Annotated in this window: 46 protein-coding genes, 1 tRNA gene and 3 pseudogenes (1 of these 50 running past the window's edge); 27 read left to right on the top strand and 23 right to left on the bottom strand. The window is 31.6% G+C overall.

Annotated features, from left to right (window positions below; translation table 11 throughout):
* Positions 1-175 precede the first annotated feature (175 nt).
* Both AC2D8I_RS06735 and AC2D8I_RS06730 read left to right on the top strand, forming a co-directional pair.
* Entirely contained in the window at positions 176-388 is a 213-nt protein-coding gene (locus AC2D8I_RS06735) for a helix-turn-helix domain-containing protein (protein WP_484705225.1), read from the top strand.
* Positions 378-1787 carry a Fic family protein gene (locus AC2D8I_RS06730; protein ID WP_484705224.1) on the top strand — a complete coding sequence of 470 codons (1410 nt, stop codon included), beginning with the start codon at positions 378-380 and terminating at the stop codon, positions 1785-1787. Before AC2D8I_RS06735 ends, AC2D8I_RS06730 begins: the two co-directional genes overlap by 11 nt.
* Positions 1788-1834: 47 nt before the next feature.
* Here AC2D8I_RS06730 and AC2D8I_RS06725 read toward each other — a convergent pair.
* A pseudogene (locus AC2D8I_RS06725) lies at positions 1835-2419 on the bottom strand (IS110 family transposase); the annotation flags it as partial.
* A 68-nt stretch (positions 2420-2487) separates the two neighbouring features.
* Here AC2D8I_RS06725 and AC2D8I_RS06720 point away from each other — a divergent pair.
* Positions 2488-3516 (top strand): DNA-binding protein, encoded by a 1029-nt coding sequence (locus AC2D8I_RS06720; RefSeq protein ID WP_484705223.1) that lies wholly within the window; start codon positions 2488-2490, stop codon positions 3514-3516.
* The gene (locus AC2D8I_RS06715; protein WP_484705222.1) at positions 3516-3950 is read left to right on the top strand and encodes a type II toxin-antitoxin system death-on-curing family toxin; all 435 of its coding nucleotides are present in this window, start codon (positions 3516-3518) and stop codon (positions 3948-3950) included. The genes AC2D8I_RS06720 and AC2D8I_RS06715 overlap by 1 nt, the downstream gene beginning before the upstream one ends.
* 52 nt (positions 3951-4002) lie before the next feature.
* Here AC2D8I_RS06715 and AC2D8I_RS06710 read toward each other — a convergent pair whose 3' ends face one another.
* Positions 4003-4986 (bottom strand): IS110 family RNA-guided transposase, encoded by a 984-nt coding sequence (locus AC2D8I_RS06710; protein WP_484705228.1) that lies wholly within the window; start codon positions 4984-4986, stop codon positions 4003-4005.
* 336 nt (positions 4987-5322) lie between these two features.
* Here AC2D8I_RS06710 and AC2D8I_RS06705 point away from each other — a divergent pair, with 336 nt between their 5' ends.
* On the top strand, positions 5323-6579 hold the full coding sequence (locus AC2D8I_RS06705; protein ID WP_484705221.1) for a leucine-rich repeat domain-containing protein: 1257 nt from the start codon (positions 5323-5325) through the stop codon (positions 6577-6579).
* Between the two features lie 1010 nt (positions 6580-7589).
* Complete coding sequence (locus AC2D8I_RS06700) at positions 7590-8222, top strand: T9SS type A sorting domain-containing protein (RefSeq protein WP_484705220.1); 633 nt, start codon at positions 7590-7592, stop codon at positions 8220-8222.
* Between the two features lie 383 nt (positions 8223-8605).
* Here the strand turns inward: AC2D8I_RS06700 and AC2D8I_RS06695 are convergent.
* From AC2D8I_RS06695 to AC2D8I_RS06645, 11 genes and pseudogenes are all read right to left on the bottom strand, one after another.
* Positions 8606-8758, bottom strand: a pseudogene (locus AC2D8I_RS06695) (IS110 family transposase); the annotation flags it as partial.
* A 25-nt stretch (positions 8759-8783) separates the two neighbouring features.
* The gene (locus AC2D8I_RS06690; RefSeq protein WP_484705219.1) at positions 8784-9071 is read right to left on the bottom strand and encodes a hypothetical protein; all 288 of its coding nucleotides are present in this window, start codon (positions 9069-9071) and stop codon (positions 8784-8786) included.
* Positions 9072-9139: 68 nt separating this feature from the next.
* Positions 9140-9418: a hypothetical protein gene (locus AC2D8I_RS06685; RefSeq protein ID WP_484705218.1), complete on the bottom strand. Its 279-nt coding sequence runs from the start codon at positions 9416-9418 to the stop codon at positions 9140-9142.
* A 413-nt stretch (positions 9419-9831) separates the two neighbouring features.
* Positions 9832-11592, bottom strand: a complete 1761-nt coding sequence (locus AC2D8I_RS06680) for a serine hydrolase (protein ID WP_484705217.1) — start codon at positions 11590-11592, stop codon at positions 9832-9834.
* A 240-nt stretch (positions 11593-11832) separates the two neighbouring features.
* Positions 11833-13254 (bottom strand): SDR family oxidoreductase, encoded by a 1422-nt coding sequence (locus AC2D8I_RS06675; RefSeq protein WP_484705216.1) that lies wholly within the window; start codon positions 13252-13254, stop codon positions 11833-11835.
* Positions 13255-13591: 337 nt separating this feature from the next.
* The gene (locus AC2D8I_RS06670; protein ID WP_484705215.1) at positions 13592-14173 is read right to left on the bottom strand and encodes a hypothetical protein; all 582 of its coding nucleotides are present in this window, start codon (positions 14171-14173) and stop codon (positions 13592-13594) included.
* A gap of 81 nt (positions 14174-14254) precedes the next feature.
* A pseudogene (locus tag AC2D8I_RS06665) lies at positions 14255-14986 on the bottom strand (transposase).
* Positions 14987-15115: 129 nt separating this feature from the next.
* On the bottom strand, positions 15116-16333 hold the full coding sequence (locus tag AC2D8I_RS06660; RefSeq protein WP_484705214.1) for a hypothetical protein: 1218 nt from the start codon (positions 16331-16333) through the stop codon (positions 15116-15118).
* Positions 16334-16336: 3 nt separating this feature from the next.
* Positions 16337-17050 carry a glycosyltransferase family 2 protein gene (locus AC2D8I_RS06655; RefSeq protein ID WP_484705213.1) on the bottom strand — a complete coding sequence of 238 codons (714 nt, stop codon included), beginning with the start codon at positions 17048-17050 and terminating at the stop codon, positions 16337-16339.
* 236 nt (positions 17051-17286) lie between these two features.
* Positions 17287-18000, bottom strand: a complete 714-nt coding sequence (locus tag AC2D8I_RS06650) for a LytR/AlgR family response regulator transcription factor (protein ID WP_484705212.1) — start codon at positions 17998-18000, stop codon at positions 17287-17289.
* Positions 17997-19844: a tetratricopeptide repeat-containing sensor histidine kinase gene (locus tag AC2D8I_RS06645; protein ID WP_484705211.1), complete on the bottom strand. Its 1848-nt coding sequence runs from the start codon at positions 19842-19844 to the stop codon at positions 17997-17999. The genes AC2D8I_RS06650 and AC2D8I_RS06645 overlap by 4 nt, the downstream gene beginning before the upstream one ends.
* 549 nt (positions 19845-20393) lie before the next feature.
* Between AC2D8I_RS06645 and AC2D8I_RS06640 the strand changes: the two genes are divergently transcribed.
* The 14 genes from AC2D8I_RS06640 to tsf all read left to right on the top strand — a co-directional run bounded on the left by AC2D8I_RS06640 (position 20394) and on the right by tsf (position 31685).
* Complete coding sequence (locus tag AC2D8I_RS06640; protein ID WP_484705210.1) at positions 20394-20789, top strand: hypothetical protein; 396 nt, start codon at positions 20394-20396, stop codon at positions 20787-20789.
* A gap of 10 nt (positions 20790-20799) precedes the next feature.
* Positions 20800-21003 carry a hypothetical protein gene (locus AC2D8I_RS06635; protein ID WP_484705209.1) on the top strand — a complete coding sequence of 68 codons (204 nt, stop codon included), beginning with the start codon at positions 20800-20802 and terminating at the stop codon, positions 21001-21003.
* Positions 21003-21800, top strand: coding sequence for a hypothetical protein (locus AC2D8I_RS06630; protein ID WP_484705208.1), 798 nt, complete (start codon positions 21003-21005; stop codon positions 21798-21800). Before AC2D8I_RS06635 ends, AC2D8I_RS06630 begins: the two co-directional genes overlap by 1 nt.
* Positions 21801-21851: 51 nt before the next feature.
* Positions 21852-22388 carry a hypothetical protein gene (locus AC2D8I_RS06625; protein ID WP_484705207.1) on the top strand — a complete coding sequence of 179 codons (537 nt, stop codon included), beginning with the start codon at positions 21852-21854 and terminating at the stop codon, positions 22386-22388.
* An 18-nt stretch (positions 22389-22406) separates the two neighbouring features.
* Positions 22407-22985, top strand: coding sequence for a hypothetical protein (locus AC2D8I_RS06620; protein ID WP_484705206.1), 579 nt, complete (start codon positions 22407-22409; stop codon positions 22983-22985).
* A gap of 2 nt (positions 22986-22987) precedes the next feature.
* Entirely contained in the window at positions 22988-23998 is a 1011-nt protein-coding gene (locus AC2D8I_RS06615; protein ID WP_484705205.1) for an SPFH domain-containing protein, read from the top strand.
* Positions 23999-24381: 383 nt separating this feature from the next.
* Positions 24382-25971, top strand: a complete 1590-nt coding sequence (locus tag AC2D8I_RS06610) for a glycosyl hydrolase family 18 protein (protein ID WP_484705204.1) — start codon at positions 24382-24384, stop codon at positions 25969-25971.
* A 336-nt stretch (positions 25972-26307) separates the two neighbouring features.
* Positions 26308-27189: a mechanosensitive ion channel family protein gene (locus AC2D8I_RS06605; RefSeq protein WP_484705203.1), complete on the top strand. Its 882-nt coding sequence runs from the start codon at positions 26308-26310 to the stop codon at positions 27187-27189.
* A gap of 1 nt (position 27190) precedes the next feature.
* Complete coding sequence (locus AC2D8I_RS06600) at positions 27191-28054, top strand: YihY/virulence factor BrkB family protein (protein WP_484705202.1); 864 nt, start codon at positions 27191-27193, stop codon at positions 28052-28054.
* Between the two features lie 67 nt (positions 28055-28121).
* Complete coding sequence (locus tag AC2D8I_RS06595) at positions 28122-28625, top strand: cupin domain-containing protein (protein ID WP_484705201.1); 504 nt, start codon at positions 28122-28124, stop codon at positions 28623-28625.
* A 194-nt stretch (positions 28626-28819) separates the two neighbouring features.
* Positions 28820-29275 (top strand): 50S ribosomal protein L13, encoded by a 456-nt coding sequence (gene rplM / locus AC2D8I_RS06590; RefSeq protein WP_484705200.1) that lies wholly within the window; start codon positions 28820-28822, stop codon positions 29273-29275.
* Positions 29275-29661, top strand: a complete 387-nt coding sequence (gene rpsI, locus AC2D8I_RS06585) for a 30S ribosomal protein S9 (protein ID WP_484705199.1) — start codon at positions 29275-29277, stop codon at positions 29659-29661. Before rplM ends, rpsI begins: the two co-directional genes overlap by 1 nt.
* A 189-nt stretch (positions 29662-29850) precedes the next feature.
* Positions 29851-30624 carry a 30S ribosomal protein S2 gene (gene rpsB, locus AC2D8I_RS06580; protein ID WP_484705198.1) on the top strand — a complete coding sequence of 258 codons (774 nt, stop codon included), beginning with the start codon at positions 29851-29853 and terminating at the stop codon, positions 30622-30624.
* An 89-nt stretch (positions 30625-30713) separates the two neighbouring features.
* The gene (gene tsf, locus AC2D8I_RS06575) at positions 30714-31685 is read left to right on the top strand and encodes a translation elongation factor Ts (protein ID WP_484705197.1); all 972 of its coding nucleotides are present in this window, start codon (positions 30714-30716) and stop codon (positions 31683-31685) included.
* A gap of 115 nt (positions 31686-31800) precedes the next feature.
* Here the strand turns inward: tsf and AC2D8I_RS06570 are convergent, their stop codons facing one another.
* The 3 genes from AC2D8I_RS06570 to AC2D8I_RS06560 form a co-directional block, all read right to left on the bottom strand.
* A complete protein-coding gene (locus tag AC2D8I_RS06570; RefSeq protein WP_484705196.1) occupies positions 31801-34023 on the bottom strand; it encodes a nitric-oxide reductase large subunit in 2223 nt (740 codons plus the stop codon).
* A gap of 30 nt (positions 34024-34053) precedes the next feature.
* Complete coding sequence (locus tag AC2D8I_RS06565) at positions 34054-34389, bottom strand: cupin domain-containing protein (protein WP_484705195.1); 336 nt, start codon at positions 34387-34389, stop codon at positions 34054-34056.
* Between the two features lie 76 nt (positions 34390-34465).
* Positions 34466-34897 carry an RrF2 family transcriptional regulator gene (locus AC2D8I_RS06560; protein WP_484705194.1) on the bottom strand — a complete coding sequence of 144 codons (432 nt, stop codon included), beginning with the start codon at positions 34895-34897 and terminating at the stop codon, positions 34466-34468.
* A 192-nt stretch (positions 34898-35089) separates the two neighbouring features.
* Between AC2D8I_RS06560 and pyrH the strand changes: the two genes are divergently transcribed.
* The 7 genes from pyrH to AC2D8I_RS06525 all read left to right on the top strand — a co-directional run bounded on the left by pyrH (position 35090) and on the right by AC2D8I_RS06525 (position 44188).
* Positions 35090-35797: a UMP kinase gene (gene pyrH, locus AC2D8I_RS06555; protein WP_484705193.1), complete on the top strand. Its 708-nt coding sequence runs from the start codon at positions 35090-35092 to the stop codon at positions 35795-35797.
* A gap of 90 nt (positions 35798-35887) precedes the next feature.
* Positions 35888-36445 (top strand): ribosome recycling factor, encoded by a 558-nt coding sequence (frr, locus tag AC2D8I_RS06550; protein ID WP_484705192.1) that lies wholly within the window; start codon positions 35888-35890, stop codon positions 36443-36445.
* 378 nt (positions 36446-36823) lie between these two features.
* Positions 36824-38083 (top strand): hypothetical protein, encoded by a 1260-nt coding sequence (locus AC2D8I_RS06545; protein ID WP_484705191.1) that lies wholly within the window; start codon positions 36824-36826, stop codon positions 38081-38083.
* A 62-nt stretch (positions 38084-38145) separates the two neighbouring features.
* Positions 38146-40554 (top strand): efflux RND transporter permease subunit, encoded by a 2409-nt coding sequence (locus AC2D8I_RS06540; RefSeq protein WP_484705190.1) that lies wholly within the window; start codon positions 38146-38148, stop codon positions 40552-40554.
* Between the two features lie 32 nt (positions 40555-40586).
* On the top strand, positions 40587-42017 hold the full coding sequence (asnS, locus tag AC2D8I_RS06535) for an asparagine--tRNA ligase (protein ID WP_484705189.1): 1431 nt from the start codon (positions 40587-40589) through the stop codon (positions 42015-42017).
* A gap of 105 nt (positions 42018-42122) precedes the next feature.
* Positions 42123-43583: an RNA polymerase factor sigma-54 gene (gene rpoN, locus AC2D8I_RS06530; protein ID WP_484705188.1), complete on the top strand. Its 1461-nt coding sequence runs from the start codon at positions 42123-42125 to the stop codon at positions 43581-43583.
* Positions 43583-44188: a hypothetical protein gene (locus AC2D8I_RS06525; protein ID WP_484705187.1), complete on the top strand. Its 606-nt coding sequence runs from the start codon at positions 43583-43585 to the stop codon at positions 44186-44188. The genes rpoN and AC2D8I_RS06525 overlap by 1 nt, the downstream gene beginning before the upstream one ends.
* Positions 44189-44223: 35 nt before the next feature.
* Here AC2D8I_RS06525 and AC2D8I_RS06520 read toward each other — a convergent pair whose 3' ends face one another.
* The 7 genes from AC2D8I_RS06520 to AC2D8I_RS06490 form a co-directional block, all read right to left on the bottom strand.
* Positions 44224-44949: a porin family protein gene (locus AC2D8I_RS06520; RefSeq protein WP_484705186.1), complete on the bottom strand. Its 726-nt coding sequence runs from the start codon at positions 44947-44949 to the stop codon at positions 44224-44226.
* 80 nt (positions 44950-45029) lie between these two features.
* Positions 45030-45506, bottom strand: coding sequence for an ExbD/TolR family protein (locus AC2D8I_RS06515; RefSeq protein ID WP_484705185.1), 477 nt, complete (start codon positions 45504-45506; stop codon positions 45030-45032).
* Positions 45507-45525: 19 nt separating this feature from the next.
* Entirely contained in the window at positions 45526-46155 is a 630-nt protein-coding gene (locus tag AC2D8I_RS06510; protein WP_484705184.1) for an ExbD/TolR family protein, read from the bottom strand.
* A 1-nt stretch (position 46156) separates the two neighbouring features.
* Complete coding sequence (locus tag AC2D8I_RS06505) at positions 46157-46618, bottom strand: hypothetical protein (RefSeq protein WP_484705183.1); 462 nt, start codon at positions 46616-46618, stop codon at positions 46157-46159.
* A gap of 30 nt (positions 46619-46648) precedes the next feature.
* Positions 46649-47413 (bottom strand): MotA/TolQ/ExbB proton channel family protein, encoded by a 765-nt coding sequence (locus AC2D8I_RS06500; RefSeq protein ID WP_484705182.1) that lies wholly within the window; start codon positions 47411-47413, stop codon positions 46649-46651.
* A gap of 176 nt (positions 47414-47589) precedes the next feature.
* Positions 47590-47677 (bottom strand) — tRNA-Ser (locus AC2D8I_RS06495).
* Between the two features lie 80 nt (positions 47678-47757).
* Positions 47758-47772, bottom strand: the 3' portion of a protein-coding gene (locus AC2D8I_RS06490; protein WP_484705181.1) for an asparaginase. 1017 nt of this gene lie beyond the right edge of the window; 15 of the gene's 1032 nt are visible here — the last part of the coding sequence; its start codon lies off the right edge, out of view — the gene reads right to left on this strand; the stop codon is at positions 47758-47760.

The raw sequence follows: 47772 nt of genomic DNA, 5'->3' as shown, positions 1-47772 counted from the left end.
TGATGAAAAGCAGCTTAGAAACAAACAACAATCTACAAGGTTAGAAACTAATTTAGTGTAAACCCTAATCTTTAACTTGTGTAAACTATGTCCCTTAACGAACATGTAAAAAAACCTTAGAACTCTAGATAAATTAAATTTAATAGTGTATTTTTATCTCATAATATGATATTTAATGAATAGAATTAAAGAGATACTTGAAGCAAAAGGAATAAAACAAACTTGGCTTTCTGACAAACTTGACAAAAGCTATAACATGATTAATTCTTATGTTCAAAATAGAAGACAACCCAGTATTGAAGATTTATACAAAATATCCGAAATACTAGAGGTTGATGTAAAAGACCTTCTTGTCTCTAACAAAAACATCAGCAAGAATGAATTATAACACTAAAAATATACAAACGATAAATAAGTTAAAGTCTGAACTTGACCTGCTTATTCCGTTCTCTGAAGAGAATCAGAATAAACTTCAAAAAAAGATCAGACTTGAATTTAATTATAATTCGAATCACCTTGAAGGAAATACTTTAACGTACGGACAAACTCAACTTTTACTTTTTTTTGATAAAAGTTCAGGAGATGTTCCTGTAAGTGACATTGAAGAAATGAAAGCTCATGATGTTGCTCTTTCACAAATTCTAGAAATGGCAAAGGATCACGAACGTCCATTGTCTGAGTTATTCATAAAAGAGTTAAATAAAACGATTCTTGTAAACTCATTTTGGAAAGATGCTGTTTCTCCAAACGGAACACCAACTCGAAAGAAAATTGAAATAGGTCAGTATAAAACTTCACCAAATAGTGTTCAATTAAAAAATGGAGAAATACATGAATATGCTTCTCCAGAAGAAACTCCTGCTTTAATTAGAGATTTATTAAATTGGTATCAAGAAAAAAATGATGTGCTCCATCCAGTTCAGTTAGCTGCAGAATTTCATTATAAATTCGTTTGTATTCATCCTTTTGATGATGGAAATGGTCGCGTTTCAAGATTACTAATGAACTATATTTTATTAAAGCATAATTACCCTATGGTAATTATAAAATCAGAAGACAAAGAAAGTTATTTAACAGCTCTACAAAAGGCCGACACAGGAAATTTAGTTTCCCTAATTGAATACGTAGAAGAACAGGCTATTGCTTCTTTAAAACTTAATATCAAAGCTGGAAAAGGAGAAGATATTGATGAATTAGGAGATATAGAAAAACAAATAGAAATTTTAAAAAGAGAAAAACTTACACAAACAAAGATATTCAATACTCCTAAAGTTAGTTATGACCTAATTAATCATATTAATAATGATTTGTGGTCTCCACTAAATAAGCTATTAAATAAATTCAGTGATTTTTTTGCCGAAACTTCTAATGAAATTCATATTGACCATTTCAAATACCGAAAAACAAAAACGGTAAATAACTCAATTATGGGAATTGCTCGTATGTATGCAGACAAAGAAGTAGAAATAAAACCATATGAAATATTTGGAAAAGATTTAGAAGAAGATGAAGTCAATAACATAACATGGACTAAAAAAATGTTATCATTAAAATCTGCTACGAAGAAGAAGGATTATGAGATTTCTTGTTCATTAGATTTAAAAGAATCTAATTATGAGTTGAAAATTTCAGAATCCAATGCAAATGGAGATGGTGTTATGAAAAATAAGACTATTCTTTTTGAAATAGAAAATGAATACAAATCATATTTTATGAATGAAATGATAGACGGAATCCAAAAGGGGATTTCAAAACATTTAATATCAATAATACAGACCGACAAATAACACGAAAACACAACAAAGCACTGAGGTAAAAACCAAATAAAACGCAATTAATTACACCTCAAAACATTGCTATATTCATCGTTATAAGGCACCCCATTTTTAACGATAGAAAACGCTTGTTTTAGTAACTTATTACACACTGCTATTAAAGCCAGTTTTTTACTTTTGCCTTTAGCCACTATTCTATCGAAAAGGGCTTTACATGCCCGGTTATATTTACAGGCATTAAAAGGGCACATAAATAATAAATTTCTAAGTTTTGGGTTCCCCATTTTACTAATTCGTGGGCGCCCTTTTACACGACTTCCACTTTGTCTTATTATTGGAGTTAATCCAGCATAACTACATAACGCTTTTGAACTTTCAAAACGATGAAAACCATCTGTGAAAACCAATAACATTAAAGCCGTTTTGTTGCCTATTCCTGGAATACTTTGTAATAAAGTTAATGATGATTGATATTCTTTTTTCACATGCTCTTGCAATGTTTTTTCTAAAATTTCCATTTCTTTTTTTAGATGCTTTAAGCTTCTCTTTAAAGACTTAACAACACTTTTTGATGGATTTCCTAAAACCGATTCGCCGTGTATTTTATTTTTTAACTGAGTACTTTGTTTACTGTAAACCCTAATCTTTAACTTGTGTAAACTATGTCCCTTAACGAACATTACGAAAAAAACAAAAATCGTAACTTTACAGAATGAACAAAGATTTAACAACATCTGACTTACATAGGAGAAATATTCTCAATAATAATTATGCTTTAGAAATCATCTATAACGAAATTTCTTTTCCAGGTGTAATGTTTGAAAATAAATATAGATTTACAAAAAAACAAGTAGCTGAATTCTTTGAAATTGACGATAGAACTGTAGAAAGATATATTGAAAATAACAAGTCAGAATTTGAAGAATCAGGATATGAAATTCTAACTAGAAAGAGGCTGAAAGACTTCAAGTTAGCATATGGTACCGACACAAATGTCGGCACCATAGATGAATCTCTAAAAAAAACATCGGTTTTAGGCGTTTTTACCTTTCGTGCATTTCTAAATATTGGAATGATTTTAACAGAAAGTGAAAAGGCAAAATTACTACGAGCTTTTATATTAGACATTGTACTCGATGCAATTAATCAAAAACTTGGAGGAAACACAAAGTACATAAATCAAAGAGAAGAAGAGTTTCTTTCTAGTGCTTTGAAAGAACATAATTATAGACAAGAATTTACAAATGCTCTTGACCAATATGTTGAACCTAATAAATTTAAATATGCTCAACTAACTAATAAAGTTTACAAGAGCGTTTTTAAAGAAGATGCTAAAGAATATCGCCAAATACTAAAATTAAAAGATAAAGAAAGTGTTAGATCAACAATGTATTCAGAAGTATTGGATTTGATTTCAAGTTATGAAAACGGATTTGCTGACTTTTTAAAAAAACACTCTGAAAAGGCAAACAGAAAACTTCGTTTATCAGAAACAAATACTTTGTTCGACCAATTTGAAAGTCTCACAAATTCTATATATGAACCTTTAAGAGAAAAAGTAAGAGGGTTAATGGCTAGTAGAGATATGACTTTCAGGGATGCTTTACACGAAAAGTTAAAGAATTATATTACTCATCTCTCAACAGAAGAATTTGACAAATTCCTTGGAGAAAAAAGTATGGATTTAAAAGACCGAATTCTAAACAATATTGACGTATTTAAAAGATTAAAAAATAGATAATGGAAACATATATTTATTTTGACATTGAACACACCATTCAAACTCACGACTTTATTATAGAAAATTCTGGTGGAAATTCTGGAATTATAGAAATTGGAAAAATTGAGAGTGTGCTAGAACATATTCAGAACGACCTATATTATCCTGAATTTGAAGAAAAGTTAACGCATCTTGTATTTTCCGTAAATAAGTTTCACGCATTTAACGATGGAAATAAAAGAACCTCAATCGCTTTAGGTGCATATTTATTAGAGGTCAATGGGATTGAATACTGCATTGATAAATTCATTATAGAAATGGAGAACATAGCGGTATATGTTGCTGACAATAAAATTGACAAAGAACTACTGCAAGAAATAATCAGTTCAATATTAATAGAAGATGACTTTAATGAAGAGCTGAAATTGAAAATAATAGATGCATTAAGCGAATAAATAAAAGCCAGTTGCCAACAAAGTACTGAGGTAAAAACCAAATAAAACGCAATTAATTACACCTCAAAACATTGCTATATTCATCGTTATAAGGCACCCCATTTTTAACGATAGAAAACGCTTGTTTTAGTAACTTATTACACACTGCTATTAAAGCCAGTTTTTTACTTTTGCCTTTAGCCACTATTCTATCGAAAAGGGCTTTACATGCCCGGTTATATTTACAGGCATTAAAAGAGCACATAAATAATAAACTTCTAAGTTTTGGGTTCCCCATTTTACTAATTCGCGGGCGTCCTTTTACACGACTTCCACTTTGTCTTATTATTGGAGTTAATCCAGCATAACTACATAACGCTTTTGAACTTTCAAAACGATGAAAACCATCTGTGAAAACCAATAACATTAAAGCCGTTTTGTTGCCTATTTCGGGAATACTTTGTAATAAAGTTAATGATGATTGATGTTCTTTTTTCACATGCTCTTGCAATGTTTTTTCTAAAATTTTCATTTCTTTTTTTAGATGCTTTAAGCTTCTCTTTAAAGACTTAACAACACTTTTTGATGGATTTACTAAAACCGATTCGCCGTGTATTTTATTTTTTAACTGAGTCCTTTGTTTACTGTAAACACTAAGCATACGCGATAACTGCAAACTCTCTTGCTGTCTACTTGATTGACCAACCCATAACTTAGGATTTCTATCCTTACCATAAAGCTGAATCATTTTCGCATCACTCTTATCGGTCTTTATTTTTGATAAATCCATTTGGATATAACGTTTAATCTTTAATGGATTAACGACACTTACTCCAAAACCTAATGCTAACAAAAAGTAAGCTAATCGAGAATGATAATAACCTGTAGCTGCCATAACGCAAACCGTATTGGAATCTAATATTTTAACTAACTTTTTGAAGCCAGAAATACTGTTACTAAATTGATAATACTTCGAATGATTATCGCAGACATCAAAAAAATCTTTACTAATATCTATTCCAAAATATTTAATATCTTTAGTCCTAAAAAAAAGGATTGTAAAGAACTTAATCTAATGTGAATTCTACAACTTAAAATCGAAGTCTAAAGCTTCACAGAACTGAACGAATTTAACATAGTAAAGAACAGGGATTTTCAATGTTGACGAAGTCTTAAGCTTCTGCGTGTATCATAACCTTATTCTGTGCTTTAGTTCTTTATGATTATGTGTCTAATTTAATAAAATGCTAACTTAAGAGGTATAACCGCAATTACGGCGGATTCGACTACGTCCGAATCCACTCGGAATTGCTAAGGGCTGTTCTTAAACCAAATATAATAACTAATTTAACCCGTAACTGACGGTTATACGAAACCGTTAGCAAAAATTAAAATGATACCATATAAAACATATTACATCTCGTTTTTTTCTATTCTTTTCAGTCTAATATTTGGATGTGAAAATGCTCAATATACTAATTGCAATCTTTCTGAAGAAAAATTACTAAATCCACCTGTTTTTATAAAAGACATAGATTTTGAAGATGTCAATTTTAAAAACGCTATTCTTGAAATAGGAATAGAGAAAGTGGAAGATGTTAAAAGACTTTATTTTTATGATAAGAGCATTAAATCAGTAAAAGAAATTGCATTCTTTTATAATCTAGAATATTTAGATTTAACAAGTAATAAAATAACCTGCATTGATGTGTCAAATAATCTAAGATTAAAAGAACTAAGCTTAGGTCTTAACTCAATTAATGAATTAGATGTTTCAAAGAACAAAAGTCTTGTTCGTTTGGATATTCAAAATAATAATATCACCGAAATTGATATTTCAAATAACGTTAAATTGAAATCTGCTTTTCTACTTAGAAATAAAATTTTAACAATTGATGTGTCAAAAAATACGTTTTTGACACAATTACTTGTTGACGAAAACCTTTTAACTAAGATTGACCTAACAAAATGTCCACTTTTAAAAGGCTTTACAATTAATCGAAACAAAATAACGACTTTGGACTTAAGCAATAATCCGCTTATCAAACAACTTGATGTAAGTAACAACAAACTATCAAATTTAAACATTGAAAACCTTAAAGACATTGAAGGACTAAACATATCAGGAAATAAATTTAAACAGATAGATTTGTCCAATTTTAAAAAAATGAAATATTTAAATATCAGCAATAATAAGATTAAATATATTGATTTAAAACAGAATATTAGTTTAGAGGAACTAATAGCAAATGATAATGAAATTTCAGCTATAAAGCTATCAATCAATAAGCTATTGCAAAAAATAGAATTAGACAAAAATGAATTGCATAGTATTGATATTTCATCTAATCAAAATTTAGATCACCTCTCTTTAGATGAAAATAACATTGAAATTTTAGATTTAACTTCAAATAAAAAGATGATAGATGTGCTTATTAGAGAAAATAAATTGAAGGTAATTAAACTTCCAGATTCAGCTAATTTTAGTCTTATAGGTCTTGGTAAAAACTCAATTCAGGATTTTCACATACCAAAAAAAGTGGCTATACATAAATTATGGATTTCAAAAAACCCATTAAGTAAGAAAACTTTAAATCGGTTAGCAGAATATAAAAACGAACACCAGAATAGTTATGTGCTAACTGAATAACTTTTGCTAACAATGGTAATCGTTGCACAAGCCTCTAAAAACATTCAAAAGCTCCTTTTACAGGAGCTTTTACTTTGTTAAAACCAACACTATTTAAATTTTAGGATGCCTATTATATTAGTTCTAACAGCTTTATTTGAGGTCTAAACAAGCGTTTTAGAACACAAAATAAATGCTTCATCGCTTTACAATCTGAGTTATTTTCATTTTTTCAAATTTTTCTTGAGCCCCTTCCAAAGAAAGAAAGAAAGAAAGAAAGAAAGAAAGAAAGAAACCAATTCACATTTAAACGTTCAGCTCTAAACGTGTCGTTAAAACGCTCTATACACTCTTAAGTTTACAACAGGCTAAACTAAGGTTGTATAATTCTATTCGGTTTAATATCATAAACTGAATAGTTATTTTAGTACGGGGCATGCAGATGCTTAGTTAATGTTTACTTCATAGATACTCCCTATTAAAGCCCTATTAAAGCCCTATATAGTTGCGGTTAATTGCGGTTAGTTAACCTTTTTAGCTAAAACCCCATGTTACACACATTTCACTTCACTATTACGCCACTTCATAAAAAGAGTGTGCCATTACAACACATAAAAAACTTTTAAGAGATTATTTTAAGTAAAATATATTTAATCTTATCCAAATCACCCCACCAAACATAATTTAAAGAACACAACAGGATCAATACTTTTCTAACCACTTTGGCCATAAAAAGGCTAGATTAAAGCATATTCTAAATGTAATACCGCTTTAACTTGCGGTAAAACTTGTGTTTCGGAATGCGTTCGCTCCATTGAAAATGAGAAAATAATTTTTCTTGGCACTCTTTTTTACCTTGCATAACTAAAGTTAAGAAATAACTAAGCCGCTTTTAAATTCCTTTACTATCTTTAGCAACAAACTTGTGCAACAGGCACAAATTCTATAGTGCATATCCTCCGAGATACACACCATACACGGACCGTTAGCCGTAATGTAAAAAATAATTCATCATTTTAATAAAATTGATTATGAAAAAAATACTTATTAGTCTCGCAATTTTCGTAGTAAGCGCATCTTGTTATTGTCAGAATATTATGATTACTGATTTGTCAACAACTATTGTTAATGGAGGCATTAATGTGAATGTTAAAACTATTTCAGGAACTGGTTCAGGGTATTTAAGTCACGATTACACAATAACTGGAAACATAATAGATTTATCTGTATGTTATTGGTTTGATGAAACTTTACCGATTCTTGAATTTGATAACGATTTTCTAATCCCTCTTTCAAGCACTGGGAATTATACTGTAAACGTTCATATAATACTTTCATCTTCTCAAATAACTTGTGACAATTTTGCAAATACCGATAATGAAACTATAGAAGTAGAATATACTTTGTCAACAACTGAATATGAATTAACTAAAAGAGACTATGCACTTTTTCCTAACCCAACAAACGGAATAACTCAATTCAATGGAAATCAATCACTTATAAAACAAATCGATGTTTTTGATGAACTAGGTAGACTTATTAAACATCTAAAAACAACAAATGAAAAAAGCATCGATTTTAATGAATTAGAAAATGGAATTTATTTTGTAAAAATTTATACTGATAAAGGAAATTTACATCAGAAAATAATACTTAAAAAATAAAGACTACGGCTAACACCGTGTCCTATGAAAAGCACTAGTCTAATTCTTCAAAGTTAATATTTATTTTTCAACAATTCAACACTATATAACTTGCTCGGCATCCTATTTGTCATTGATTCTAGACCGTCACCAGTATTTTTATGATTATAAGTTATAATACCCTGGTCACTTACTATAAAAATGTGATACTTTTTAACGAGTTCACCCACGTTGTTTTGTGATACAAGTCTGACTACTTTTTAATGAGCTTTGTTATTTGTTATCTATTATTTTAATGTATCAATAGTGTATGGTAGCTCTGTTTTTTATTACGGCTAGGGTTCTACTTAAGAGTTTACGGCTACTTTTATGATAATACTCTTAACATTCTTGCCCTGATGTTTTCAATAATAAGCCTGCATTACTAGATCGGTCCGTATGGCTTGCCAAGAGGCTTCTACAAAATAACTGCGCATCAAGCGATGAGCACGCATCGTTATGCCTGTGCTTCTTTGATGAATATCAGGTGCTAAACCTATGTAACCAAACAAATACTTTACATTGCTAAAACACTATAGATCATCAAGTTAACATAAAAACCCCACAAACTACTATGCCTTCTATTCCTGGAATACTACGTAATAAATAATAATCTTTATTATAATGTTTTCGGCAATAGGTAAGCAACTTTGTAGATACGTCTCTTATTTCTTTATCTATGAATCGAAAATAGCGCATTCTGCTATCTAATGTTTCTCGAGCCGTCGGGTAATCAAAAACGACGGCATCAACCCAAGCTCGAAATTTATGACTCCAGAGATCATTGTCAAATTCGTCTGGAATGGCTATTCCAAAATAAAGTAACTGCATTTTATATAACTTTTGACACGTCTATAATCTTTAACCAGATCATTTCGTCTTCTAAAGAAGCTTCTCAGTTATTCGCTTTCAATTTCTGGAATGTTAATACAATCCAATCGACCATCTTTGAGTGCTCTACTAATTAATTGGGTATCTATTTTATCAGTCTTAGTATATTTTTCTTTTCCTTTTCGATGGATGTCTGCTAGATTAACAACTAAATATCGCCAGCCATAGATCTCAAAGCAGCGATGTGCATAATAGCCACAACAATCTGATTCACAAGTCGTAGTAACAACATAATTCCTAAAGTGTTTATTTACATAATTCTGTAATACTTCTGGCTGTGATGGCATCGTAAAAGGTTTTCCTGAAAATAAATCGGTGGAACAATGTATTTTCTAGCTTCGTTTGTGAATACCAATCCCAATGTATAACTTTTATTGAGCAGTTTGTTCAGCCTCCATATCTTATTGTTTTAAAACACTTTAAAGATACTGGACCTTCTACTTTTTCATGGATACTATAGAAAATAGGGTGCTCGATGGCTTAAGAATGTTCAGTACTATTTACCAACACCGCCAAATCGCTGATTTGGCTTTTAAGAATGAATAAATTATTCCATTAAAAACAATCGTTATGGAGATATTTGAAGAGCAAAGTATACTGAGTTTTATAAAAGAACTACCAAATGATGAAGGCAGTAAAGCATAATTAGCAAAAATAAAATGTATTCGTGTAGTCCTTTTATCTATGAGTAGTTGGGGTGTTATTTATTATATGGGATGTAGTTTTCCCATTCGGTAGGCGTGTAGTTATCTTTTATTGTTAAATCTAATAAAGCTTTAAAAATACTTTCGCCGTTATCGCTATTAGTCATAATCATAATTCCTTTTTTTGCACTAGGAAATAGAATTGAATAATGTTGAAACCCATTGCCGTGGCCTTCTTTAAACACACCTATTCCATATGGTGTTTGTAGTATTCCCCAACCTAAGCCGTAACTTAACTGGATCTTGTCATTAATACTAGAGTCTTTAAGAGCTAGTGGTCCAAATTGCTTAATGGAACGAATTCTAATTTGGGGTTTAAATATTTCGTTCCATGATTTTTTTGATAGAATTTTACGATTTAATACTGCGGTTAAAAATTTCGTATAATCTTCAGGAGTGGTTTCTAAAGTACTGCCGCCTCTTGGTTCATTATCGATATCTTTTACGTATTTTTCTCCTAGAGCATTGTGGCCATAAGCAACGTTTTTTTCAAACTTAGACTTCCATTGATAGCTAGAATTTTGCATATCAAGTGGTTTAAATATTATTTCTTGAGCTAGTTGTTCTAGTTTTCGTCCAAGAATTTTTTCTAAAATAACCTGTAAGTAAATAAAACCTTCTCCTGAGTAGCTATATCTCTTTCCTGGGGGATGATTTACACGTAGCTGGTAGTCTTTTTCAAACCATCTAGAATTGGCGAAACCAGTGGTGTGGTTTAAGCACATTCTGGCCGTTATTTTATGGTATAAACTATCTTCTTTTAAAGCAGAGAAGTCATCATGCCATTTCGTTTCGGGTGAATACTTGTATATTTTTTTGGGGAGATAGGATTCTAGCGGAGTATCTAAATCGATAACATTATTTTCTATCAGTTTCATTACCAATACTGCAAAAACGGCTTTACTAAAGGAGGCACCATATATATTGGTTGAATCGTTCAGTTTTATTTTATTTTCATAATCGCTAAACCCAAAATTTTTATGGTAAGACACTTCATTTTCGTTAAATATAGTAATGGTTGCACCATGTACATTTGCTTCTTTCCTTAAGGCTTCAATTTTAACTGTTAACGAGTCTTTATGTATTACTGTGCCATCTAAGCGCGAAATATTAGGGTTTTGTGTAGTTGTGCAACTTGAAAGCGATATTAAAGAAAGTGAGACCAGCATTATTATTTTTGTGGATTTTTTCTTTTTTTTTGTCTTTAAAAATGGGAATGATAAAGGATAGTAGCACTTTTGTGAGTGAATAGATTTTATAATATTGAATATTATAATACTTATACTGAATGGTATTATAGATATAAAAAAGATGACCCCCCATTTTTCAATAGTTAATAGCGCTATAAACGCTACTAAATAGATAATACTTATGGTGATTTGAAAGTTTATAATTTTGATACCATGTCTATTATAGATTTTGTTATCTTCTCGTTTATGAATCCAGATAAATAAAGGGAATAGAATATTTGCTAATGGGATTATAAACCCTAAAAACGGAGTACTGTGAAGTAAAATTAACCATTTCTTTATTATCGCTTCTTCTTTTGGGTTTTCTAATATTAATAGTTCTTCGACAGCAACGTCTAAGGCCGTAGCCAATAATTTTATAGTGCGAAGATGTGGATTTACGACTCCTTTTTCTATGCGTTGTATCGTACGTACGGTAACTTGTGTTTTTTCTGATAATTCTTCTTGCGAGTAGCCTTTTAGTTTTCGTTGATACATTAGGTTTTTAGCAATTGATTGAGTTTCCATAATTGATGTTTTGATTTGGTACAAAATTATTGATAAAGGAGTTACTTTGTTGCGACATTTTGATGTCACCTATATGTCATTTGTTGCTATTATTGAGTTTTGTGGTTTATAAAGATAAAAAACAGGATGTGGTTTTATGAAGTATTCTCAGTATTCTATTTGTAAAAATGGTGTTTAAGTATCGTTGTTTTTTATAGATTTACTATTGATGTAGCATACTGATATCATGTATAAAAATGATTAAGGATGTCTACAGAGTTCTTTAATTAATCCAAGAAAAATAAAGTTGTGAAATGGATATACGCTAAACCAATATAGTCTGCCAGCTAAACCTAAAGGTCTAAATGTTGCAGTTTGAATTAAATTTTCCCCTTCAATTTTAAATTCAAGCCAAGCTTCTCCTGGAAGTTTCATTTCTGCAAATAATAATAACCTGCCTTCTTTTTTGTTAGCGTATAAAACTCTCCAGAAATCTAAAGAATCTCCTACCGATATTGTTGTTTGATTTGTTCGCCCTCTTCTTAGGCCTACACCTCCAAATATTTTGTCTATAACTCCACGAATTTTCCATATCCAATTGGCATAATACCAACCCGTTTTACCTCCAATACGCCATATTTTTTTAATTGTTGTATCTCGATTTTTAATAGGGTTAATGCGGATGTCTTTAAAACATCCAAATTCTGGAACTGCTATGAATTCAGAGATGTTAATATGTGTATCACTACTAGCGTAAGAATCTTTCCAACTAGAGGCAATTTCATTATTTTTAATTTTTTCAAAAGCTTTTGTTAAGGCTGTTTTGTAGGATATGGGTTGAATTTGTAATAGGTTATTAATGTCATTATTTCTACAGACCACTTCTACTTTCATACTGTCTACTAGAGATCTGGCTAGCTTATAAGACGTTGAGGTTACAAAGTAAAGCCAATACGAAGACAATTTTGGGGTCATAACAGGAACGGTCCATATCTTACGCTTTAAATTTCGAACTTTAGCGAAGTCAAGGAGCATTTCTTTATATGAAAGTATATCATCACAACCGATATCAAAATTTTTATTATAAGTGTCTTCGTTTAGAATGCTTTTCGTTAGAAAACTTTGTACATCTCTTATGCTTATAGGTTGACATTTTGTTAGTAGCCATTTGGGAGCAATCATAACAGGGAGTTTTTCTACTAAATCGCGCATTATTTCAAACGATGCACTGCCGGATCCAACAATTATCCCTGCTCTAAAACAGGTAAGACTGTAGTCGCCTTTTCCTAATTCTTCTTCAACAGTTTTTCTTGATAAAAGGTGTTTTGATAAATTTGACTCATTGATTATGCCACTTAAATAAATAACCTGCGTGACTGTTGTATTTGAAAGTCTATTTCGAAAATTAATAGCAGACTGCTGTTCTAATTTTTTATAATCTAAAGCGGAAGACATCGAATGTACCAAGTAATATGCAACAACAATGTCATTAGGTATTTTAGTGAGCGACTGCGCATCTAGCAGGTCAATTTCTATTATAGAAATATTTGCTATTAGTGATTTTGGAGGATTAAATCTTGATTTGTCTCTCACGCAACACACAACATGATACCCTTTATTAACTAGCAAAGGAAGAATGCGTTTGCCTATATACCCTGTGGCTCCTGTTAAAAGTATTTTCATTTAATTAAATATTGGATTTATATCAGAAAAAACACATTTAAAGCACGCTTTAAGTCTGTTTTACTTTCGTTTTATAATCTTCGATTTAATAATAATTTCGCTATGTTTAATATACTTGTTAAGCAGAGAGATATATAAAGATAGGGATAAAATAAATGAAATTGATTTTTTAGAGGTTAATATTTAAAACTTAGAGTTATTAATATTTGAGGAGTGAGGATGCGTTTTTTTAGTTTTATTGTGAAGCAAAAAACAAACAAGCAAAAGTACCTATTTAAAAAGTGCTTTTGCTTGTTATGATACAGTATAAAATTTATAAGTATAGATCTATTGTAGTCTATTCCGATTCAGGGTCTGCTTCTAAAGCGCCAATATATTGAAGTGTAAAGGGCATACCATTAACTAGTGTTCCAGAACCTGTAATAGTATAAGTCTCACCTTCTCTAGATACAATAAATGTTGCCGATTCATAGCCTTCATAATAACCGTCTTGTAAAGCGTAGTTATACGTGTACGTCCCTTGAGAAGGGCCAAAATCGTAGTTAGTAAAAACCCAAGGAGTATCTAAATCGAAAGGACTTAGTGAGGTGTTGTTTTGATAGGTATATTCTCCATCAGCTAAAAATGTATTAGTTTCATTAATAAAGGTAGAGTCGAATAAACTTCCATTCCCTGTAAAATTTTCAGTTGTTCCTATGTTTACTCCAGCTCCTAAAAAGGAGATGTCAAAATAATAAAAATCTTGAGAGGGACCGTTAAATTCAGTATAAGAAATTGCGTTAATAATGGGGTAATCTGTGCCATTAATAACGAATTTGTTAGTTATTTCTGGTGGAGCTACATTGTTATCATCATTGTCATCATCAGAGCAAGAAAAGGAAAGAAAAGAAAAGATTAAGAGGTAAAGGAAATTTTTCATTTTAATTGTTTTGGTTAAACTTTTAATTAATATTGATGGGTGTGAAATTAATAAAAAAAAGTAAGTATTCTTTTTATTGTGTTATACGCTTAGCATCTGTTTGATATTTTTATAAAATATAAATTTTACTATCACCATTCTTTCTATGGTTTTATGGAAAATACTTTTCTTGAATTGAGATCTGTTTATTCTAAAACAAAATTCATCGAAATAAGCTTGAATATGCCATTTGCTCACATGAGTTGGTATAGCTCTTAATCAAGATTAATTTGCATTATTACAATATGTAATTCTTTAAAATTCTTCCCTTGATTACTTAATTTTTGCTCAATGTTATATTTTTCTTTTAAAGAGGCATAACCGCTCCATTTATCAGCAACTATTTGTGCTGTTTCACTTATATGTTCTTCAAAAATAGGAGTTAATGATTTAGCAGAATAGTCATTAATAGACTTTACGTAAACTCGTTTTATTTGCTGTACATTGACGAACATTAAAACGCTTGCTCATTTGAATACTCGAGGCAATTTTACTATTCGTTGACATTTCAAAAACAACACAAAAGGCTTTTTGCAAGCCAAACTTAACCTTATGAAACAATGTGTTAGCTGTAGCACTTTCCACATACTGACAACCGTAACAATAATAATAATAATAATTACAATCCGCTTTTTCACAGCCTTTAGAGTAACCTATTTCATACAGGTAAAGCCATTTTGTTATTTTTATTTTTGCTAAATATACTTTACAGGCTTCATCATTTGGTAGTTTTTTTATAAAACTCAGTATACTTTGTCCTTCAAATATTTCTATAACCATTATTTTAATGGAATAATTTACAGAAATTAAATAGTTAACTCAATAAAAAAAAATCAAAATATAAACCGCCTCTATATTAAGGAGGGCTTTAGTTTGTTATTTATTTCAGTTCTTTGATGTTTTTTAATCTGGAGTCCTCCAGAAGTTCACCATATAGAAAATCCATAAAAAAACAAAAGGTAAAATTGGAAATAGCATTCTTGAGTATGCACACAAAAGAGAACTACCAAAAAGATATATAACTGAAAAACTCGCGAAAATTAAAATGTTTATAGATACTCTATTTCTGTATAGAATAGTTAAAAACATACTGAGACATAAGAATACAAAAATAAAACTATTGGGGATAGCTAGTAAAATAAAGGAGAATTCTTGATAAGTGTAGCTATTAGGAATGTCTAAAAATAGACGGCTAATGTTTGAAATATAATTTTTAAGAAATTTTTTAGGGTGGTTTTTTATATTTTCAAAAGCCTTTTCTTTGAGAGCATAATCTTTTTCAACAGGCTTTAACTCTTTTATTGAGTTCAAAAAAGCACCGTGGTTATTGTATTGTGGCTGTTTTTTAAAAGAATTATTAACCCAAACCCATTCTCCTTCTTCATTGTCATATGGGGTACTTAACCAATAGACACATTGACCTCCAGAGTTGGCATAATAAGGGAATTTATTAGTTAAATGATAAGTGTAAAATAGATAAGGCAATGTCATTATATTTGCAAAAAGACAAATGATTATTACTCGTAAAGTTTCTTTTACATATTTTTTTAATAACATGAGAAGTAATAAAAACACAATTAGAGCAAATACTACATAAGCAAATACTACTTTAGTCAATATTAAAAATGCTAAAAAAAAGGAGGCTAATGTATAGCTGCTTTTTGAAGACTTTTTTAAAGAGTTGTTTAAAAAATATAATAGACCACATGCTAAAAAAAAAGAAAAACCTTCTGTTAGAATAAATCGTAAAGAAAAAAGGAGATTGGGGTAATATAAGCCTAAAATGTAACTAAAAATTAATGCTTGTTTTGTATTGAAATACTCTGTACAAGTTTTATAAAAAAAGACAATACCAAAAAAAAGAAAAAAAACATTTAAACTTTTTAATACTTCAACTGATTGGTCCAAATAAATAAAAATTGTTAATATGATTGGATAACCTGGGCCGTTCCACAAAAACAAAGGCCCATCAATAGCGTAATTACCATTTAGTAAGTTTTTAGCATATATAAGGTATCTTTCTTGATCGCCAGCTAATTCATTATCTATAAAAAGTAATGCAATTATAATGTAAAGGATAAATAATGGGAGTAAAAACAGGTATGATTTATAAGTTTTCATTGATTAGAAATTATATTTTATAATACACCAGATAGCTCTTAGTCCATCTTTCCAACCTATTTTTTTACCATCTTCATACGTTCTACCGTAATAGCTAATACCTACTTCGTAAATTCGTATCCCTTTTATTTTTGAAATTTTAGCAGTGATTTCAGGTTCAAATCCAAATCTATTTTCTTTAAGGTTTATGTTTTGAATAATGTCAGCCTTAAACATTTTATAACATGTTTCCATGTCTGTTAAATTCATGTTTGTAGCCATATTTGATAAAAAAGTAAGGAATTTATTTCCGATGGTATGCCAGAAAAATAAAATTCTATGAGGTTTACTTCCCATAAAACGTGAACCGTAAACAATATCTGCAAAATCATTAACGATTGGTTTGAGTAAGTCATTGTATTCTTGAGGATCATATTCTAAATCTGCATCTTGTATAACAAGTACTTCTCCTGTGGCTTTTTTTATTCCGGTCTGTAATGCAGCACCTTTTCCTTTATTAAATTTATGTTCATAATAGGTAATATGCATCTCAGGATTACTTTTTATATAATCATAAATAACCTCTTTAGTATTATCAGAAGAATAGTCATTTATAATGATGAGCTCTTTGTCTATATCGTTTATAAGTTGAACTTTTTTTATTTTATCTAAAATTTTATGAATAGTGTTCGCCTCATTATAAGTAGGTATAATTATAGATAGTATGTTTATTTGCATTATATATTAGGTCTTTATTTGAATTAACCTTGATTTGTTTTGGTAAAATTAGGAAAGCTTTGCTATTATTTGGCATAAAAAAGAAAGAATTGTTCTTCGGTTAGAAATTTTGGTATCTCTTCTGATTTAGGTAAGTTTATAGGTGACTTTGTCGTTTTTATGCATAATCGAAATTTAAAAGATTACTCTTATTTTACAGGGCAAAACAATTGAAGAAGCTATTATTTTTCAACGCTTTATTTCTTCAAAAGTGTCATAATAAAATGGCGTTTTCTAACAGAAACCGGTATTTCTTCCTCATTTTGAAGCGTAAGAATTCCTTTCTTATTATAAGAAACTACATAATGCCAATTAACCAAATGTGTTTGATGCACTCTTACAAACTGCGCTTTTGGGAGAAGGTTATTATATTCTTTAAGCGTTTTAGAACTTAAAATATGCTTGCCATCTTTCATATAAAAATGTGTATACCCTTGATCTGCTTCACAGCGAAGAATTTCATTTAATAACAACATATAAACTTGGTTGCTCGTTTTAACCACAATTTTTTCTAGATTTTCATTGTGCTTTAGTAACTGTATTTGTTTTGTACTCGTATTATTTTTCTGTTTTAATCGCGCAATGGTCGCATACAATTCCTCTGGGTCTATGGGTTTTAATAAATAATCAAAAGCATTATATTTAAAAGCTTTTATCGCATATTCATTATAAGCAGTAACAAAAATTAATTTAAAATTTAATTTAGGCAATGAATCCAACATTGTAAAACCTGTTTTGTTTTTCAACTGGATATCTAGTAATACTAAATCGGGTTGTAAATGCTCTATAACTTGTTTAGCTTCAATAATTGTTGAGGCTTCCCCAATCACTACTACTCCATCAATTTGAGACAATAAAATTTTTAAACCGTCTCTAATTTGCTTTTCATCATCTACAATAACTGCTCTCATAAAGTTTCGGTTTTATCATCTTCTAAAATAGGCAAATCAATCATTACTTTTGTACCAGTACCTTCTTCTAAATCGACTATAGAATAATGTAATTTAAAATTCACTTTCTTCGATAAAATATGCAATCGCTCTTGGATAATTTTTGTGGCAATTGATTTTTTAAAAACACCTTCCCTTTTTAGAGTATTAGAATACCCTATACCATTATCTGTAATAACACATCTTAAGTAGGTCTCTTTATCAATGATATTGATTTTTATTTTTGGTTTCTCAACACCTTCTACACCGTGCTCAATAGCATTTTCTATAATAGGCTGCAGCATCATTTCTGGTATGGTAATTAGATCTTGCTCAATAGATTTATCTATTTGAATTTCATATTGAAGCACATCATCTAACCTCAAGTTTTGCATATCTAAATAATCGGTAATGGTTTGAATTTCTTTTGAGAATAAAACAGTATTAAGGTTTGTACTTTCAAGGTTATAACGCAATAACTTAGAAAACTTAACCAAGTATTTTACAGCTTTTTCATTTTCGTGCTTGAGAATATTTGTTTGAATATTAGACAACGCATTAAAAATAAAATGAGGATTCATTTGTGAACGCAATAAAAGCTGCTGCATTCGCAACTTATTAATTTTATTCAGATTACTTCTATTCCTTGAGATCAAAATAAATATAAAAACAGTTAGTAAAAAGAGTATAATAACAATAGCTACAAGCCATTTATTTTTTTGAATAATAATTTGCTGTGTTTGATTTTTTTCTTGTAACGTTTGTATTTCTTGTTCTTTTTTAGTGGTTTCAAAACTTATTTGCAAGCGTTCAATTTCTTTTACTTTAGTTTCATCTAACAACGCTCTAGAGACTACATTTAACTCTTCTTGATATACAAATGCTTGTTCAAAATCACGCGCTCTCTTTTTTAAAGTAACCAATTGCGTTAACGCACTCTTTATCATCTCCTTACTCTGACTTTCTTTTTTTAGCTTTAATAAAAAGCGCTCTGCTTTTAAGCTTTCACCTTGAATAAAAAGTAACATCGCATAATTATTAAGTAAACTGCTAGTAGCTTTACTTGGCGCAAAATTGTAGCCTAACAAATAATATTTTTCAGCATTAAGCAAATCATTATTAACAAAATGTGTTTGCCCAATATTGTTATAGGATTTAATAATACTAATGGTATCCTTTAGCTTTAAATTTATTTTTTGAGCCTCTTCATGATAGTAAAGCGAAGAACTTATTTCGTTTTGAGATTTGTATATAATTCCTAAATTATTATAAACAGCAGCAATACTTTTATACTCTTTTCGTTGCTTAAATATCTTTGCTTCTTTTTTTAGAAACTCAAATGCATTATCATACTTTTTTAAATAATAAAACAAATGCGCGTAAGAGTCATAAAAATAAGGCAGAAAAGAGTAGTTGTTTTTTTCTATAGTAGCCTCTAAAGATTGAAATAAAGAGAGAGCTTTAGTATAATTCCCTAAATTTACTTGGTAATCTGCCCATATAAAATTAAAATTAGCGACGTACTCTGCATTATTATATACCTTAGAAAGGCGAATGCCTTTATTATAAAATTTTTGAATAGAATCTTTATTAAAGTCGAAAACTTTATAATACTCTAAAAGGCTTTTATTAACTCTTAATATAGCTTCTTTAGAATCACTCCTTTCTAATGATTTAACAATTTGCTGAAGTTCATTTACATAAGCTTTATAAAGTTTTTTTTTAAATAATGAATCTGCCTTTTTAAAATTAATTTCTTGTGCAATAAGAGTACTACAACAGAAGGATAGAATAAAAATTAAAACATAATTTTTAGTAAAAATCATAAGCAAATTTATAAAATAAATTAAGAGAATTTCTTAAGATTAAAGTGATTTAAATTTTAATATTTTAATCAAATCACCTCACCATTAGACCCATGTCTGACTATCAATAAATTAGATTAACAACAGATCAAATATAAAAATTGCGTTGCCCTTTATTTCAAAAAAACAAATCCGACTTTAGTCGTCTATTTTACAGACTAAGTGTTTTTTTATATAGCATACACAATGTAAAATACGCCATCAATAATGCATATTATCTACTAATATTAAACCGCTCTTTAGTTAACAACTGTACTTTACTAAGGTATTACAAGCCCTTTAAACCCTCATACAAACACCACAAGATTTAATTATAACAGATTTGTAATAGCGTATACTTTATTTTTAGATGCTGTAGTGTGTAGCTCCCTTAATTTAGAAGGTCTAAATACACCTAAAAACAACAAGTAAAATTCAAATAGTAATTATACTTCAACGAATAATAACTAGATTTTAAAATACAATCATTTATGCCCAAATTTGAAGTATAAATTAACAAAAACCAATATTATGATTACAGCAATTATTGCTATTTTAGGAGGAGTCTTAGCATCCTCATCAATTATTATCGCTAAAAAACCTAATGCAAAAGAGCTTATAGACAAACTAACACCATACCAAGGTTGGATCGGTATTATTCTTGCCTTTTGGGGCGCTTGGGGAATTATTCAATCTATTTTACATCTAACGTCATTTAGCACCTATTGGATTATAGGATTAGCTACAGCCATAGTAGAGTTTATTGTTGGGTTTATTTTAGGATACGGACTTATTTCAAAGTATTTACTAGAAAAAAACGAAACGGCTAAAGAAAAAGGTCAAGCTTTACGCTTAAAATTATTAAAATACCAAGTGCCAGCTGGTGTTATTCTAATAGTCTTAGGCGTACTATCTATTATTTTCTAGTCAAAATTAAATGGGAAATCCTTTTAAAAAGATTACCAAAAACTCAGAAAACACTAAAAAAAAGTGGGACTCCGTAAAAGAAAGCGCTACAGTGAGTACTATACAATGTCTCACTTGTGGTGCTCCAAGACCTAAAAACACCAACTTAACCACTTGTAATTATTGTAGTTCTAAGTTTATGGACATTAACGAACACATAAAACCCGATGCATAATGGCAACAAAAGCAGCATTAATTTCACGTTGGGATACCTTTCTATCTAAAATAGAATCGCGCTATATAGCATCTCTACAGCAAGCCGAAGAAGCTTGCTTGACCCAATTAGAAGACACCAATTATGACTATTACACAGTATTTCGTTCTTGGCAAGGAATGAAGGCGCAAATTGATGGCCTTCGCACCAAGATAAATGAAACTTGGGAAGACACCGTAAGGCCACAAATGCAAACGGTAGATCAAGGGGATTATTTTTATACAGAAGAAGGCTTTAAGGCAAACAAGCTATCCAACCATCTAGTAGAAAGAATGAACCGTTTTGAAATAGTTTTAGAAGGAAAACTATCTCAGCGGTTTTATGATCACGCAATTCAAATATCAAATCAAAACTTTAATTGTAGCCAATGTGGTGCTCCTATAAAAATAGTTAAAAATCTATTTAGAGCACAGTATATTACCTGTAGTGCCTGTAGCTCAACAAATACCTTTGAGCCAGAAACCAAATTCTTACAAATAGGGTGGAATATAATAAACAATATTGTTGCCTATCAGCTTTTACCCTTAAATGATAAAATGCATAAAACGCTTGAAGACATTACAAATACGAGAACAGAGGAGCATACAGAGACGCAATGGACAAACTACGAAACAGCTTATTTCATTTATTGGGAAACCTATTTTAAAGAACGTATTAAACTAAAACCAAGTGCTGCAGAACGTTTAATTGATGACATCCAGCGAAAGCAAAAAGAGTTTGAAATCCATAAAAACAAACACCAGAAAGAAACAACATAAAACCATAATTTACAACAAGTTAATTGCGAATAAAATAAAAATAAAAAAACGATGGATAGTATTCACGGAATAGACATCGAGCATTGGGCTGCAGCATCGGCTTTAATCAATCAAGGGATTAATGAAAAAATATTATTAGACATCCTTAAAATCGAACGTCCTATATGGCATCAAGCAATGCATGAGTGGAATCAGCTAATGGCAATCAATACTGAAGTGGGCAAAAAATTTAGCGAAGTATATAAGCAACCCTATATTGGCAAATTCGCGCACCTAAAACCACAACATTCGCAAGAATTTGATTTAGATACTTACTACAAAATTTTCTACCACACTGAAGAAGTTCAAAAATACGGTATTGATTTTTTAAGCATTTTAGAAAAACACCATCATATTAGCTGGGAAAATTGGTCAAAACAAATCACAGAAAACCTAGTATATGAATCACATATTTACAAAAACGGAACGCAAGAACAACAACTAGAATTACAAAAACAAATACAAAGCAGTACAACCAAATGGCAAACATACTGGGCCGCTTTTTATAAAAACAAAAAACTAGACTTATCATCAGATATTAATTTTTAATATTTAAACAATATAATTATGGAAACGATTAACGGAGTGGATTTTAAAAATTGGGCTGCAGCTTGTGCACATCTTGCCCAAGGAATGAGTGAAAATGAAATTTGCGATGTATTAAGTATCGAATTACCCGTATGGCAAGAAACAACCGAAAAATGGACCGCTAAACTTGGCGATTTAATGGCAGTAGATATGAATGTAGCCACACAATATGGAGACATTTTTGCCAATCCTAAAGTAGGAAAATTTGCAGATGCAGATTCGGATATAACAGCGATAGAAGACCTACTACAAAAAGTCCCTGATTGGAATGCTTATCAAAAAATATTTTACCAACAAAGCATTGCTTCACAACACGGTATAAACACAGTTACTGTTATAGAAGAAAATGGACTTAACTTACAAAAATGGGGACAATTGAATATGCATTATATGAAATGGAATAATGAATACATGGATGCAAACCTTGTAAAAACAAACCCAGAAGAATATAGAAAACGCTATGATGAAGCCAGTGCTATAAGACATAAATGGGAAAACCATTGGACAGCACATTATAAAGAAAGCGCAATTAATTTAAGTGAGGATATCGATTTTTAATTATGGGACTAAAAAACGCAATAAAGAACCAATTACGATCGGTTATTCAATGGGAAACCCCTGAACCTTGGCAAATATTTCATCGTTTCACCAATAGAGGCGATGAATTAAAAAATGCTTCAAAATTAATAATACAACCTGGTCAAGGCTGTATTTTCACCTTTGAAGGTAAAATTGAAGCTGTATTTCAAGAAGAAGGTCTCTATAATTTAAAAACAACAAACAAGCCTTTTATTACAACGCTTAAAAAGTTTATGAATGCGTTTGAAAGTGAACATAAAGTAGGCTTATGGTTTTTTAAAAATAACGACATTACTAATATTCGTTGGGGTACTCGAATTCCCATAACTTATAATGATCCGGTATATAGCTTTCCTGTAAACCTTCGAGGTTTTGGCAATTACTCTATAAAAATTGAGGATCCTCGCGCCTTTTTCACTAACATAGTGGGCGGCATGGAAGATTACGATTGTTCTGAACTACAAGACCTATTTTTATCCAGAATTACGCAACCCATCTCAAACTACTTAGCAAATGCTAAATTCGGTTACACAGAGATTGATGCCAATATTGAAGTCATTGCCAAAGACGCAAAAGCACACACACTCTCTATTTTTAAAACCTTAGGTTTTAATCTTTTAGATTTCAGAATCGAAGGCACTTCTTTTGACAGTGAAACAAATAAGCGTATAGCAGGTATTAGCGATATTCATGCCGAAGTACAGGCCGCAAAATTAGCAGGTATTGATTATGCAGAATTACAACGCTTAAAAGCGATGAAAGATGCCGCAAAAAACGAAGGTACCGTTGGCGCTTCAATGGGATTATTAACAGGCTTAAATTTAGGTAATACTATAAACCAGCAACCAAGTCAAAGCCCAACTAACCAAAATCAACCAGTTCAAAAAACGCCAATGGAACAGCTCAAAGCACTTAAAGAAATGTTTGAAATGGAATTAATCACCGAAATAGAATATACTGAGAAGAAGAAAAATATTCTAGATAAAATGTAATCCTATACGATAACACACTATCAAATCAGCAACTATTTCTATACAGTTTTTTAAGCACAAAATGACAAACCAAATAGAATTTAGATAACATGCTGTTATTAAAAATGATAAGTTTCAAAACATTTCTTAAAAGTAATATTTTAGATAAAGAAGTTTTGAAACTTTTCTTTTTGAGCTAAAAAACAAACCGCAACAGAACGCCCTAAAACAATAGTTTTAAGCTACTTAATAACATTCAAAAAAACAATTAAAAACACTCCATTTTAATGTCTTTCAAATCGAAATAACACCAAATCAAGCAAAAAATTTTCCTGTTTTTATATCGAAATCAAATTATTGTTAATATTGCAGTATTAAATACCCAAATTTAAACCCCTATAACAATGAAAAAAATCAGAAACTTAGCCCTTATTACACTTTTAATGTCTGTAGAATTTATTTACGGACAAACCAATGACCGTGTCATATTAGGATACTTTCCTTCTTGGTCTGAAACATGGACCGACACAAATCAAGGCTCTAAACTTAGAGACATCCCTAACTTTGTAAACCATATTTTCTTATCGTTTGCAAAACCCAATTTAGAATACACTTTAGGATCTTACGACATTTCAAATACCGGCATACAAACACCTTACGGAGGATGCACTCTAAAAGAAAGTGTCTCGGCCTTAAAAGACAAAGGCATCAAGGTTATCTTATCTATTGGAGGAGAAACTTACTGGGGTTCTCCAGATGCTTACAACATTAACTATCAAGCTATAAAAGACCTCGTTGACGATATGGGGTTTGCAGGTATTGATTGGGACTTTGAACCCAATGGCTCTTTTGCTAATATTGGAAACGCAACAAATGTTCAACATTTTATAGATTTTTTCAATAACTCCAGAGCGATAATGCCCCGCAGTGAAGGCTATATATTAGCTTGTGCACCTAGCGGCGTGGGCGCCTTAGGAGGCGTAGTGAATGATGACACGAATTCGCCTTATGCTTTTTCTAATAGAAATACATTAACAGGCGAAAGTGACACTAACCTTTATGTTGGATCGGCGACGACCAATGGTATAAACCTTTTCGGCTTTTCTGCTACAGGGCATATGATTCCTGTTTTTGAAAGTGTTGGAGATAAAATTGATTTAGTAGCATACCAGGGTTACAATGCCGGAGGAAGCATTAACCGCTCTATAATGTATGACGCCTTTGCGCATTATGCCGAAAGTTATGGCTTTTTAATTGCTGCAGGCGTACATTACCCAAACGAACCATGGGGCCCTTATTATGAATATACTCATGCAAATGTTGCTGCGTTAGCCAATCACATAAAACAACATCCAGATAGGAGTGATAATAATGATGGGCTTATGATTTGGCAAATACTTCTTGAAAACGCTACTCTTAACAGTTCAGCATATTCTTATATGAATGTAGGCGCCTTAGTTTTAACCGGCTCTTCTACCGCAAATGCGATTCAAAATGCAAGCAATTATGCTTTATCACCTTATCAAGGTGGCTCTGAAGGCTGTGGCTCCGACGGTGGTGGTGGCGGCGGCGACACCTTTTGTGGCGTACAAGAATACAACGCCAATAACGCTTATGCTACACCAAACACTCAAGTTTTTTATGACTGTAAAATATGGCATAATCAATGGTATGCGAACCCTAATGAAATTCCAAGTATTAACCCTGTTTGGACCCTAGATAGTGAATGTAACGAAGGAGATAACTGTACGACTTTGTCTCTTGAAGATCATTCAAATAATACCATACAAATATATCCCATTCCATCAAGTCACTTTATACAAGTAAAAGGTTTAAAAACAATAGAAGAAATAAAAATTTACTCCCTTATTGGAACAGAGATTATAAAGCAATATATTTCAGATAATGAAAAAATTGATCTTACAAAGTTAACAAAAGGCACTTATTTTATTAAGTTTAAAAATGGAAACACTATTAAATTTATTAAAGAGTAACATTACAAAAGCACTTAAAACATAACGCATTTTATACATTTGGGTAACTAAAAAGAAGAAAAAGGATTGCGAATCATTTTGCTTTTAAGCATAAGTATTCGTAGCCCTTTTCTATATTATAAAAAACAACACGCATAATAAAATAACTTCCACTGTAAAATTAGTCTACTCATAAAGACTGACGATTACGTTTTTTATAAAAACAAGACTAAAACACCAACAACAAATCTGCTTAATAGCAATTAATACTCTATCGTTCCGTTTTACTTTTATAATTATACTCGTATTAGCTTACACATTATTATAATATCTTTACAAAAAAACTGCATGATATAAATGAAAAATATTAGTGACATAGACAGCCTTTTAAAAAAATGGGAGTATTCCATTCTAGATTATATGCCAAAAGTACTATTGGCTATAATTATTCTAATAGCCTTTTATTTTATTGCCAAAATCGTTAGAAATTGTATTACAAAGTTCTACTCAAAAGCCTTTAATAAAAAATCTAACATTCTAAAAATAATAACTGTTTTTATCTATTTTTTCCTTATACTATCTGGCGTTTTTCTAGCTTTAGAAGTTTTAGGCCTAGAGAGTGTTCTTACCAAACTATTGGCTGGAGCTGGAATTATTGGAATTGTTGCTGGTTTTGCCTTCAAAGACATCGCCTCTAATGCCTTTGCTGGTTTTTTATTAAACATGCAACGCCCTTTTAAAAGTGGAGACTGGGTAACCATTGATGAGGTTTTTGGAACCATTGAAGCTACTGGCTGGATAACCACTTCTATAAGAACCATTTCTGGCCAAGAAGTTTTTGTTCCTAATCAATTAATTTACAACAATACCTTTACTAATTTTTCTACCTTTAAAAAGAGACGTATTATACTGCAAAGCGGAGTCTCCTATGGTGACGACTTAGAGCATGTAAAAAAAGTTGCTTTAGACGAAGTTCATAAAATAGAATCCCTGCTACCCAACGAAGTTGTAGATTTTTATTTTACAAGCATTGGTAATTCTACTTATAATTTTGAAGTTCGATTTTGGATAAAATTCACACATCAAAAAGATTACCTTAACGCAATGAGCGACACTATTATAAAAATAAAAAAAAGATTTGAAAAGGAAAACATTTCCATTGCATACTCCGTAACTACTTTAGATTTTGGAGTAAAAGGCGGTGTAAACCTATTTGACACCCCAATAAAGACAGACTAAAATGCTTAAATTTTTAAAAGATGTTTTCATTCATTTTTTCAATAGTAACACCTTTCAAAAAGGTGCTGCATTAGCCTACTACGCGGTATTCTCATTACTTCCTATGATCATAATAGTCACCTCGTTACTAGGCCTTTTCTTTGGAAAACAAGCCGTTTCTGGAGAGATTTACTTACAGCTAAAAGATGTTCTTGGAGCAGATGCTTCACAACAAATTCAGGACATCATAAAAAATCAGCACAATCAACATAACGGCGTTATTACGTCTATTATAGGCTTTATAACTTTAGTCTTTAGCGCTTCTGGAATGTTTAATCAAATCCATAACTCTTTCAACAGTATTTGGAACATCAAAGCAAAACCTAAAAACAACATTACTCGATACCTAACTAAGCATTTCGCTTCATTTTCTATTTTAATCACGCTCTTTTTCATTATTTTAATAAGTACATCTGCTACTAGCTTCTTAATTAAATACTCAGATACTTTGCACAGCAACTATAAATTATCGTACTTATATGAACACATCACTTCTTTTATTGTTATTTGCTTAGTATTTGCTATTATGTTTAAGTTTTTAGGAGATGCCAAAGTAAATTGGAAAGCGGTTCTAGCTGGAGGGGCATTTACTGCTTTACTATTCCTTTTTGGTAAAATAGGTATAAGTCTATATATTGGACGTAGTCATATTTCTTCCACATTTGGTTCTGCCAGTGTGTTAGCCTTATTAATGCTCTGGGTGTATTACACTTCGCAAATTATTTTTCTTGGCGCATCGTTTGTTAAAGTGATTAGTGATACAATGGATTGTGAAATACAAGCTAATGATAATGCTGTTTTAATAGAGCATAAAGAAATTATCTAATCCTTTTAAGATCCTCTAAATTACAATACAAATACTAGAAGTAGAGAGCATTTAACAAACATAGATCATGAGCAAAATTAAAGATATTATTAAAAAATTAGATTTAAAGCCACATCCAGAAGGTGGCTATTTTAAAGAAACCTATAGAAGTAATGGAGAAATAAACAAAAATAGTTTAGGGACTCATTATAATGATAAACGCAATTACTCAACCTGTATTTATTTCCTACTAACTTCCGAAGATTTTTCTGCATTTCATCGTATTAAGCAAGATGAAATTTGGCATTTTTATGATGGTTCCCCTATAAGCTTACACACCATATCCTCTGCTGGTGATCATTCAGAATATACCATTGGGCGCGATTACAACAAAGGTGAAGTCCCACAATTAATAGTTCCTGGGGGTCATTGGTTTGGAGCTTCCGTTAGTAATAACAATAATTACTCATTAGTAGGATGTACCGTTGCACCAGGATTCCATTTTGACGATTTTGAACTTCCTACACGAAAAGAACTCCTTTCTAAATTTCCAGAACACGAACAAATAATTACGAAATTAACACATAAATAACCTATACATTCAAAATAGCTAGTTTTATTAATTGACTAATTTTAATAAGATTAGATATTAAATTCAATACAAATATCAAGTCCTATTAATAGCCCTCAAAAAATAGGGCTTCACTATTTGGTAATCAAATATATAATCGTAAATTTGCAAACTCTTTTCGAGAGAGGAATGTTTAATAAATAAAATTAATAATTGTGGACACATTAAGCTACAAAACGATTTCAGCCAATAAAGCAACTGTAGATAAGCAGTGGGTTTTAGTAGATGCTGAAGGTCAAACGTTAGGGCGTATGGCTTCTAAAGTTGCAAAACTTTTAAGAGGAAAACATAAGCCTAGCTTCACACCACACGTTGATTGTGGGGATAACGTAATTGTTATCAATGCAGAAAAAATCAACTTAACAGGGAACAAGTGGAATGACAAAACGTACATTCGTCACACAGGTTACCCAGGTGGTCAAAGAAGTTTAACTGCTACTGAATTGTTTGGAAAAGATCCAGCAAGATTAGTAGAGAAATCTGTAAAAGGGATGTTACCTAAAAATAAATTAGGAGCAGCACTTTTTAGAAATTTAACTGTTGTAACAGGAACAGAGCATGCTCACGAAGCTCAAAAACCAGCTACAATTAACTTAAACGAATTCAAGTAATGGAAGTATTACACAAAATTGGTCGTAGAAAAACGGCTGTTGCTCGTGTTTACCTTTCTGAAGGAAAAGGTGAAATTACAGTAAACAAAAAAGCATTAAAAGACTACTTCCCAACAGCAACTTTACAATATAAAGTTAACCAACCGTTAATGATGACGGAAAACGAAGGTAACTTTGATATTAAAGTAAATGTTTTTGGTGGTGGTATTACAGGTCAAGCAGAAGCTATCCGTTTAGCTATTTCTCGTGCTATGTGCGAGTTAAATGATGAAAACAGAGGAATTCTTAAACCTGAAGGATTATTAACTAGAGACCCTAGAATGGTTGAACGTAAGAAATTCGGTCAGAAGAAAGCACGTAAGAAATTCCAGTTCTCTAAACGTTAATATTATCAACTGGATTGTAGGCGCTGTTTATTCAGTGTATATCACAATCTTGTTAAACAAAAAATTAAACAGTTATTGTTGTCCTAGTCCAATTAGACAGGATTTAGTTTAGCATCTAAATAATTAAGGCGATTTTAAATAAAGACCACTTAGTTATTGCTAATTCAACAGAACGTAAACTATTACAAAATGGCAGTAGAAGTAAAAGAATTACTTGAAGCAGGTGTACACTTCGGTCACCTTACACGTAAGTGGGATCCAAACATGGCCCCTTATGTATATATGGAGCGTAACGGTATCCATATTATAAACCTTTACAAAACAGCAGCTAAGATAGAAGAAGCCGGTGAAGCATTAAGCAAAATTGCTGCTTCTGGGCGTAAAATCTTATTTGTTGCTACAAAAAAACAAGCAAAAGATATCGTAGCTGAAAAAGCAGGTAACATTAATATGCCTTACATCACAGAAAGATGGCCAGGTGGAATGTTAACCAACTTCGTTACTATTAGAAAAGCAATCAAGAAGATGGCTACTATTGATAGAATGAAGAAAGACGGTACTTTTTTAACCTTATCTAAAAAAGAACGTTTACAAGTAGACCGTCTTAGAGCTAAGTTAGAAAAGAACTTAGGTTCTATTACAGATATGACACGTCTTCCAGGAGCTTTGTTTGTTGTAGATATTAAACGTGAGCACATCGCGATTAAAGAAGCACAAAAATTAAACATTCCTATTTTTGCAATGGTAGATACAAACTCAGATCCACGTCAAGTAGATTATGTTATACCAGCAAATGATGATGCTTCTAAATCGATCGATAAAATTTTAACACACGTAACAGAAGCTGTAACTAGCGGATTGAATGCGCGTAAAGCTGAAAAAGCAACTAAAGACGCTGAAAAAGCTGAAGCTAAAGCAGCTCCAGCACCAGTAAAAGCTGAAGCAGCAAAAGAAGAAGAATAAACAATATAATAACATTTAGTTTAAGAGTCGTTTAATTCTTTTTCAGATATTGAAAATAAATTAAGCGACTTTTTCAAATTATACTTACTATGAGTACTACAGTAAAAATTACAGCAGCAGAAGTAAATAAATTAAGAAAAGCTACAGGCGCAGGAATGATGGACTGTAAAAAAGCATTAGTTGAAGCAGAAGGCGATTTTGACAAAGCTATTGATGTTTTACGTAAAAAAGGACAAAAAGTAGCAGCAAAGAGAGCCGATCGTGACTCTAGCGAAGGTGCTGCCGTTTCTAAAGTAAATGCAGATAACACTGTTGGTGTTGCTATCGTTTTAGGTTGTGAAACAGATTTCGTTGGTAAAAATGAAAGCTTTTTAGCCTTAGCTAACCAATTTGCAGATATTGCTATTAATTTCGATAACAAAGAAGAGTTCTTAGCCGCTGATTTTGGAGGAATGACTGTAGCTGAAAAATTAGTTGAGCAAACAGGTGTTGTTGGTGAAAAATTAGAAATCAACGCTTTTGAAAAATTAGAAGCACCTTATGTTGGTACTTACGTTCACATTAACAAAATTGGAGCTTTAGTTGGTTTGTCTGAAAATGTAGACAATGCAGCTGCTGTGTCTAAAGATGTTGCGATGCAAGTTGCCTCTATGGGAGCAACAACATTATCTTATAAAGATTTTGATCCTGCATACGTAGCAGCAGAAACAGAAGCAAGAATAGCTGTTATAGAAAAAGATAATATCGAGCTAGGACGTTTAGGTAAAACACTAAAAAACGTGCCTCAATATATCTCTATGGCGCAATTAACTCCTGAAGTATTAGCTCAAGCTGAAGAAGATGCTAAAGCACAATTAAAAGCTGAAGGTAAACCAGAACAAATCTGGGATAAAATATTACCAGGTAAAATGGAACGTTTCATCTCTGACAATACAACTTTAGATCAAGAACAATGTTTATTAGATCAAAAGTTTATTAAAGATGAAAAGCAAACTGTTGCAGATTATGTTTCTGCTAATAAAACAACAGTTACTGCCTTTAAACGTGTTTCTTTAGGTTAGTAAATTATTGACATTCTATTCTATAGAAATATCAATATAATTATATAAAGTAAAAAAGCCACTAGTTCTTGATAGAGCTAGTGGTTTTTTATTAACTAATATTGCCTTTTAATAACTAACGCCTATTCGTCTTAATACAATACATTGTTTCCTGTATAGTAAACCAACAGAAGTAGAATATGCCAACAGAGAATATGATGTCCCCTATCATTCTTAACCATTTTAATGTTTGAACTGTAGGAGAATACAATAACTCTGCGTCTCTTGCAAAAGAATAACCTTTAGTAATCGAGGTATATGCCTGTATAATACCTACAGGCAAAAGACTTAATACAACCATGGCCATTAAGCCAATGTTTAATAACCAAAAAGCCCTTTTCAATTTATTTGTTTCCCATATTCTGTTAGAGTAAAACCGTAGACATATAATAATAAATCCCATACCAAGCATACCATACACGCCAAACAATGCTGTGTGCGCATGAACAGCTGTCGTATTTAGTCCTTGAATATAATACAATGCAATTGGAGGATTAATTAAGAAACCAAAAACACCAGCACCAATCATATTCCAAAAAGCAACCGCTATAAAAAAGAAAATAGGCCATTTATAGTTTTGTATCCATTGGTTTGCTTTTAATAAATTCCAATTCTCTCGTATTTCAAACCCCATTAGCGTAAGCGGGACAACTTCTAAAGCGCTAAATGTAGCACCCAATGCTATGGCTTGTACAGGAGTACCAGAATAATATATATGATGTAATGTTCCTATAATTCCACCTGCAAGGAAAATAGTAGCAGAAGCTATTGAGGCCTTGCCTGCTGTTTTAGCGGATATGATTTTCATTCTTAGAAATATAAATGCGATAATTACTGTTGCAAATACCTCAAAAAAACCTTCTACCCATAAATGAACCAACCACCATCTCCAATAGTTAATTACAGGTAAGCTACTATGTTCTCCATACATCAACCCTGAGAAAAAGAACATACCAATAGCGACAACAGATATTAGAAGTATAATCAATAAATGTTTAGCATCATCATTTTTTCTAATGCCATAAAGGACATGTCTACCAACCATAATTACCCACAATACCAATCCAACAGCCAAAAAGAGTTGCCAAAATCTTCCAAGATCCATATATTCATATCCTTGATGGCCGAAAAAGAAATTAGTTGTTAAATCAAAAAATTGATGGACGCCTAGCCATTCTCCTAGCATAGAACCGAGTACTATAATGAGTAATGCAATAAAGAGAACGTTTATTCCAAACACTTGAAATTTCATTTCTTTTCCACTTATCATTGGTGCTAAAAACAAGCCTGTAGCTAACCATGTAGCGGCGATCCAAAAAACAGCCAACTGTGTATGCCAAGTTCTAGTTATGGAATAAGGTAGAAATTTGGACAAATCAAACCCAAAAAAAGCTTGTCCTTCAACAGTATAATGAACCGTTAAAACTCCTAATATAATTTGTAATCCAATTAATAAGGAGATAACGATAAAATATTTCAAAACGGCTTTTTGAGAACGCGATAATTTTATTTGAGCTATGGGATCTTTATCTGGATGTACTACAGCTTCTCCTTTTTCATGATTGCGTATATAATAATAAGAAAGTATACCAATAAATAACAATAGCAACACAATTGAAAACCCAGACCACATTTGAGAATCTGCTGTAATTGTATTATTTATCAAAGGTTCGTGGGGCCAATTCGAGGTATAAGTATAATCTTGATTAGGTCGGTTTGTACTAGCCGCCCAAGAAGTCCAAAACAAAAAGGCATTTAATTGAGAGAGTTTCTTAACATCTACCAAAGCACCTTCTGGAATAGCATATTGCTCATAACCCTCGGAAAAAACAGAGGCATAATGTTTAGAATTATTTTTAATCGCCTCATAACGCGCAGACGATATAGTTATAACACCATTAGAACTGTCGTAAGTATTTACTTTAACATGTTGTATTAACCTTGCTTTTAATGCAGCCTTTTTTTCAACGCCCAAAGTTTCATAAGGCTTATTAAAGTCCTTTATAGCCCAATTATTTAACATAAAAACAGCTGCTCTGTGAATCCAATCGGCAGTCCAATCGGGTGCTACATAGCTTCCATGTCCCCATATAGATCCAACTTCCATACCTCCTATAGATTCCCAAACGTTTTGCCCCGTCTGAATATCATATTTGGTAAAAACCACTTCTTGTGTTTCTTTAACAATAACCTTATTAGGAATAGGAGGTTGTGTCTGATAAATTTCGGTACCAACCCAAATAAGTGCAATAAATGACAATACAACTACACTTGAAAATCCAATCCAAATCTTCTTCATCTCTATTTTATTTACGTAATTAATATTTTTTTAAGCGATTTCTTTTACACGTTCCACCGTATCTAATTGAGAAAGTGATAAACGAATAATACTATCCTCTATGCCAATTAAATCATGCGGGACATTTTCATCTAATGCAATAAGGTCTCCCTTTTTAAGTAGTAAACGATCACCATTTACACCAAAATCAATAGTGCCATTAAAAATTTCAATAACAATAGGAAAAGGGGCTTTATGTTCTTTCATTAGCTGACCTTTTTTCATAGCTATTCTTATTTCTTTAGATGTTTTTGTCTTTAATAAAACGGTAATAGCAGGCTTATCAGTATTATAAGTTAAATCTTGAGTAAGTGATACTGTTTTCATATTTTAATAATTTTAGTTATAAATTCTAGCTAATAAAATACTAGATTATCTTTTTATCCTTTTTAAGTTTAAATTTTTAGGGTTTTAATAGTGTTGATTCTAACGAGAGGTCATATGCTATAGAAAATAAAGTGGTGTTTTCTAACATGTTCTTTAAACGTTCTCTAATCTCAGCAAACTTATAATGCAACGGGCAGGGTGCATTCTCATTACATTTTTTTAAACCTAAGCCACAACCAGTAAAAACAGAATCGCCTTCTAAAATGCTTACAACTTTACTAAGCTTAGTATTGAGTTTATCCTCCTCAATCATAAAACCCCCATAAGGGCCTTTTATAGATTTAACAATATTAGCTTTTGTAAGCTGTTGTAAAATCTTGGCGGTAAAGGCTTGAGGTGAATTTATTTCTTCAGAAATGGTATTTAAACTCACCTTTCTATTTAACTTAGATTGGCGTGCTAAAAAAATTACAGCCCTCAGTCCATATTCACAAGATTTAGAAAACATACGCTAATTAATATTTTAAAAAACAAAGTTACAATTATTTTATAAAGGATAAAAATATCCGTTATAAATTCTAAGGTTTTATATATCTAACATCTTCTAATTCTTTTTTTTGACAATGCGCTATATTGATTATATTTGCCAAACTCTTATATTTTTTGCATAAAGCAAAATTTTATTCAAACAAAGAAAACTGTGCATTACAAAAGAATACTATTAAAATTATCGGGAGAAGCGCTAATGGGAACTCGCCAGTATGGTATAGATCCTCAACGTTTAGCCGAATATGCGGAAGACATAAAAACCGTAACAGATAAAGGTATAGAAGTCGCTATCGTTATTGGCGGTGGAAATATTTTTAGAGGTGTTGCCGGCGCTAGCAATGGTATGGATCGTGTACAAGGAGACCATATGGGGATGCTTGCCACGGTTATAAATGGACTTGCTTTACAAAGTGCTTTGGAAGATGCAGGAGTAAAAACACGCTTGCAAACAGCCATAAAAATAAACGAAGTTGCAGAACCATTTATAAGAAGAAAAGCGATGAGTCATCTTAGAAAAGGGCGTGTTGTTATTTTTGGAGGAGGAACTGGAAACCCTTATTTCACAACAGATTCTGCAGCAGTATTAAGAGCTATAGAGATTGAAGCAGATGTTATTCTAAAAGGCACACGTGTAGATGGAATTTACAATGCAGATCCTGAGAAAGATAGTAAAGCTGTAAAATTCGATCACATTACCTTTGATGATGTATTACGCAAAGGATTAAAAGTTATGGATACCACAGCTTTTACACTTAGTCAAGAAAATGAACTTCCTATTATAGTCTTTGATATGAATACCAGAGGCAACTTAATGAAAGTCGTTTTAGGTGAAAATATTGGAACTCAAGTCAGTTTATAATTTTTTGACATATAATAACCAAACGTCTTAACAGAAAATAGATTATGGCTCAATTAAAAGATGAGCATTAATAACTAAAAAAGTATAGTAATGAATGAAGACTTAACATTTATCGTAGATTCTGCAAAAGAAGCCATGGATAACGCTATAAAACATTTAGAAAAACAACTTTTAAATATTCGTGCTGGCAAAGCTACTCCAGCTATGTTAGGTAGTGTTATGGTAGACTACTACGGATCTCAAACACCATTAGGACAAGTTGCAAATGTAAATACTCCAGATGGAAGAACCATTACCGTTCAGCCTTGGGAAAAAAATATGCTTCAAGAAATTGAGAGAGGCATTATGTATGCAAACCTTGGTTTTAATCCTATGAATAATGGAGAAACTATTATAATAAATGTCCCAGCCTTAACCGAAGAACGCAGACGCGAATTAGCAAAACAAGCTAAAGCTGAAGCTGAACATGCCAAAGTTGGTGTTAGAAATGCAAGAAAAGATGCAAATAACGACATAAAAAAAACTGAAGATGCCTCAGAAGATTTACAAAAAAGCGTTGAGCAAGATATCCAAAATCTTACAGATGCAGCTGTAAAAAAAATAGATGAAATATTTAGCAGCAAGGAAAAAGAAATTCTGACAGTGTAAAAGTTAAAAGCGACATAATTGTCGCTTTTTTTATATCTTGTTTTAATACTTTTGTTCATATAAGATTTTGTATCTTACTATGGCCATAGCTTATTTTATTGTAAGAGGTTTAAAGAATTACACGACTAAGTCTTAAAAATAAACGATACATTTTACTTCTTTTATTTTTTAACCTAGAAAATGACCTATATTAATTTAAATATACTATGCCTTAACATTAAACATAAATCTGATTATAAAATAGCCCCAAATATAAATGATAATATTATAATGTATGAAAACAAATTTGCTCAACCAACATTATAGTTAATCAAAAGGAGAGAGCTTATTAAAATTAGGTATGGCCTCTATCTGTTAAATTGCTATTAGAATAATTATATGATGAAATGTAGACTTTTTGTCTTCTTATTGATTTTTACTACTTATGCTCAATCTCAAATCCCTAAGGATAGTACTGAAGTAACTCAAGATTCTATAAAAGAAAGCGCATTTTTAAAACAATTGGGAAACGGGTATTTCCCAACTAAAGTCTTAAATTTTGATCTCAGATACCTTGTTAAATTCAATCAATATGAAGGGCTTAGAACAGGTTTAGGAGGAATTACTAACGACGGGTTTTCTAAGAAATTTAAAATAAACAGCTATGTTGTCTATGGCTTCCTAGACGAAAAAATTAAGTATAGCATTGGCGGAGGGATTAAAATCCTCTCTAAAACAAATACTTGGTTAAACCTTTCTTATACAGACGATTTACAAGAAACAGGGAGTTCAAGCTTTTTAACCGATGGCCGTAGCTTTTCCTTTTTCGAACCCCGTTTATTAAATATAGACCTGTTTCATAAGCATATTACTTACAAATTAAATATAGAGCATGAAATTTCTTCAAAACTCTATTCAGAACTAGCTCTTTCGGTTAGTAATATAAGTCCTACTTATGATTATCATTATCTTTTGAATGGTGTTTCATACAGAGATTTTGAAACGAGTATGTTAAAAGCTGCTGTAGAATGGAGTCCTTTCAACACTTATAAAAACACAAACAAAAAAACTACGGAAGGCTATCCTAAATTCACCTTTCAATACACCAAAAGTTTCAAAGGTGTTTTAAATGCCGATTTTAATTTTTCTAAATTAGATTTTAGAACTCTGTATAAGTTAAACCATAATAAAGAATCCTATTCTATGGCCACACTTACTACTGGAATCACACAAGGAGACGCGCCTTTAACTCATTTATATCATGCTTACCCAAACAACATAACAAAAGAAACTATTTTACAACGGTTCTCGGTTGCTGGAATTAATAGTTTTGAAACCATGTTTTTTAATGAGTTTTTTTCCGATCGTTTTGCTACATTAATTTTTAAGCATTATGTAAAACCGTTTCACATTTCAAAGCGTTTTAACCCACAATTAGTTCTTATATCTAGGTATGCTATTGGTAATATGAACCATATTTCGCGACATCAAGACTTAAGCTTTAACACTCTAGATAAGGGCTATACAGAATCTGGTTTTGAAGTTAATAAATTACTTTTAGGTTTTGGTTTAAGTTTCTCTTATAGATACGGTGCCTATCATCTGCCAAAAACCGAAGATAACATTGCCTTTAAATTCACTTTCAACATCTCATTATAAACACATTTTTATACAGTAAATATATCTGTTTTCCATACCTTTGACGCTCGTTTAAAAGTACTATGTCAAAACTTAAGAAAACACAATTTTGGGACGTTGTAGCAAGAATCATCTTGCGTAATAAAATTGCTATTTTAATAGGTATAATCCTTGTTACTATTTTTTTTAGTATGCAATGGAAATACATGCGTTTTACCTACACAGAAGCAAATTTATTACCAGATGAACATGAAGTAAACAAAGAATACAACAAATTTCTCGAAATATTTGGAGAAGAAGGAAACTTAATCGTACTAGGTATTAAGGATTCTTCGCTATTTACAGTTGATAAATTAAATGCGTGGAATGCCCTTTCCGATGCCTTTAGAAATGACCCTGAGGTAGAAACGGTAGTTTCTATCAAAGATTTACAAAAACTGGTTAAAAACACAAAAGCAGAGAAATTTGAATTAGAACCCTTTATAAAAGATTCGATTACATCACTAGCTCAAATAGAACTATTGCAAGACGAATTATTCAAAAAATATCCGTTCTACGATAATTTTTTATTTAATACAGAAACAAAAACCATCCGTACTGCTATATATCTTAAAAAAGATATCATTAACAAGCCAGAGCGGAAGGATTTTGTAATGCTAACGCTATTAGACAGAATTAAAAAGTTTGAAGACCAGTACAAAATGGATGTCCGTATTTCTGGAATGCCATATATTCGGACTTTAAATTCACAAAATATTGTAGATGAAATTGGCTTATTTGTTGTTGCAGCCTTATTGGTTACGTCTCTAATATTTTTTCTGTTTTTTAGATCTTTTCGTGCCACATTTATTTCTCTTATAGTTGTATGCGTTGGCGTAATGTGGACTTTAGGAATACTCGGTCTACTTAAATATGAAATTACCGTATTAACAGCATTAATACCACCATTAATTATTGTTATAGGAATACCTAATTGTATTTTCTTAATAAATAAATACCAACATGAAGTAAAATTACATGGTAATAAAGTAAAATCGCTTCAACGGGTTATAACAAAAGTTGGGAATGCTACATTAATGACCAATGTGACCACAGCCTCTGGTTTCGCAACCTTTATTATAACTGAAAGTAAACTTTTAAAGGAGTTTGGTATTGTTGCCTCTTTAAGCATAATAGCCATCTTTGTTTTATGCATACTTATCATTCCAATAATATACACCTTTTTACCTTATCCTAAACAACGTCATTTGGAACACTTAAACAAACGTTGGATTGGCGGTTTTGTTAATTGGATGGAAATAATGGTTAAAGAAAAGCGCATTGCCATATATATTACCTCTCTTGTGCTATTGATTCTTTGTATAATAGGTATTTATAAAATTAAAATCTCTGGAAGTCTTATTGAAGATATGCCTAAAAAAGCAGAATTTTTTAAAGATATTCGCTTCTTTGAAGAAGAATTTAATGGGATTATGCCTTTGGAAATCATGATAGATACCAAGCGCAAAAAAGGTGTTATGAAACTCGCCACACTTAAACGTATGGATGCGCTAGAGGATTTGATTATAGAAACCCCAGAATTATCAAAACCGATCTCTGTTGTTGGATTAGTGAAATACTCAAAACAAGCCTATTCAAACGGTAATCCTAAATACTATCAATTACCAACCGCTCAAGAAAACCTATTCCTCTCGGCCTACATTAAAAACTCAGCATCAGGAGATCTAAATCTACTGAGTAATTTTGTTGATAGTACTGGGCAATATGCGCGTATAACAACATTTATGAAGGACATAGGTACAGATAAAATGGAACGCATTGAAGAGAATTTATTAACTAAAATTGATAAAGTCTTTCCTAAAGAAAAATATAATGTAACAATGACGGGGAAAGCTCTCGTATTTCAAAAAGGAACAACTTATCTTGTTAAAAACTTAGCCATTTCGCTTTCCTTAGCTGTTTTATTAATTTCATTGTTTATGGCCTATATGTTTCGTTCCTTTAGAATGATTATAGTTTCCTTAATTCCAAACCTTTTACCTCTTGTTGTTACAGCAGGATTAATGGGGTATTTAGGAGTACCAATAAAGCCATCAACCATATTAGTATTTAGTATTGCGTTTGGTATTTCTGTGGATGATACGATTCACTTCTTAGCAAAATACAGACAAGAGCTACAAGCAAATAATTGGCGTATTAAAAAATCTGTTTATGCCGCTTTAAGAGAAACAGGAGTTAGTATGTTTTACACTTCCATTGTACTATTCTTTGGTTTTTCGGTATTTACAATATCGAGTTTTGGTGGTACAGTAGCACTTGGAGCGTTGGTATCGGCAACATTATTGTTTGCAATGCTTTCAAACTTGTTATTACTGCCTTCGTTACTCCTTTCATTAGAAAAGAGTATCGCAAATAAATCTACGCTAAAAAAACCTTCAATAAACATTATTCCAGAAGAAAGCGAAGAGGAAACAACAAACAAATTACAATAAAAATTACCTTTGCGTATAAAATATTTCATAAAATGACACCAAGTACAGTTGCACAATTATTAAAACAAACCACTTTAGAAAAAGTAGAAATAAAAGGATGGGTTAGAACTTTTAGAGCCAATCGTTTTATAGCTCTAAATGATGGCTCTACGATTAATAACATCCAATGTGTAGTCGATTTTGAAAACACAGATGAAGCGCTCTTAAAACGCATTTCCACTGGAGCTGCTGTACATATTAAAGGCGAGTTAATCGAAAGTCAAGGAAAAGGACAAACTGTTGAAATAGTCGTTAATTCAATTGCTATTTTAGGAGATTCAGATCCTGAAACATACCCTATTCAACCTAGAAAACACGGTTTCGAATTCTTAAGAAAAAATGCACACTTGAGAACCAGGACGAATACTTTTAGTGCGGTAATGCGTTTGCGTTCTGCCTTATCGTTTGCTGTTCACAAATATTTTAATGAAAACGGTTTTTATAATATGCATACTCCAATTATTACAGGGAGTGATGCTGAAGGAGCCGGAGAAATGTTTCGTGTTAGTACCCTAAATCAAAAGCACCCACCATTAACTGAAGAAGGAACTATTGATCATTCTCAAAACTTTTTTGGAAAAGACACAAATTTAACGGTTTCGGGGCAGTTAGAAGCCGAAACCTACGCAATGTCTTTAGGTAAAGTATATACTTTTGGCCCAACATTTAGAGCAGAAAACTCTAATACTTCTCGTCATTTATCCGAATTTTGGATGATAGAACCCGAAGTTGCTTTTATGGATTTGGCTGGTAATATGGACTTAGCCGAAGACTTTATGAAATCCGTTATTGGTTATATATTAGAGCATAACATAGATGATTTAGAGTTTTTAGATAAACGTTTATTAGACGAAGATAAGACCAAGCCTCAAGCAGAAAGAAATGAATTAAGTTTAATTGAAAAACTAAAATTTGTAACGACTAATAATTTTAAACGCGTAAGTTATACTGAAGCTATAGATATTTTAAAAAATAGTAAGCCTAATAAGAAAAAGAAATTTAATTATATAATTAAAGAATGGGGAGCAGATTTACAATCTGAACACGAACGTTACTTAGTCGAGAAACACTTTAAATGCCCCGTAATATTGTTTGATTATCCTGCAAACATAAAGGCCTTTTACATGCGTTTAAACGAAGATGGTAAAACTGTTCGTGCTATGGATATCTTATTTCCAGGCATTGGTGAAATTGTTGGAGGATCTCAACGTGAAGAACGCTTAGAAATCTTAAAAGAAAAAATGGCAGTTTTAGATATTTCTGAAGAAGAGCTATGGTGGTATTTAGATTTACGTAAGTATGGTACTGCTGTACACTCAGGATTTGGCTTAGGCTTTGAACGTTTGGTTATGTTTGCTACTGGTATGAGCAATATTCGTGACGTTATACCTTATCCTAGAACACCACAAAACGCAGATTTTTAATAGAACTCAAAGCGTTAAATTGCCAATATAATTTCGAAAAACAATCTATTTATACAGTATTATTTAGATTGTTTTTTTATTTTTATAAAAACCCTACTAAGACATATGCTTAAACAATATTTACAGTTCAAATTATCTCAAAAATTGTCACCGCAACAAATTCAATTAATGAAATTGATACAGTTGCCTACACAAGCATTTGAACAACGTTTAAAGCAAGAATTAGAAGAGAACCCTGCATTAGATAGTGGCAAAGAAGAAAAAGAAGGTGACTTTGAGGATGATTTTGATAATACTGCCGATGATTTTGATGACAACGAATCTATAAATACAGACGATATAAACATTGATGATTACTTAAGTGACGATGAGATTCCAGAGTACAGAACACATGTTAATAATTATAGTGCCGATGATGATGAAAAAAGTATTCCTTACGCCTCAGGCACTTCCTTTACACAACATTTGAAATCACAGTTAAACACTTACCGTTTGGATGATGACGAACGTGATATCGCAGAATTTTTAGTTGGTAGTGTAGACGAAAGTGGTTACATCCGTAGAGATATTAGTGATATTATGGACGACTTAGCCTTTACTCAAAATATATATACTACAGAGAATAAAATTGAGGAAGTGTTAAATATTGTTCACCAATTAGACCCTGCTGGAGTTGGAGCGCGTAGTTTACAAGAGTGTTTAAGCATTCAATTAGCTCGGAAAGAGCAAACACCAGATGTAGAATTAGCTTCAGATATTATAAATAAAGCTTTTGAGCAATTCACAAAAAAACATTATAAAAAACTATTACAAAAATTCGATATTAATGAAATACAGCTTAAAGATGCAGTCCATGAAATCGAAAGATTAAACCCTAAACCAGGAGGATCATATTCTGGAAACACACGTATTATCGAGCATATTGTTCCTGATTTTGCAATAAGAATAATTAATGGTGCTTTAGATTTAACTCTAAACGGCAGAAATGCTCCGGAATTACATGTTTCTCGCGAGTATAATAATATGCTTAAAGGTTATAAAGAATCCAAGGATAAATCAAAATCTCAAAAAGATGCAGTACTATTTATCAAGCAAAAATTAGATGCTGCAAAATGGTTCATAGAAGCGATTAAGCAGCGACAACAAACGCTTTTTATAACAATGAGTGCGATTATGCATTACCAAGAAGAGTTCTTTTTAACAGGAGATGAGCGTAAGCTAAGACCAATGATTTTAAAAGACATTGCCGATCAAATCGAGATGGATGTCTCTACTGTTTCACGTGTCGCCAATAGTAAATATGTAGATACTCCATACGGTACTAAACTAATTAAAGAGTTCTTTTCTGAATCTATGACTAATGATCAAGGTGAAGAGGTTTCTACAAAAGAGATAAAAAAAATATTAGAAACTGTTATAGAAGAAGAGAATAAAAAGAAACCGCTAACAGATGAAGCTTTAGCAAAAATACTAAAAGAGAAAGGCTATCCAATAGCACGTCGTACAGTTGCTAAATACAGAGAACAACTAGACATTTCTGTAGCTAGATTACGCAAAAAAATATAATGAATTTAATCCTTAAAAGCGTCTCTTTTATCTTTCACCCAATAGTAATGCCGTTATTGGGTGTTATATTTTATTTCTCAAAATCGCCTCGTTTTTACGCTCTGGAGTTAATAAGAGCGAAGCTTATTTCATTGAGCATACTTACCATCATTCTACCTATACTTATTTACTTCCTATTAAAAACCCTAGGTAAAACACATTCCATTTATTTAAAAACAAGTAAAGAGCGTGTTATCCCGCTTTTTATCAATTCACTAATACTTTTATTAATTTTAAAACGCGTATTCCCGCCTAGTCAAATAATAGAGCTATACTATTTTTTTATTGGCATCTTAATCTCTACACTTAGTTGTCTTATATTAGCTGCATGGGGCTTTAAAGCAAGCATACATATGATTGCAATCGCTGGCGTATTTATATTTGCTATGGGATTATCAATTCACTTTAGTATTGACCTAAATGGTTCCCTAGCTTTAATGGCTATAATTATGGGCGCTATAGCAACTTCTAGATTACATTTAAATGCTCATACCAACTTAGAGTTAACAATTGGTTTATTAATAGGTGTAGTCCCACAATTAAGCTTATTTAATTATTGGTTATAGTCTCTTTTTAAAGAAGTACCCTCACTGTACCTATATTATAAAATATAAAACATCAGCCCAAGTTTTAAAGCCTTGGTGTCTATCTTAGCATCATTAATTCTTGATTCTGTCTTAAAAATAGGGTTTAATGCGTAATAAGCATAAAAATTCCAAGTGTTGTAACCTACACTTAGGTTTATACCGTATTGAAACTTATTAAAAGCCGCTATATTATTTAATTTAATGTTTTCAGGACTCCCCCGATACTTTGCTCCATTTGCAAATACATACCCCAATTTAAAGCCTGTATAAATGCGCCAAAACTTATAGCTTTCCGGAGTAGAAGATCGCCAACGAAAATCTAAAGGCACTTCTATGAGGTGCATCGAAAATTTATTTTTTGTAAAATCAGTTTCAGTATCAACCAAAACATTAAAATCTGTGTCACCGTTTAAGTTTTCACTGATCAACATATTTTGATTAAAAGAATTAAAAGACAAACCAAGCCCTAAACCAATGGCGATATTTCTTCTTTTATTAATTGGCATATCTTTAATAAAACCAAAGTGAAACCCACTAGAAAACCCATTTTGAGATACCCCTTGTGGTCTATAAGCTAATAAATTATAAGTGGCAGCGATATAGAATTGATCCTCTTTATAAAGGCTATCAATCTCTTTTAACCCAAAGGTACTATCCTGTTGTCCAAAAACAGAGAAAGTAACACTTAATACGGAGAACATAAAGAACAGTTCTTTTAAAACACAAATATTTAATTTCATATGATTACAAAAGTATATAAAAAAAGACAGGTGTCTTGAATTTCAAAACACCTGCCTTATAAAATTAAGATTATTATTGTTTACTTACTAGAAACGGCATCACCTCTTCTAGTTGTATAATTAATCTTTAATGCGTTTTCTTTTCGCAATTCTTGTTTGATATCATTTATCAATCCCATGTTAACATCTACATCCACTTTAAGAGCAATAATCAATTTATTAATTTGATCCTCTCGCAAAGGAGCTCTTTCAGAAGCGATAAAAGCTCTTATATCATCGACATCGGCAAACTTATCATTCAATTGGATTCTAGCTTCAGTTCCCACATTCTTGTACCTTTTATTAGGTTTTCCTGCATATATGTAACTAATCGGCTTTTTCTTATCCAATTTCTCAATCTGATCTGCAGACGGCAGTTTATTAACAATCATTAAATTGTCTTCTTTGATTACTGTTGCAACCATAAAGAAAAACAATAACATAAAAACGATATCTGGTAAAGATGCTGTTGAAATTGGAGGAAGACCTCCTTCTTTTTTCTTTTTAAATTTAGACATAGTGTTATGCTTTTTTTAATTAAGATTTCTTAGCATCTGCTTCAGAAAATATTTGTGGTACTATTTTTTTTATGGTTTCCAATTTCACTTTTAACTTCTCCCTTTCGGTAGCATCCGTTTGTGGATCTTGATAAAGGTTATTGGTTTCTACATAATTCATTCCCGATTTAGGAAAAACTCTAGTAAACACTCTATTTCTTACTTCATTATAAGCAGCAATAACTTCATTTTGTACAGAGATATACGTCTCGTACTTTGTTAATCTATCACTACTCATTGAAACAACAGCTTTAGTAAAATTATCTGATGACTCAGGAATCCCCTTACCTTCACAATACTGGCAAGCATCATCTCCTTTTCCTCCTCCGTTATTTAAGAACGTTACAACCTCTTTACGAAGATCTTTTAGTTCCACTCGTTTTTCTTCACCAGCTCTATTCATTAACAATTCGTTATTCCTGTTTAAATTAAGGACGAATATGTTCTTGTTTTTAATCTTAGGAGGAACTTCATTATTTATGGGTGGCAACTTTCTGTTTAAACCAGAATCTGTTGCAATATCTGTTGTTACCAAGAAAAATATAAGTAACAAGAAAGCAATGTCAGCCATAGAGCCTGCATTAACTTCTGGTGCTGATCGCTTTGCCATATTATTTAATCATTTTTTTAATTCCTGAAAATGTCATTGCGATTATCGCAATTACACTAAGTATATAAAAAGCCACTAAACCGCCTCCAACAAGTTGAGACTCGCTAGCTGTTGCAACAGTATCATTATAGATATACTCTCTTGTGTCTCCACCAGACACCATATAAGAGATTAATAGAATTACTAAAAAGGCTCCTACTCCTATTAATGTATTCTTTATATTAGATCCTCCTGAAATTAAATTCTTTATTACAAAAAGGACTACAAATGCAATTACCATTGCTAATACAATATAGGCTACCCAAGCAAACGGATTAAATAAACCATCTACTAATGAGGATTGACCTGCATCGGCGATATAAGCATCTTTAAGAACATCATCCCCTGCTGCTATTATTCTTATCAAAAACACAACTCCTAATAAACTAAGAACTGCTACAACTATTTTTAAAATCTTATACATATTATTATTTAGTTTTAAAATTAGTTATTATTATTTTTTGTACTTCGTCAATATATCCATTAAGGTTATTGAAGAATCCTCCATATCGTTAACGATACTATCAATTTTTGCTACAATATAATTGTAAAATATCTGAAGAATAATTGCAACAATCAAACCAAATACAGTTGTTAAAAGTGCTACTTTAATACCACCGGCTACTAAAGTGGCATCCATACCACCTGCTGATTGAATTTTATCAAAGGCTTGAATCATACCTATTACAGTTCCCATAAACCCTAACATTGGAGCCAATGCGATAAATAAAGAAATCCAAGACACATTTTTTTCTAATTGTCCCATTTGCACTCCTCCGTAAGCTACTACTGCTTTTTCTGCTGATTCTAAATCCCCGTCGGCTCTATCTAAACCTTGATAAAAAATTGAAGCTACAGGCCCTTTTGTATTACGGCAAACTTCTTTTGCTGCTTCCAATCCTCCTGATTGTAATGCATCCTCTACATTTGCAGTCAATTTTTTCGTATTTGTAGTCGATAAATTCAAAAAGATAATTCGCTCTATAGATATGGCTAGACCAAGGATTAAACATAATAGTACAATTCCCATAAACCCAGGACCTCCTTCTATAAAACGTTTCTTTAATTCTTGGTTAAACCCTAATTCTTCTGTATCCGCTGTATCGTCTTGTGTTGCTGTAACTACTGTTGTTGCAACGGCAGCAGCGCTAGTCGTTGCGTTTGCTGTACCAAATGCCATTAAAAATACTATGGCTAGGATAGAAAATAATCTTTTCATTGTCGTGATCTTAATTTTATTAGTTAAAGTGCTAAAGATATAAAAAAAATGTAATTAAAAAATTAAAAGTAGTAATTGGCACAAGGGTTTTAACGTATTAATAACATTTATTATGGATTTACTTAGTAAACCCGCCTTTTTTTAAATTATCTACAAAAAAAAATTCAAATACTTTGCAGAGAGGAAGGGATTCGAACCCTCGATACGCTATAAACGCATACACGCTTTCCAAGCGTGCGCCTTAAGCCACTCGGCCACCTCTCTTTATTTCTCCAAATACAATCATTTTTGGATTTCCAAATAAAGAGAAAAAAGTTTAAACTCAGAAACTTTATTTACAAATTTTATGCCATTTCCCC

The organism is Lacinutrix sp. YIN62 (assembly GCF_057219185.1).
The sequence above is the reverse complement of the archived record's forward strand: the minus strand, read 5'-3'. Positions and strand labels throughout refer to the sequence as shown.

What these genes read in the sequence shown, in the direction of transcription:
- AC2D8I_RS06735 (WP_484705225.1), top strand. Translation starts at nt 176, where the DNA reads ATGAATAGAATTAAAGAGATACTTGAAGCAAAAGGAATAAAACAAACT.
- AC2D8I_RS06730 (WP_484705224.1), top strand. Translation starts at nt 378, where the DNA reads ATGAATTATAACACTAAAAATATACAAACGATAAATAAGTTAAAGTCT.
- AC2D8I_RS06720 (WP_484705223.1), top strand. Translation starts at nt 2,488, where the DNA reads ATGAACAAAGATTTAACAACATCTGACTTACATAGGAGAAATATTCTC.
- AC2D8I_RS06715 (WP_484705222.1), top strand. Translation starts at nt 3,516, where the DNA reads ATGGAAACATATATTTATTTTGACATTGAACACACCATTCAAACTCAC.
- AC2D8I_RS06705 (WP_484705221.1), top strand. Translation starts at nt 5,323, where the DNA reads ATGATACCATATAAAACATATTACATCTCGTTTTTTTCTATTCTTTTC.
- AC2D8I_RS06700 (WP_484705220.1), top strand. Translation starts at nt 7,590, where the DNA reads ATGAAAAAAATACTTATTAGTCTCGCAATTTTCGTAGTAAGCGCATCT.
- AC2D8I_RS06690 (WP_484705219.1), bottom strand. Translation starts at nt 9,071, where the DNA reads ATGCAGTTACTTTATTTTGGAATAGCCATTCCAGACGAATTTGACAAT.
- AC2D8I_RS06685 (WP_484705218.1), bottom strand. Translation starts at nt 9,418, where the DNA reads ATGCCATCACAGCCAGAAGTATTACAGAATTATGTAAATAAACACTTT.
- AC2D8I_RS06680 (WP_484705217.1), bottom strand. Translation starts at nt 11,592, where the DNA reads ATGGAAACTCAATCAATTGCTAAAAACCTAATGTATCAACGAAAACTA.
- AC2D8I_RS06675 (WP_484705216.1), bottom strand. Translation starts at nt 13,254, where the DNA reads ATGAAAATACTTTTAACAGGAGCCACAGGGTATATAGGCAAACGCATT.
- AC2D8I_RS06670 (WP_484705215.1), bottom strand. Translation starts at nt 14,173, where the DNA reads ATGAAAAATTTCCTTTACCTCTTAATCTTTTCTTTTCTTTCCTTTTCT.
- AC2D8I_RS06660 (WP_484705214.1), bottom strand. Translation starts at nt 16,333, where the DNA reads ATGAAAACTTATAAATCATACCTGTTTTTACTCCCATTATTTATCCTT.
- AC2D8I_RS06655 (WP_484705213.1), bottom strand. Translation starts at nt 17,050, where the DNA reads ATGCAAATAAACATACTATCTATAATTATACCTACTTATAATGAGGCG.
- AC2D8I_RS06650 (WP_484705212.1), bottom strand. Translation starts at nt 18,000, where the DNA reads ATGAGAGCAGTTATTGTAGATGATGAAAAGCAAATTAGAGACGGTTTA.
- AC2D8I_RS06645 (WP_484705211.1), bottom strand. Translation starts at nt 19,844, where the DNA reads ATGATTTTTACTAAAAATTATGTTTTAATTTTTATTCTATCCTTCTGT.
- AC2D8I_RS06640 (WP_484705210.1), top strand. Translation starts at nt 20,394, where the DNA reads ATGATTACAGCAATTATTGCTATTTTAGGAGGAGTCTTAGCATCCTCA.
- AC2D8I_RS06635 (WP_484705209.1), top strand. Translation starts at nt 20,800, where the DNA reads ATGGGAAATCCTTTTAAAAAGATTACCAAAAACTCAGAAAACACTAAA.
- AC2D8I_RS06630 (WP_484705208.1), top strand. Translation starts at nt 21,003, where the DNA reads ATGGCAACAAAAGCAGCATTAATTTCACGTTGGGATACCTTTCTATCT.
- AC2D8I_RS06625 (WP_484705207.1), top strand. Translation starts at nt 21,852, where the DNA reads ATGGATAGTATTCACGGAATAGACATCGAGCATTGGGCTGCAGCATCG.
- AC2D8I_RS06620 (WP_484705206.1), top strand. Translation starts at nt 22,407, where the DNA reads ATGGAAACGATTAACGGAGTGGATTTTAAAAATTGGGCTGCAGCTTGT.
- AC2D8I_RS06615 (WP_484705205.1), top strand. Translation starts at nt 22,988, where the DNA reads ATGGGACTAAAAAACGCAATAAAGAACCAATTACGATCGGTTATTCAA.
- AC2D8I_RS06610 (WP_484705204.1), top strand. Translation starts at nt 24,382, where the DNA reads ATGAAAAAAATCAGAAACTTAGCCCTTATTACACTTTTAATGTCTGTA.
- AC2D8I_RS06605 (WP_484705203.1), top strand. Translation starts at nt 26,308, where the DNA reads ATGAAAAATATTAGTGACATAGACAGCCTTTTAAAAAAATGGGAGTAT.
- AC2D8I_RS06600 (WP_484705202.1), top strand. Translation starts at nt 27,191, where the DNA reads ATGCTTAAATTTTTAAAAGATGTTTTCATTCATTTTTTCAATAGTAAC.
- AC2D8I_RS06595 (WP_484705201.1), top strand. Translation starts at nt 28,122, where the DNA reads ATGAGCAAAATTAAAGATATTATTAAAAAATTAGATTTAAAGCCACAT.
- rpsI (WP_484705199.1), top strand. Translation starts at nt 29,275, where the DNA reads ATGGAAGTATTACACAAAATTGGTCGTAGAAAAACGGCTGTTGCTCGT.
- rpsB (WP_484705198.1), top strand. Translation starts at nt 29,851, where the DNA reads ATGGCAGTAGAAGTAAAAGAATTACTTGAAGCAGGTGTACACTTCGGT.
- tsf (WP_484705197.1), top strand. Translation starts at nt 30,714, where the DNA reads ATGAGTACTACAGTAAAAATTACAGCAGCAGAAGTAAATAAATTAAGA.
- AC2D8I_RS06570 (WP_484705196.1), bottom strand. Translation starts at nt 34,023, where the DNA reads ATGAAGAAGATTTGGATTGGATTTTCAAGTGTAGTTGTATTGTCATTT.
- AC2D8I_RS06565 (WP_484705195.1), bottom strand. Translation starts at nt 34,389, where the DNA reads ATGAAAACAGTATCACTTACTCAAGATTTAACTTATAATACTGATAAG.
- AC2D8I_RS06560 (WP_484705194.1), bottom strand. Translation starts at nt 34,897, where the DNA reads ATGTTTTCTAAATCTTGTGAATATGGACTGAGGGCTGTAATTTTTTTA.
- frr (WP_484705192.1), top strand. Translation starts at nt 35,888, where the DNA reads ATGAATGAAGACTTAACATTTATCGTAGATTCTGCAAAAGAAGCCATG.
- AC2D8I_RS06545 (WP_484705191.1), top strand. Translation starts at nt 36,824, where the DNA reads ATGATGAAATGTAGACTTTTTGTCTTCTTATTGATTTTTACTACTTAT.
- AC2D8I_RS06540 (WP_484705190.1), top strand. Translation starts at nt 38,146, where the DNA reads ATGTCAAAACTTAAGAAAACACAATTTTGGGACGTTGTAGCAAGAATC.
- asnS (WP_484705189.1), top strand. Translation starts at nt 40,587, where the DNA reads ATGACACCAAGTACAGTTGCACAATTATTAAAACAAACCACTTTAGAA.
- rpoN (WP_484705188.1), top strand. Translation starts at nt 42,123, where the DNA reads ATGCTTAAACAATATTTACAGTTCAAATTATCTCAAAAATTGTCACCG.
- AC2D8I_RS06525 (WP_484705187.1), top strand. Translation starts at nt 43,583, where the DNA reads ATGAATTTAATCCTTAAAAGCGTCTCTTTTATCTTTCACCCAATAGTA.
- AC2D8I_RS06520 (WP_484705186.1), bottom strand. Translation starts at nt 44,949, where the DNA reads ATGAAATTAAATATTTGTGTTTTAAAAGAACTGTTCTTTATGTTCTCC.
- AC2D8I_RS06515 (WP_484705185.1), bottom strand. Translation starts at nt 45,506, where the DNA reads ATGTCTAAATTTAAAAAGAAAAAAGAAGGAGGTCTTCCTCCAATTTCA.
- AC2D8I_RS06510 (WP_484705184.1), bottom strand. Translation starts at nt 46,155, where the DNA reads ATGGCAAAGCGATCAGCACCAGAAGTTAATGCAGGCTCTATGGCTGAC.
- AC2D8I_RS06505 (WP_484705183.1), bottom strand. Translation starts at nt 46,618, where the DNA reads ATGTATAAGATTTTAAAAATAGTTGTAGCAGTTCTTAGTTTATTAGGA.
- AC2D8I_RS06500 (WP_484705182.1), bottom strand. Translation starts at nt 47,413, where the DNA reads ATGAAAAGATTATTTTCTATCCTAGCCATAGTATTTTTAATGGCATTT.